This window comes from Streptomyces sp. NBC_01381 (assembly GCF_026340305.1).
Classification (GTDB): Bacteria; Actinomycetota; Actinomycetes; order Streptomycetales; family Streptomycetaceae; genus Streptomyces.
The window spans coordinates 1,711,507-1,769,019 of the sequence record NZ_JAPEPI010000002.1 but is presented as its reverse complement, the minus strand read 5'-3'; the positions used below and the strand labels follow the sequence as shown (position 1 = coordinate 1,769,019).

Genomic DNA, 57,513 nt, shown 5'->3' with positions numbered 1-57,513 from the left:
CTGTTGGAACTGCGGCGCTACGACGACGCCGTGCAGGCCTCCCACGCCGCCTGGATGGGGGCGGCCACCAGACCCGCCGGAGCCGATGTGCTCGACGCGATGATCGACGTGCACTGCGCGGCCGCGATGGCCGACACGTCACCGGGTCATTTCGCGGACGCCGAGCGGTGGTTGAGGTGTGCGTACAGCCACGATCCGACCAATGAACGGGTGCGCGGGCTGCTCGCCGAGCGGACCTACCGGCACGCGGTCGAGCTGCAGCGGCGCGGGGGCCGGGACGAGGCCATTGAGGCCCTTGGAAAGTGCCTGACATGGAATCCTGAACACGCCGATGCCGAGGCCCTGTTGCGGCGGTTGAACCGCGACGGGCGCAGCCGGCGGGGCCCGAGAACAGGGGGAAGCGTTTGACGCCCGCAGAACTGCTGGACCGGCAGAAGCTCGTCGACGAGTTGCAGCGTCTGGCAGACCATCCGTCGCTCACTCCCAGATCCGCCGAACTGGGCGTCCTGGCCATGGACTTGAAACCCCCTCACCAACTGGACAGATGGGCGGAGGTGGACCTCGTGGACGCCTACGTACGCCCCGAGAGCGTGGTCACGAAGCCCGCGGGGTCCGGTCGGCGCGACGGGCTCCTCGAAGCCGCGCTCGGCGTGCTCGTCTTCATCCCGCTCCTGGTGACGTGGTTCGGGCTGCGGGAGGCGGTGCGGGCGTACGGGGAGCTGAGCGAGGTGGACCGGGAGGAGTCGACGCGGCCCTTCCTCCAGCTGTGGCAGTCCGGATTCGGCGGGCATCTGTCGGGGTTCGGCCGGTTCGAGAACGTGGCCCTGATGGCCGTGCTCCTGATCGCGCTGCTCGTGGGCCTGTCGGTCTGGCACGCGCGGGTGCGGTCGCGCGCTGATCGGGAGGAGGCGGAACAGCAGCGCGAGCGCGATCGGCTGCTCGCGGAGCTGGCCTCCGTCCTGACACGTACGCAGATGCTGATCGCCCCCTACCGGAGCGCGTCGCCGAAGCAGTTCACCTCCGAACTGACCAAGGCGGCCACGCAGATGGAGCAGCTTGCGGCGAAGGCGGCGACCAGCCACAAGGCGCTCACCGGGACGACGAGCGCGGTGAGCAGGTCCATCGACGCGTTGAAGGCCGCGGCGGACTCGCTCACCCTCGAAGTGCCGAAGCTGGGTGTCGCGGCGGACCGCATAGAGCAGACGTTGCGGGACGGCCGCACCGCGGCGGACAAGGCGGGTGCGGCCAACGCGGATGCGGCCCGCGGGATCGCCGACCGCGTCAAGACGGCGGGCGACACGGTCGAGGCGTCCCTGAAGTCCCTGATCACCGCCCAGCAGTCACTGGTCACCAAGTCCGAGTCGGTGGCGGCGGCCACGGAGCGCGCCTCCCAGGCCCTGGTGGCAAGCACGGGCCGCACCGGCGACGCGGTGGACGGGATGCGCGAGGCGACGGAGCGGTGGGACGCGGCGGCGGCACACTGGCAGGACGCGGCGGCACGCATCGACGCACGGATCGGCACGCTGGCGGGCGCGCCTTCATCGCCCCTGGGCGGCGGGGAGGCCAGCGGGCACGGGTGGAGCGGGGCGCCGGGTGGGGGCGGTTCGGCCGACGGTGGCGCTGGGGACGGCAGGCCGTCGAGCGGGGGCGGTTCGGCCGACGACGGTGCTCGGGGCGGCGGTCCATCGAGCGGCGATCCGGGCATCGGGGGTCACGTGTCCGGCCCTGGGCAGCACGCCGATCCCAGCGGTGCGGGCGCCCCGGACAACGGCGGCGTGCGGTGGAGCGGCGATCCGGCCTCCGGGCACGCGGGCGCCGTCGGACACTCGGCCTCTGGGAGCTACGGCGGTGACAGTGGCCCGGGTTCCAGGTCCGGGCAGCACGCCGATCCCGGCGGCGCGGGCGCCCCGGACAACGGCGGCGTGCGGTGGAGCGGCGATCCGGCCTCCGGGCACACGGGCACCGTCGGACACTCGGCCTCTGGGAGCTACGGCGGTGACAGTGGCCCGGGTTCCAGGCCCGGCCAATACGCCGATCCCGGCGGCGCGGGCGCCCCGGACAACGGCGGCGTGCAGTGGAGCGGCGATCCGGGCCCCGGGCACACGGGCACCGTCGGACACTCGGCCTCTGGGAGCTACGGCGGTGACAGTGGCCCGGGTTCCAGGCCCGGCCAATACGCCGATCCCGGCGGCGCGGGCGCCCCGGACAACGGCGGCGTGCAGTGGAGCGGCGATCCGATCTCCGGGCACGCGAGCGCCGTCGGACACTCGGCCTCCGGGGGCTCCGGGGGCTCCGACCGTGACACAGGCTCCGTCGGGCACTCCGCCTCCGGGGACTACGGCGGTCACCGAGGCTCCGGGGCCGGCCCCGGCTCCAGCTCCGACGGGGAAGTGAGAGACGCCGCCCCATGGAGCGGCACGAACGGCGGACCCGGACCCCAACTCCCTTCCCCCACCCGCCCCTTGGACCCCCCGACCCGGCCCCAGCGGCCCCCCACCTCCGGCGGAGGTGACGCGTGAGGCGAGCTCCGCGGCGCGGACGGGCGGGGGTCGTCGTGCTCGCGGGGTGGCTCTTCGCCGATCTGCTCCTCGTGCTCGCCCTGGTGTCGATGGCCGACCGTCCCGACCCGCTGGCCAACCGCCCCAAGCCGTCCCCCAGCCACACCAAGCCGAAGCCGAAGCCCTCCGCCACGGGCCCGCGCTCGGTGGAGCTTGAGCCGGAGGAGTTCGGGGTCAAGGGCACGGACAAGGGCGATCTGACCGCGCAGATCCGCAAGAACACCGGCAAGTGGGCGGGCCGCGAGGCCGCACTCGTCCTGACCTTCGGCGGCAACCACAGCGGCGAGGCGTACGCACACCGCGTCAACTCACTGCTCGGCAAGGGCCGTCCGGACATGTTCACCAAGAAGACGGCGACGGACGACTTCCACAAGCTGAGCGACCCCGCGCAGACCGCGAAGGTCAGGGTGTACTTCTACACGACGCCGAGCGGCTGACCCCATGGCGCGACTACACCCCGGCGAACGACCGCCGGACGACGAGAGCGGGCTTCCGTTGCCCGCATTACCCGCATTGCCCGCCTTCCCCGGGATCGCCGGATACGGTGAACTGCACGCCACCATCAGGAAGTTGGGCTTCCGGCACGCCGCCGACGCGCTGCGCGCCCCCGCACCGCAGCACGCGTCGCAGGCCACCCAGGCGCTGTTCGGCACCCTCCCGAAGGCCGAGACGGACGACGGGTTCCGCGTACTGGACGGACTGTGGTTCCCCCAGCGCGGCGGGCTCTGGCAGCGCGTCGATCTGGCGTACGTCCAGGAGGCGTTCGCCCGCTGGCACACCTCGGGCGACGCGCGGGGCATGGAGGCGGCCGCCGTCGTGGCGGTCCTGACAACCGTCCTCCAGGAAGACCCGATGGGCCTGCGCCGGCTCGTCCTGTGGGAGCTGTGCTGCCGCCTCACGGACGACGCCGCGGGGCACCCGGTCCCCCTCACCGACGCCGACAGCGATACCGATCCCCCCATCACCCCGCCCACCGCCGACGAGGCGGCCGCGCTCGGCGTCCACCGCAGCGAGGCGGGCCTCCTTGCCGCCGCCGTCGCCGCACACTTCCCCGGCCTCGTCGACGGACACTTGCCCGGCGCCGGTGCCGCACGGCACGCCGCCGAGACCCTGAGCGACATCTGGCCGAGCACCCGGCTGCGCGAGGCCGAGCGACTCGCCGCGCGGCTGCCCGCCCACCACTCGGATCACGTCCTCGACGCCCTGCTCGACACCCTCCACGCACGGTCCGCCGCCGTGGACCACCTCATGGACCAGGCGGTTCGGTCGGAGTCCTGCGGCGATTTCGCGGCCGCCGCGTCTGCCTGGCTCGGCGCGCTGCGGCAGGCCAGGGACGACCGGGACGCCCGGACAGGGCTGCTGCGCACCGCCTCGCGCCTCACCGATGCCCCCTTCGCCCCGGAGGATTCGGAGGTGACGGCCGCCGTCGACGAGCGGACGGTCCGGCTGACCTGGCGCGCGCCCCGCCGCGACGGCACGTCCGTGGCGTACCGCGTGCTCCGCTTCCCGGACGGCCGGCCCGAGATCGCCGTCGAGGTCTCGGCGCACGGCACCGCACGCACGGTCGTCGACCCGGACGCCCCGGTGGGACAGCCGCTGCGGTACGCCGTGTTCCCGCTGCTCGGGGAGCGACTTGCCGGAGTGCCGCGCGTCACCGCCCTTGTGCTGCTCACCCCGGACGTGACGGAACTGTCCGCCACGGCCGTGCCGGACGGCGTGCGCGTGACGTGGCGACGCGATCCCGCCGCGGTCGAGGTCAACGTCGTACGCATGAGTCTGGACGACGGCAACACCCCGGACCATGCGGTGAGTTGCAGGCGTGACCGGCTCGTCGACACGCCCCTCCCCGCAGGTCTGTACGTGTATGAGGTCCGCTGCGGCTACCCCGGCCCCGACGGCGGCCTCGTCCTGTCGCCGGGGGTCCGCGTCACCGCCCGGGCCGAGCGCTGGCCCGCCCCGGTGGAGGAGCTCACCGTCCAGCGCCTCGACGGGGGCGGCCGGGTACGCGTCGCGTGGCGGCCGCCGGTGTGCGGGGACGGCCACCTGGTGCCCTGGACCGAACGCCCCGTGCCGCCGGGCGCGGACGTCTCGGGGATCGTCCCCCGGCTGCCCGCACCCGGCTGCGCACCGGCCTCCGTCGACATGCGGCCGCCGCCCGGCAGGCGGGTCAGGCTGACCGCGGTGAGCGTGCTCGGGGAGCGGGCCGTCTCCGGGGCAAGCATGGTCATCGAACACCCGGGAGAGGTAAGGGACTTGGCGGTGCGCAGGCTCGCCGACGACCGCGCCGAGCTGCGCTTCACCTGGCCGGAGCCCGCCGTTCTGACGCTGGTCGCCTGGGAGGACGGGGAGCGCCGCGAGGAGCTACGGGTGGCGCGCAGCCGGCACGTCGCCGGGCGGGCCGTGACGGTGCCGGTCTCCGCGGGGGAGTGCCGGTTCACGGTCGGCGCGCTGCCCCGCCCGGACGCCGTGACCATCGAAGCGCCGCCGGCGCGGGCGATCCTGCCGCCCGCACCTCCGCCCGCCCCGCCCGCACCCGCTGGGGGGTGGCGAACCTGGTGGCACCGCTGGCGCCGCAGGCGCCGCCGACGCCCCTGAGCCGGCTCACTTCAGGTGCCGGTCGTAGAACCGGATCCCGTCCTCCCCCTCGAACCACGGGGTGCCGGTGTGCCCGCCCAGATTGGCGTGCAGCGTCTTCTGCTTGCTGCCGAAGGCGTCGAACAGGTCCAGGGCCCGTTGCCGGGGGTTCCCTTCGTCGTCCCACTGCAGCAGGAACAGCAGCGGGATGGTGACCTGCCGGGCCTCCTCGCGCTGGGCGTGGGGCACGTAACCCCCGGCGAAGAGACCCGCGGCCGCGATGCGCGGTTCGGCCACCGCGAGGCGGATGCCGACGGCGGTCCACCCCGAGTACCCGACGGGGCCGCCGATCTCGGGCAGCGCAAGGAGGGCGTCGAGGGTGGTCCGCCAGTCCGGGACCGCCTCTTCGACCAGCGGGCCGATGAAAGATTCGAAGATCTCGTCGACCGGCTCACCGGCCTGCACCGCCCGGCGGAGGTCGGCGCGAGCCTGCTCGTCGGCGGCGGAACGGGGCCGGTCACCGCACCCGGCGGCGTCGATGGAGGCCACCGCGTAGCCGTGCGCCGCGGCATGCCGGGCCCGGGCCACCAGCCGGTCCGCCCCCTTGGGCAGGCCGTTGTTGTGGGCCATCAGGATCAGCGGGGCCGGTGCGGCCCCGGGAGATCCGGCAGAGCCGGGTGTCCACAGGGTGCCGGGGATCTGGCCGAGGGTGAATTCGCGTTCGACGACGCCGTCGTCGAGGCACTGTTCGGAAGTGAAGTGCATGGTCGTGCCTTTCGGGAGTGCTCAGAGTGGCGCTCCCGGACGACGACCTATCGCCCGACCGTGACCCCGGAGGAGAGCACCCATGTCGTTGCTGCGTTCACGGGTACCACCTCCTCGTTCTCTCGCACGGCCTCCGGAAAATTAGCAGCGGTCCCCGTGGTCCGCCAACAGGTTTTCGCGGAGGCCGGGAAGGGACATCCGACCTGACGCCATGCCCGGTCCGGTCCTCCGGCCGCGCGTCACCGTGAGATGCGGGCTGCGATGCCGTCGAGCAGGAAGTCGAGGCCGGTCCGGAAGGTGTCGTCGGCGTCCAGGTGGGCGGCATCGCGCACCACCGTGGCCAGCGCGGGGAATCGGCCGGTGGCGAAGGTCCGCTCCAGATAGGGACCGAGCGAGGCCTGCCAACGCTTCTCGTCCATCCCGGTGGCCCGCTCGGCACGCCGCTCGGCGATCTCCCGGCGCACGGCGCCGATCGCGTACGCGTTGACCGCGGCGACCACCGGCATGATGGCGTCCACCTCCACGTCGGCGTCGCCCAGTGCGGCCATCACGGTCTCCCCCGTGGCCAGCGCGTGCGGCCCGAGCTGGGGTCGGCCGCCCAGGAGATCGGCGAGCCATTCGTGCTCGTGAGCGGCGTGCCGCGTGGCTTCGGCAAGCGACCGGAGCACCTCACGCCAGCCGTCTCCGACCGGCCGGATCTCGGCGTGGGCGGCGTCGACCATGAGGTCGAGCAGCTCCTCCTTGCCGGCGATGTAGCCGTAAAGACGCATCGGACGGACGTCCAGCTCGGTGGCGACCTTGCGCAGCGACACCGCGTCCAGGCCGTCCACGTCGGCCAGTTGGATCGCCGCTCGCACGATCCGCTCCCGGCTCAGCGGGACCGGTACGGGTCGATTCGGAGGCTCCGGCCTCTCCCACACCAACATGCCGCCGACAATACATCGCCTCGGGGCGATACAGTGTATCGCTCAGTACGGCGTATCGAGGGGTAGGGGACCCATCATGACCATTGCCATCGTCGGAGCCGGCCTCGGCGGCCTGGCTCTCGCCCGTGTGCTGCACGTGAACGGCATGGATTCCGTCGTGTACGAACGTGAATCGTCACGCGGCGCCCGCGGCCAGGGCGGCATGCTCGACATCCACTCCGGCCAGCGGGCGCTGCGCGAGGCCGGCCTGATCGACCGGTTCTACGCGATTGCCCGCGGCGAAGGCCAGGACATGCGTCTCCTGGAGCCGGACGGCACCCTGCTGCTCCAGGAGGACACCCCCGACGACGCCCCGCTGGAGCGACCCGAGGTCGACCGCGCCGATCTGCGCGACCTGCTCCTCGATTCCCTCCCCGAGGGCACGGTGCGCTGGGGCCACGCGTTCACATCCGCCGACAACGGCCTGCTGCACTTCGCCGACGGCAGCAGTGCGGCATACGACCTGCTGGTCGGCGCGGACGGCGCGCAGTCCCGGGTCCGCGCGCTGCTCACCGACGCCCGCCCGGCGCATCTCGGCCAGAACGTCGTCGAGGTCGGCATCCCCGACATCGACCGCACGCACCCCGACCTCGCGGCGATGGTCGGGCGCGGCAACTACTGGGTGCTGGGCAACGGACTGTCCCTGGCGGCGCAGCGCAACGGCGACGGCCGCGTCCGCATCGGCATCAGCTTCTACAACACCGCCGAGGACTGGTTCGCCACCAGCGGGATCCCGTTCGACGACCCGCCGGCCGCGCGGGCGCGGCTGATCGATCTGCTCCCCGGCTGGGACGCACGGTTCACCGCGCTGATCGCGGCCTGCGACGACCTGGTCGTGCCGCGGTCGATCAGCACGCTCCCGGTCGGCCTGACCTGGCCGTCGACGCCGGACGTCACGCTGCTCGGCGATGCCGCGCACCTGATGCCGCCGGTGGGAGAGGGCGCCAACATGGCGCTGCTCGACGGCGCTCTGCTCGGCCTCGCGCTGGCCGCGCACCCGGACGACGTTCCCGCCGCCGTCAAGGAGTACGAACGCGAGATGTTCGAACGCACCGGCGCCGCCGCCCGGATGTCGGCGGACATGCAGGAGTTGCTGATGTCGCCGGACGCGAGCAAGAAGATGCTCGCCTTCTTCCAACCGGGCTGAACGCGACCGATGACCTATCCCTTGCTGATGAAGGCGGCCGCGACGAGAGGAACGGCGCAGACCGCCTGGAGCCCGGCGAACCATGCCGGGCAGACGCCGGGGATCAGGTCGACGGCGACGATCGCGACCGGCATGACGACCGTGAGGACGCGCACGCGCCGACAGGCCCACCGCGCTCCCCCTGCGGCGCGGACCGTCAGCCAGTACAGCACCCCGGCGCTCGCGAGCAGTGCGGCCGACCGGCCCCACATGAACGAGGTCACCGTGTGTCCGGTCGGCACGAGGACGGCGACCGTCAGGAGGGCGGCTGCGGTGAGCGCGCCGTAGGCGACGACGAGGGTCTTCACCGTACGAAGGGCCCGTCGGGTGTGCGGATGGTCGAGGTGCGGCTGCTCGGTCTGCCGGTCCTGATCCTCTCCCAGTACGTCGAACAGCTCTATGCCCGGGAGCTGTTGGCCGACGGCGCCGGGGGGATCGGCTACTTCCTCAAGGAGAGCGTGTTCGACGCCGACCAGTTCATCGACGCCCTGGAACGCGTCGCCGCCGGCGGCACCGCCATGGACCCGGCCGTCATCGCCAAACTCCTGACCGGCGGGACATCGAACCGGCGGCTCGACCGGCTCACCGAACGGGAGCACTCCGTGCTCGGCCTCATGGCCGAAGGCCTCTCCAACCAGGCGATCGGCCGGCGGCTCTTCCTCAGCGAGAGCGCCATCAGCAAATACACCACGTCCCTGTTCGGCAAGCTCGGCATCACCGACGACGACAACGGCAACCGCCGCGTCCTCGCCGTCCTCACCTATCTGAACAAGCCCTCCGACTCGGCCTAGTCACACGCCCTAGTCACACGCCCTAGTCACACGCCCTAGTCCCGCACTTCCGCCTCCGCCCCGCCCCCGAACTCGAGGAGCAGCCCCGTCCGCAGGGCGATGGTGCGGCCGGGCTCCACATCGCGCACGGTCCCGTCGTCCTTGCGTGCCGTCCACACGTCCTTGGTGTGGTTGGTGAGGCCGAACCTGCCCGGGTTCTTGGGGTGTTCGGTCACCTCGCCGACCACCGCCCGGAAGTCGTGCCGGTCCGGGTACTCGGCCAGATGATGGGCGTAGACGCGGGCGCTGGGGGCGAGCCTGATGCCGCGCCGGGTGCGCAACGTGCCCGTACCGGTGATGAGTTCGAGGCGCGGCGGCAGCCGCAGCGTACGGCCGCACTTCCAGCAGTCGGGGGCCGCGCCGTCCGGCTGCGTGAGGTTCTGCTTGCCGCAGGAGCCGCACTGGGTGATGGCGTCCAGGACCTGGCTCAGGGCGTCGCACCACTGCGACTCGCGCACCCGCCGGACCGGTGACCGCAGCCCTTCCGTGAAGGTCTGTACGAAGAGGTCCCGCAGGATCTTCGGGAGCGCGCCCCAGGTGGCGACCACGGTCGGCTGCTCGTCCGGCACCGGGCGGTTGCGGGCGTCGGACGGGTCGTAGACGAAGACGGGATCGGTGCCGTAGAGGCGCCGCTTGGCGGCCTCGTCCATGCAGCGGATGCTCAGGGCCTGCGCGCCGTTGAACGGGTGGTCGTTCATCAGGAGCAGGAAGAGCAGCACCGCGAGCGAGTGCAGGTCGGTCTGCGTGCCCGGCTGCGCCCCCTTGTCGCGGCGGACCAGCTCGGGCGCCATGAAGTCCATCGTCCCCGCGACGGCGGCGGACTCGCCCTCGACGACCGCGTTGTCGTTGTCGCAGACGAGGACGTCCCCGGTGCGCGGGTCGAAGAAGATGTTGCCCCAGTTGATGTCGCGGTAGGCGATGCCCTGGGAGTGCAGCGACAGATACGCCTCGACGGTGTGCAGCGCCACGGTGACCAGGGTGCGCATCGTCGCGGCGGACACCGAGGGGTCGCGGCGGAACAGCGCGGGCAGGTCCTGGAAGCGTGACGGCCGTACGTCCATCAGATAGCCGAAGCCCGGCTCCCCGTTCTCTGGGCCCTCCGGGTCCAGGACGATGGCTGTCGGCCAGAGGAAGCGGTCGTCGCTCCAGCCGCGCGCGATGAGGCCTTCGAGGATCTGCCGCTGGCGGGCGTCGGCCAGCTGCGGGTAGTACCACTTCAGCGCGCGGTCGCCGTGCGGCGTCGTCACGCGGTAGACCTCGCCCTGGCCGCCGGAGCCGAAGAGTTCGGCGACCTTGACCTTCTCCCCCGACTCGGCCACCAGGGTCTTTCCGGCGGCGAGCATGCCGTTCACCATGCGGTTCCTCTCTCGGCTTCCTGTTCGACTGTGGGTGGTGCTGTCTGCCCGGTGGGCGCCGTGGCCGCGAACGCGCCCACGAAGGTGGTGTCGTCACCGGAGTACTTGGCGGCCCGCTCCAGCCAGTCCGCCAACTGCCCCTGTACCGCGGGCACGCCCTGCCCCGCGGCGCGGTCGGTCACACCGGTGGCGAAGTCCAGGAACCCCTGGTGGTCGGCGAAGCTCTTGGAGAGGCCGTCGGTGGAGATCAGGACGGCGGGCGGCGCCCCTGTGGTGAAGGGCTGCCAGTGCGACCGCATCTTGCGCCATGGCTCCGGCTCGCACAGCGAGTCCGTCTCGTCCCCCATGTCGGGGCCCGTCGAGAGCGGTGTGTGCGGGGTGCCTTCCGCGTCGACTAGGACGATGTCCCCGTCCCCCAACTGCCAGCAGAACAGCATGCTTTCGGTGAGTACGGCACCGATGAGCGTGCTGCCGTACACGGCGAGGTCGGGCGCTTCGTCGGCGGCGCCCGGCAGATGACGGCCGCCGCGCGCCGGGGAGTTGCTGTCGTGCCACAGCGCCCGCTCGCGCCAGCGGTGCGCCACCTGCTGCGGCAGCCTGCGCGCCTCGGTGCGCAGCCCGGTCCAGCCCGTCACGTCGGCGCCGACCCGCACCGCCTCCTGCGCGAAGCCCCGCGCGCACGCGGTGAACTCCTCGACGGCCCACAGGGATCCGAGGTCGCTGCGGAAGTGCGCGGCTGAGCCGTGGCCGTCGGCCACGGTGAGGACGGCGGCCCGGCCGTCCGCCACGGACAGCGCGCCGAGGCTGTCCTGGCTGTACTTCTTGCCGACTCCCTTGACGGTCGCGCTGAGCAGCGCCCATCCGTCGACCCGCGTCGAAGGCGCGCTCACCAGATGTCGTCTTCGTCGCCCTTGGTCAGCGGCGCCGGACCGAGCGGGGTCGTGGGCTTGGCGTCCTCGACCTTCGGCGTCGACGCGTCCTTCACGACGGCCGTCGACATCCAGCGGATGCACGCGGCGAGCTGGCGCGGGTTCTTGGCCTGCAGCGGTTCGAGCTCGGGGTTGCCGAGGAACTCCTTGAGCATGCTCTTGTCCGCGTCGTCCCCGATGGCCACCGCTACCCGCACGGCGCGCTTGCCCCAGGGCGTCGCGTCGATCTCGCGCAGCCCCGCACGCCAGTCGTCGGTGGGCTGCCCGTCCGAGGCGAGGGCGAGCACCGGGGGCAGCGCGCGCTGCGGCATCGGCGGGGTCTGCAGCGCACCGGCCGCGAGCTTGAACGCGGCGCCCATGTCCGTGCCGCCGTAGGTGTGCATCTCCTCCCACGCGAAACGGTCGACCGGGGTCGGCTCGTCCACGTGCCAACTCGCCCCATTGGCAAAGGAGATGGCGCGTACGAGGAGGGATGCGGCCGGGTTGGACTCGGCGACCTGCTGCATCTGGGGGATAGCCTCGCGGATGGCGAAGTTCAGCTCGCTGATCTTTCCGTTGACGCCCATGGAGCTTGAGCAGTCGAGCATCCAGATGAAGTGCACGGGGCGGTTCGCCATGCTGCCGCCGGGGAAATTGTCGGCGGCGTCACTCTCGACGGCCACGCCGGCCTCGCTGGTTTCCCGCACGCTGGTCCTTTCGTGGATCGGTGGTTCGGTGGTTCGGTGGATCTACGGGTCGGTGGCTCGGCGGATCGACGGTTCAGTGGCTCGGCGGTTCGGCGGTTCGGTGGATCGGCGGTTCGGTGGATCGGCGGTTCGGTGGATCGGTGGATCGGTGGTTCAGTGGGTCGGCGGCTCGACGGTTCAGCGGTTCGGTGGATCGATGGATCAGTGGTTCGGCGGATCGGTGGTTCAGCCATTCAGTGGTTCAGCCGTTCAGCCGATCGATGCTGTTGCGCCACGCGTTCCACTCCTGGACGCGCTGGTGTCCCCGCTCGGGCGTGAGCCGGACCAGCTCCGTGGCGACCTGGCTCAGCGACCAGGCGTTGAGCCAGGGCAGCACGGGCGCGAGCACCTGGGTGAGCAGCTGGTCGGCGACGCGCCGCCAGTCCTCCGTGACGCCGCGCCGCTGACGGGGGCGCCACGCGTGGTAGAGCGCGGCGATCTGGTCGGGCCGGTGCGGCAGTTCCTGGATCATGCGCTCGCGCGCGTCGGCGGCGAGGAGGTGCGAGCGGTAGGGGTGCAGTACGTCGTTGTGCGCGCCCATCAGGAAGCTCAGGCCCGGCGAGCGGCACAGGTTGACCGGATCCACCCGGGCGAGCCCGAGTGCGACCAGCGCGCCGGTCCCTTCCTGCAGGACGACGTTGAGGGGTTTCGCCTGCCCGAACCTGTCGCTGAGCTGGCCGACGGCCTGCTCAACAGGAAGCCGCCCGTCGGCGAAGTCCTTGGCCAGCACGACGAGTTCGGCGGTGGCGCGCTCGGTCCCGCGCAGCTTCGCCTTGACGCCCAGCAGGCTCCTGGCCAGCTCGATCAGCTCGGCGTCGAGCCGCTCCGGGGCCCTGAGCCAGCCCACGAGCCTGACCGCGAACCCCGCCTCGACGATCAGGCGCGCCGTGCAGACACGGGCGACCCGCTGCACATCGGCGCGGTCGGGCTGCTGGCCGCCCCACACCAGCCACCACAGCAGCCACAGCAGGTCCGCGTCGTTCACCCGCTGCCCGGGCAGCAGCTCGGTGAGCGCCGCGAAGAGCTCGGCGCCACGCGGACCGCCGGGCTCCCTGCTCCAGCGCGCGGCCGCCTCAGCGAGGCGGACCGCGAGCGGTGCGTCGTCGATGTTGCGCAGCAGCCATTCGCCCTGGGGCGCGTTGGCCAGGCCACGCAGCTGGTCCAGCTTGTGTTCCGTGAGGTTGTCGCCGAGCAGTTTCAGGACCTGCCAGGTCAGGCGCGGGTTGCCGAGGGCCTGCAGGACCTCGACGGCCTCCGCGCACTCGCGCCGCCCCGGGTTGAGCAGGGCGCGGGCGAGCCGCCCGGTCGCCTCCTGCAGCCCCCGCCCCGATTCCGCGCCCAGGGCGAGCGCGAGCCGCAGCGGCTGGGTCCATGCGCCCATGGGGTGGCGCCGCACCTTGTCCCGCAGCACGTCGTCCGCGCGCTCTCCGAACTCCGCGCGCAGCCGCTGCCAGGCATCGGCGCTCAGCGGGAGCCGTTCGCAGGCCGCGATGTCGGGCAGGGTCTCCTGGGCCTCGGCGACCGCCACGTAATGACGGACGAGGGCGATCGCGAGCGGTTCGGCCGCGGCGTGGTCGGCGCCGCCGAGCTCCTCGCAGAGCAGATACAGCTCGTCGACGACGGGGCTGACCGCGGGCTCCTGCCGCACGGTCTCCGCGTGGGCGCGGACCGCCTCGCGCCGGGCGGCGTCGGACATGGCCAGCAACTTGCCCACGTCGAGCGGCGGCCGCGTAACACCGAACGGGTCGCCCCCGTCGGACGGCGGCTCCGGCGGCGTCCCCTCGATCCACTCCTTGGCGGTCACCTCGGCCCAGGTGTCGGCGACGGGTGAACTGCCCTGGCCGCCCAGGCCGTCGTGCACGCGGTAGAGGTGGTCGAGCGTGGGGCCGTGGAAGCGGTCGAAGTCCGCGTCCGGGCCGATGCCGATGATCTGCTGCGGTGCGCGCCGCGGCGCGTCGGCCCTGGTGCTGAACGTCAGCGACATGGCGTACGCGGGAGGCAGCGAGGCACAGGCGAGGGCGACCCAGTGGGCCACGGTCTCCGGGTCGTGCTCGGCGACGACGATCTGACGCCCGGCGCGCTCCTCGAAGAGGCGGTGCACATCGGCGAGGAAGGGCTCGACACGGGAGGCGTGCTCGCGGGCGAAGGCGATGAGCTGCTCGGCACTCAAGTCGAGGTCGGACAAAGGGAGTTCGTCCGGCGAGTCGGCGTACACGGCGTCGATCCGCTGCCCGGTGCCGGTCACGCAGAGAAGGCTGCCGCCTCCGGGGAGCCTGCTGCGGCTGAGTCCATGACGGTGGCCCACAGCGAGGACGTACTCGGCCAACGCAGGTAATTCCAGGGCCTGTTCTGTTTCCTGCTCCTCCTGCTCCTCCTGCTCCTCCTGCTCCTCCTGCTCCTCCTGCTCCTGCTGCTTCTCCTGCTCCTCCGGTCCCGGCGGTGCGGGAATCAGGCGGACGGCTCCGGTGTCCGGCTCCTCGTCGAGCCGGTAACTGAGGCGGCGGATGGCCATGCCACATTCTGACCATCCGTACGTCCCGATCGCAGGCCGTCCGCCAACTTTCCCCCTTCCTCGGGAATCACTCGGCGCGCCCACGCACCGAGCCGGGCGACGCGGTGCGCCCTTGCGGTCCCGGCGGGTTGCGGCCACGGTGGTCACGGGCCGTCACGAACGGCCCGGTGAACGGCCCTTCCCGCACGGTTGATTCGGAGTCGACGTGGCCTCCTTGCCCTCCTTCCCGCTCCCCCATGTCCTGCTCGGCGACGGACCGCACAAGGTGATCGCCGTGCACGGCTGGCTCGCCGACCGCTCGGCGTACGCGCCGGTGCTGGCGGACCTCGACCTCGCCGCGTTCCAGTACGCGGTGGTCGATCTGCGCGGGTACGGGGAGGCGAAGGAAGCCGTCGGCGCGTACACGACCTCCGAGGGGGCCGCCGATGTCGTCGCGCTCGCGGACCGCCTCGGCTGGGACCGCTTCTCTCTGATCGGCCACTCCATGGGTGGCAGCGTCGCCCAACGGGTCCTGGCGCTCGCACCGCACCGGGTGCGCAGGCTGGTCGGCGTATCTCCCGTGCCCGCGTCCGGACTTGACCTGCCGCCGGACCAGTGGGAGCTGTTCGCCGAGGCCGACCGGCTGCCGGGGAACCGCCGCGCGATCATCGACGTCACCACCGGCGGGATCCGGCCCGCGGCCTGGCTCGACCGCATGATGGAGCGCTCGCTCGTGGTCAGCGACGCGAAGGCCTTCCGCGCCTGGCTCGACTCCTGGGCGCGCGAGGACTTCCACGACCGGGTCGAGGGCTCGACCGTGCCTGCGCTCGCGGTGGTCGGGGCGCTGGATCCCGCCCTGGGGGCGGAGCTGATGCGCCGGACCTGGCTGCGCTGGTACGCGCGCGCCGAGCTCGTGGAGCTCGGCGAGGCGGGCCACTACGCGATGGACGAGACCCCGCTCGCCCTCATCCGCGCCGTGGAGGATTTCCTGCGGGAAGACGGCGAGGGCGGCGAGAGCGGCGCGCGCGGCGAGGACGGGTAATGACGCACCCGCCGCATGCCGGGAGCCGGCGGATCTCCGTGTCGGACGACGACGCCGAACTCGCCGCCGTGCCCGATGTGTTCGCCCCCTGGCAGTACGCGTCCGGGGTCCCGCACGACCGCTACCGCGTACTCCGCGACCGGCACCCCGTCGCCTGGCAGGACGAGCCGGAGGTGCTCGACTGGCCCGCGGGGCCCGGCTTCTGGGCGGTGACCCGGCACGCGGACGTCGTCCGCGTGCTGCGGGACTCCGGCAGCTACTCCTCGCACCTGGGGGCCACCCAGATCCGTGATCCCGCCCCGGACGACCTGCCGTTCATTCGGCGCATGATGCTCAATCAGGATCCCCCAGAGCACGGCCGGTTGCGTCGCCTGGTCAGCCGCGCCTTCACGCCCAGACGCCTGGAGCGCTTCGAGTCCCTGGCCCGCGACCGGGCCCGCTCCCTGCTCGCCGCCGCGGCGGACCGGGCCCGCGCGGGCGACGGCACCTGCGATCTCGTCGCCGACGTAACCGACGACTACGCCCTGCTGAATCTCTCCGACCTCCTCGGCGTCCCCGAGGCCGACCGCGGCCTGCTGCTGCACTGGACGCAACGCGTGATCGGCTACCAGGATCCCGACGAGGCGGGCGAGCTGACGCTCGACGCGGACGGAAAGCCGGTCAATCCACGCTCGCCCGCGATGCTGCGCGACATGTTCGGCTATGCGCAGGACCTGGCGGCCCACAAACGCCGCGCGCCCGCCGACGACATCATGACGACCCTCGCCACCGACCCCGAACTGACCGCCCCCGAGCTGGAGATGTTCTTCTTCCTGCTCACGGTCGCGGGCAACGACACCGTACGCAGCGCGGCGCCCGGCGGTCTCCTCGCGCTCATGGAGCACCCCGACGAGTACCGCCGCCTGCGCGAGGGCGACGCCTCGATCACCTCGGCAGTGGACGAACTGCTGCGCCACCACCCGCCCGTGCTCAGCTTCCGCCGCACGGCCACCCGTGACACACAGCTCGCGGGCAGGACCGTCCGCGCCGGGGACAAGGTGGTCGTCTTCCACGCCTCGGCCAACCACGACGAGCGCGTCTTCACCGACCCGCACCGCCTGGACCTGTCCCGCACCCCCAATCCCCACGTCTCCTTCGGCGAGGGCCCGCACGTCTGCCTGGGCGCCCATTTCGCCCGCCTCCAACTCCGGGTCCTGTACGAGGAGTTCCGCACCGCCTGGGGCGCGCCTGCCGAACTGGCGGGACCGCCGCGGCGCCTGGTCTCCAACTTCATCAACGGGTTGAAGTCGGTGCCGGCCCAGGTGCCGAAGGCGCGGTAGTCCGAGGCGCGGTAGTTCGAGGCGCGGTAGTTCGATACCGTTCAAGATCCACCGCGAACCCGCGCGCGAGCCCCGCGCGCCGCCCACCACGGAGACTCCCGCATGCACGGCGCAGCCGTCCCCGCAGCCGAGGACGAGTACCACGACGACATCTTCCCCAACCTCGACGCGCCGGAGGACGGAACTCCCTGGCAGGCGCCCGCCGACCTGGAAGAGCACCTCTACGAACTCGCCGAGGCCGACGACGCCTACACCTACCTCCGGGCCATTTCCGTCACGGGCCTCTACCGCCCGGTGGCGATGGCGGACGTGGCGCCGGGCGCGACGGAACGCCCCGTCCTCACCGTCGACGTGCCGGACGGCCGCAAGGTGGCGCAGATGTACACCGCGGGCGTGCTGCCGCGGCCGCATCCGGAGGTGGTGTACGAGTTCGTCACGCTCGGCACCCTGGCGGCCGAACTGCCTGACGACATCGACATCCTGGTGGTCAACGCGGCCACGCCGTGCCAGCAGTTCTTCCTGACGACCGACGACGAGCGGGAGGTCTGGGCGGATCTGCACGCGGCCCACTACGACTCCGAGCGCCTCATGGACCGCGTCGACACCCGCCGCACCGGGGCGCCCGATTCGGTCACCCTGCTGCGCGGCCTGGCCTGCGGCGCGCACCTCTGCTTCGCCAACGGCGACGCCTGGAACACCCTCGACTGGCACGGCGCGGGCTACAACTCCGAGGTTGAGCGCCTTGAGGAATGGTGGGGCGTACACGACCGCGACGACTGGCTCGGCATCCAGGAGCGGCTCCTGAACCGTGAAGTCAGCCCCTGGTACTGGGACTTCGTGCTCGGCGCCCGCACCTCGCTGATCGAGCAGTACGGCCCCCGCGTCGACCCGGAGCTGTGGCGCCAGTGCGTGGAAGTGACCATCCGCAACCGCGTGTTCGAGACGGAGGGCCCCGACGCCCCGCACAAGCCGGGCGACGACCCCGACCTGGACGACTTCGTCGCCGCGCTGCGCGGCCTGGTGGGCAAGGTGCTGCGCTACGAGTCCCGCTTCCGCGCCGACGGCCTGCTTCCGACCGAAGGACATGTCACATCCGTCGCGGCGTGGGACATCGGCCGCGCGTCGAAAATGGCCCGCTGGGGCAGAGGAGCCCGCTATGCGACGCACGCCGAGCTGCACGAGGCCATCGAGCGCGCGGGCCACGCCGCGCAGTCGGCGTACGGCTCGTGGGAGGAGTTCTCCGCCGGGTACATCCTCGGCCGGTGCCTGCACTTCGACGAAGAGCACTTCGGTGACTGGTACACGACCGTCCTCCACGCTCACCGGGAGTTGATTTCGGACCCGGACAGCCCGTGGCTGACGGTTCCGTTCCGCTGAGCTGAGAAGCGCCACGGGGGACGTGCCGTACTCGTCCGCGGGTGCGTCGTGGCTGGTCGCGCAGTTCCCCGCGCCCCTTCGGGGCGCCCCCCTCCGCTCACCTGAACACCCCGCATCACAATCAGGTCTCGCTCCCCCTCCACCCCCTTGCCACCCACCCATGTAATCGATTCCAATCCTCCGTGTAATCGATTCCACAAGGAGGTGGACGGCGATGGCGAGCATCAAGGACGTCGCGGCCGAGGCGGGCGTTTCCGTCGCTACGGTCTCCCGCGTCCTGAACAGTCACCCCTCGGTCAGCCCGGCCGCGCGGGCCCGCGTTCTTGCCGCGGTGGAGAGCCTCGGCTACCGGCCGAACGCCGTCGCCCGGTCCCTTCGCACCGACCAGACCCGCACCCTCGGCCTGGTCATCAGCGACGTACTGAATCCGTACTTCACGGCCCTGGCCCGCTCCGTCGAGGAGGCGGCCCGCGCGCTCGGCTACAGCGTGATCATCGGCAACGCCGACGAGCGGCCCGAGCTGCAGGACCACCATGTGCGCACGCTCCTGGACCGCCGGATCGACGGGCTCCTGGTCTCCCCCACCGACGGCGGCTCCCCGCTGATCCTGGACGCCGCGCGCGCCGGCACCCCGATGGTGTTCGTGGACCGCTGGATCCCGGGCGTGGACGTCCCCGTCGTCCGCGCCGACGGCCGGCAGGCCGTGCGTGACCTGGTCGCCCATCTGTACGGGCTCGGCCACCGCAGGCTCGCCATCATCGCGGGCCCGGCGGCCACCACCACCGGCAGCGAGCGCGTCGACGCCTTCCGGGAGGCGCTCGGGGCGTACGGGCTTCAGCTGCCCGAGGAGTACATCGGGCAGGGCGACTTCCAGGCCGACAGCGGCCGCCGGGTCACCGAGGCCTTCCTCGCGCTGCCCGAGCCGCCGCAGGTGATCTTCGCCGCCGACAACCTCATGGCGCTCGGTTCGCTCGACGCCATCCGCGCGCACGGGCTTCGCGTCCCGCACGACATCGCGCTCGCGGCGTTCGACGACATCCCGTGGTTCGTGCACACCGACCCGCCGATCACGGCGATCGCCCAGCCGACCGGTGATCTGGGGCGGGCCGCCGTCCAGGCGTTGGCCGACCGGATCGAGGGCAGGAGCCCGCGGTCCGTCACGCTGCCCGCCCGTCTCGTCGTGCGCCGCTCCTGCGGCGAGTCCCCCACCGACCTGAGGAGCACCACGTGAGCGAGAAGCACCACGTGAGCAACGAGGACGAGTTGCTGCGTATCGAAGGCATACGCAAGACCTTCCCCGGTGTCGTCGCGCTCGACTCCGTCGACTTCGACCTGCGCCGCGGCGAGGTCCATGTCCTGCTCGGCGAGAACGGCGCCGGCAAGAGCACCCTCATCAAGATGCTCTCCGGCGCCTACCGCCCCGACAGCGGCCGCGTCCTGGTGGACGGCGAAGAGGTCCGCATCCACGGGGCGCAGGACGCCGAGCGGCTCGGCATCGCCACGATCTACCAGGAGTTCAATCTCGTGCCCGACCTCACGGTCGCCGAGAACATCTTCCTGGGCCGGCAGCCGCGCCGCTTCGGAATGATCGACCGGAAGGCGATGGAGACGGCCGCCGATGAGCTCCTCAAGCGGGTCGGCGTGCAGGTCTCGCCCCGAGCCAAGGTGCGTGAACTCGGCATCGCCCGGCTCCAGATGGTGGAGATCGCCAAGGCGCTCAGCCTGCGGGCCCGCGTACTGATCATGGACGAGCCGACCGCCGTCCTGACGAGCGACGAGGTCGACAGACTCTTCGCGATCGTGCGGCAGTTGCGCGAGGACGGCGTCGGCGTCGTCTTCATCACCCACCACCTGGAGGAGATCGCCGCGCTCGGTGACCGCGTGACCGTCCTGCGCGACGGCCGCAGCATCGACCAGGTGCCCGCGTCGACGCCCGAGGACGAGCTCGTACGCCTGATGGTGGGCCGCAGCATCGAGCAGCAGTATCCGCGGGAACGGCCGGACGCCGGGGGCGCGTTGCTCACCGTCGAGGGCCTCACCCGTGACGGTGTCTTCCACGACATCAGCTTCGAGGTGCGGGCCGGTGAGGTCGTCGGTCTCGCCGGGCTCGTCGGCGCCGGACGCACCGAGGTGGCCCGCGCCGTCTTCGGTGCCGATCCCTACGACGCGGGCTCGGTCGGCGTACGCGGCAGGCGGCTGCCCCGGCATGACGTGATCGCCGCGATGGGCGCGGGCATCGGCCTCGTACCGGAGGACCGCAAGGGCCAGGGGCTCGTGCTCGACGCCTCCGTGCAGGAGAACCTCGGTCTGGTGACGCTGCGTTCGGCGACCCGCTCCGGGCTCGTCGACCTGAAGGGCCAGCGGGTCGCGGCCGCGCGGATCGCCGAGCAGCTCGGCGTGCGGATGGCCGGACTCGGCCAGCATGTGCGCACCCTCTCCGGCGGCAACCAGCAGAAGGTCGTCATCGGCAAGTGGCTGCTCGCCGACACCAAGGTGCTGATCCTCGACGAGCCGACGCGCGGCATCGACGTCGGCGCGAAGGTCGAGATCTACCAGCTCATCAATGAGCTGACGGCCTCCGGGCACGCGGTCCTGATGATCTCCAGCGATCTGCCCGAGGTCCTCGGCATGAGCGACCGCGTGCTCGTCATGGCGCAGGGCCGCATCGCGGGCGAACTCGCGGCGGACGACGCGACGCAGGACGCGGTGATGGCACTCGCCGTCAGCAGCGTCAGCAGTACGGCAGTTCAGAACGGATCAACCGAAGGGAAGGCCTCCCGTGGCCACTGAAACGCTGAAGAGCAACGCGGGTGGCGCCACCGGTATCCGCCGCCTGCTGCTCGACAACGGCGCGCTGAGCGCCCTGGTCGTCCTGGTGGTGGCGATGTCGCTGCTGTCCGGCGACTTCCTCACCACCCAGAACCTGCTCAACGTCGGTGTGCAGGCCGCCGTCACCGCGATCCTCGCGTTCGGCGTCACCTTCGTCATCGTCTCGGCGGGCATCGACCTGTCGGTCGGCTCGGTGGCCGCCCTTTCCGCCACCGTCCTTGCCTGGACGGCGACTTCGCAGGGCCTGCCGGTCTGGCTCGCGATCGTCTTCGCGGTCGGCACGGGCATCGCGTGCGGCTTCGTCAACGGACTGCTCGTCTCATACGGCAAACTCCCGCCGTTCATCGCGACGTTGGCGATGCTCTCGGTGGCCCGCGGCCTCTCCCTGGTCATCTCGCAGGGCAGCCCGATCCCGTTCCCGGACTCGGTCTCCAGCCTCGGTGACACCATCGGCGGCTGGCTGCCGGTCCCGGTCATCGTGATGATCGCGATGGGTCTGGTCACGGCCGTCATCCTGGCCCGTACGTACATCGGCCGTTCCATGTACGCGATCGGCGGCAACGAGGAGGCGGCGCGCCTCTCCGGCCTGCGCGTCAAGCGGCAGAAGCTCGTCATCTACGGGCTCTCCGGTCTCTTCGCCGCCGTCGCGGGCATCGTCCTCGCGTCCCGTCTGGTCTCCGCGCAGCCGCAGGCCGCACAGGGTTACGAGCTGGACGCGATCGCCGCGGTCGTCATCGGCGGCGCGAGCCTGGCGGGCGGCGTCGGCAAGGCGTCGGGCACCCTGATCGGCGCGCTGATCCTCGCGGTCCTGCGCAACGGCCTCAACCTCCTCTCCGTGTCCGCCTTCTGGCAGCAGGTCGTGATCGGCGTCGTCATCGCGCTCGCCGTCCTACTGGACACGCTGCGCCGCAAGGCGGGAGCGACCCCCGGCGCCTCCTCCGGAGCATCCGGCGGGGTCGGGCGCAAGGGGCCGCAGGCCTTGAAGCTCGGGATCGCCGCCGCGCTCGTGGCGGCCGTGGTCGGCGCCGTCTCCTTCTTCAACAACGGTTCCTCCGGTACGACGACGAAGATCGGCATGTCGCTCTCGACCCTGAACAACCCCTTCTTCGTACAGATGAAGGAGGGCGCGCAGGCGGAGGCCGAGAAGGCCGGCATCGATCTCACCGTCACGGACGCCCAGAACGACACCTCGCAGCAGACCAACCAGCTGCAGAACTTCACCGGCGAGGGCATGAAGTCGATCATCGTCAACCCTGTCGACTCGGACGCGGTGGGCCCGGCGGTGCGCGGCGCCAACAAGTCGGACATCCCGGTGATCGCCGCCGACCGCGGCGTGAACAAGGCGGAGACGGCGACGCTCGTGGCCTCCGACAATGTCGCGGGCGGCAAGCTCGCCGCGAAGACCCTCGCCGAGAAGCTGGGCGGCAAGGGCAAGATCGTCACGCTCCAGGGCGTCGCGGGCACGTCGGCCAGCCGTGAGCGCGGCAAGGGCTTCGCGGATGGGCTCAAGGAGTACCCGGGCATCGAGGTCGTCGCCTCGCAGCCCGCGGACTTCGACCGCACCAAGGGCCTGGACGTCATGACGAACCTGATCCAGTCGAACCCCGGCATCGACGGTGTCTTCGCCGAGAACGACGAGATGGCCCTTGGCGCGGCCAAGGCGCTCGGCGACAAGGCGGGCAAGTCGGTCGCGGTGGTCGGCTTCGACGGAACTCCGGACGGACTGAAGGCAGTTGAGGCGGGCACGCTGTACGCGTCCGTGGCACAGCAGCCGAAGGAACTGGGGCGCATCGCCGTGCGGAACGCGGTGAACGCGGCACGGGGCAAGGACGTCGACTCGATGGTGAAGGTCCCGGTGAAGGTGGTCACGGAGAAGAACGTGGCCGACTTCTCCTGACCGCCACCCCATCTCCGTACGCACGCACGAGCAGGAGCCGGATCTCACCGATGCACGCTGCCCCCCATGATGCCCATGACGACGCCTTTGATGCCCATGCCGCCCATGACGACGCCTCGTACGACCTCCTGGTCGTGGGATCAGCCAACGCCGACCTGGTGATCGGCGTCGAGCGCCGCCCCGCCCCCGGCGAGACGGTGCTCGGCTCCGATCTCGCGACGCACCCCGGCGGCAAGGGCGCCAACCAGTCGGTCGCGGCGGCCCGCCTTGGTGCCCGCACCGCGCTGCTCGCCCGGGTCGGCGACGACGCGCACGGCAGGCTGCTGCTCGACTCGCAGCGCGCGGCGGGCGCGGACACGGTCGGCGTCCTGGTCGGCGGGGCGCCCACCGGCGTCGCGCTGATCACGGTCGACCCGTCGGGCGACAACAGCATCGTGGTGTCGCCGGGCGCGAACGCCCGCCTGGCCCCCGAGGACATCCGCGCGGCGGGCAGCCTGCTCGCCGCGTCGCGGGTCGTCTCGACCCAGCTGGAGATCCCGGTCGAGACGGTCACGGAGGTGGTACGCACCCTGCCGCAGGGCACCCGCTTCGTCCTGAACCCCTCTCCCCCCGCCCCGCTGCCTGCCGAAGTCCTCCGCGCCTGCGATCCGTTGGTGGTGAACGAACACGAGGCGCGCTACATCCTGGGCGCCGACGCGTCCTCCGGCGCTCCGGAGGACTGGGCCCGGGCCCTGCTCTCCCTCGGCCCCCGCTCGGTGGTGATCACCCTGGGCGCGGAGGGCGCCCTGACGGCGACGCCCCTCAACTCCCCTGTCCGCATTCCGAGTCCACGAGTCGAGGCAGTGGACACGACGGGCGCGGGCGACGCGTTCACTGCAGCCCTGGCCTGGCGCCTGGGGCAGGGGGACGACCTCCCGACGGCGGCCGAGTTCGCCGCACGCGTGGGCGCGTCGTCGGTCACCCGGCAGGGCGCGCAGGCGTCGTATCCGACGGCGAAGGAAGTCGCCCCCCGGTGAAGAAGTCCGGCATCCTCAACCGCCAACTTGCAGGCGCTCTGGCCGAGTTGGGCCACGGCCACACAGTCCTGATCTGCGACGCGGGCATGCCGATCCCACCGGGTCCGCGCGTGGTCGACCTGTCCTTCCGGGCCGGCGTCCCGTCCTTCGCCGAGGTCCTGGACGGCGTACTCGCGGAACTGGTGACGGAGGGCGGCACCGCGGCCACGGAACTGCCCGAGGCGAACCCGCCCACGGCCCACCTCCTGACCAGCCGCGTCACCCCACTCCACCTGGTCCCCCACGAGGAACTGAAGCACCTCACGTCGACCGCCCACCTGATCATCCGCACGGGCGAGGCGACGCCGTACGCGAATGTGCTGCTGCGGTGCGGGGTGTTCTTCTAAGACTTGATCCGCAATTCACCAGAGGTCGAGCCACGGGTTGCGGCCGGGGCGGCGTCCGGGCTTTCCGGCGAGGTCACGCACGGGGCGTGGCTCATCCAGGGTCGCTCGGGACCGCCGTCCGGCGGTTCGGGGAGCCAGAGGTCGCACGGCGTTGCCGTGGGAATGCCGCATGGCCGGCACCGCGAACGGTGGTCTGACTCGGTGCGGTTGACTACCGCAGGGCTCTCTCCAGCCCTTGGACGAAGGCGATCTGTACGTGCCGGGACGCGGTGGTGTCCAGGTACGCGGCCTTGGGGTCGTCCTCGTCGGCGAAGCGGACGAACGCCGCAAGCGCGGCGGATACGAGGTCCCGCTTTCCGGCGAGGCCGCAGGCGGTGCACCTGTGTTCGCGGTCCCGCAGGGGCTTGGAGACCCGCTCGCCGCACAGGCAGTGCCGCGACAGAGCGGTGGGCCAGGTGGAGGCCCGCACGAGCCGACCGCCCACAGCCTGGCATGCACGGTCAAGGGCAGCGATGAGCAGGCCGGGGAGCCGCCACCCACAAGCACAACCTCGCCCCGACGACATGACCAGAGCGCCCCAAGAACCCTGGCCTGCCCGAACACAGCCTTCTGCAATGCGCTTCAGCCCGGGCGGTCCGCTCCTTCTAGCCCGCAGGGTTCGCGAAGCTCAACGTCCGATACACCGAAACCCCACCCCCCAGCTCCCCGCACGCCCGCGCGGCCTCACTGACCCGCTGCGTGTAGGACGGGTCCCTGGTGTCGAGCAGGATGCCCAGTGTCGTGCCGCTGTGACCGACGGCCACGCCCAGGCCGCCGACCTCCCGGCAGATCTCCCGCATCGGCTCCAACGACCACTTGTGGCGCAGGAGTTGGTTCATCTCGGCGCTGCGCGTGGCGACTCTGCCGACCTCCGCGAGATCGCGGCGGCGGACCGCGCCGGCCAGGCGGTCGAGGAGGCGGGCGTACTCGTGGCGGTCCGCCAGGGTGAACGGCTTGGGGATGCGGTTGAAGTCCACCGTGTCGACCGAGCCGCCCTCGTCGATGCCCACCACGGTCATGACCGGCAGCGATCCGAGGATCGCGCGCAGCCGCACGCTGCGGTGGTGGAAGGCCACGATCGCCGGGTAGAGCACCCCGTCGGTCGGCTCGATGCGCGCCAGGAGCCGTTCGATGCGGGACGGCGGCATGTCCACCTTCAGTGCCTGACCCACCGCCCGCGCCGTCGCGACCAGGTCCGCCGATGAACTGGCCAGGCCCTTGCCCTCCGGGATCACGCTGTTGACGGTGAGGGTGCCGCCGACGGGGGCGCCCGTCCGGGCCGCCGCCAACTCGCTGATGGTGCGGGCCAGTTGGAGCGCCTTCGTCTTGCGGGGCGGCCAGACCGTCAGCTCGGCCGACCTGCCGGGCTCCGGGCGGAACGTCGCCATCGTCCAGCGCGCCACCGGCAGCGTCACCAGAAAGTCCCCGTCCGCTTCCGGCAGCACACCCTGAAGCAGCTCACCGAAGGTGCCGAACGCGGTGCCGACTCCGATCCCGGCCGACCCGGCTGATCGCCCGGCGAGGCCCGGCAGACGCGGCCGCGCCCCGGTCTCCCGGGACACATCCACAGGCTCCCTCTCGGCTTCACGGGTCCCCTCACGGCGCATCGATGTCTCCACACCCACAGGCTGCCACAGCCCTAACCGTCTTGACAATCATTTTCATCTAGTGTGATGCTCTCGGCTCGACGACCGACAGGGGGCAGGCTTTGCACGACCACATAGCCGAGGCTGTGAAGAAACCCGATCTCATATCCCTGCGACCGGACTTGGTCTGTCTCCGGTTCGAGACGATGAAGATCTATTCGGCGCTCGGAGCGGTCCGGCACCTTCTTGATTCGGGCGCCGTGAAACCCGGCGACACCCTCATCGACAGCTCCAGCGGAATCTACGCACAGGCCCTGGCACTCGCCTGCCACCGCTATGGAATGAAGTGCCACATCGTCGGTTCCACGACCGTGGACCGCACGATGCGGGTACAGCTGGAAATACTCGGCGCCACCCTCGAACAGGTGCAGCCGTCCCAGAATCTCCGGCTCGACCAGGAACTGCGGGTGCGCCGCATCGCCGAAATCCTCGAGGCGAATCCGACGTACCACTGGATGCGGCAGTACCACGACAGCATCCATTACTACGGCTACCGCGAGGTCGCCGGGACCATCGACGCCGAGGTGCCCGACGGGCCGCTCGCCCTGGTGGGCGGCGTCGGCTCGGGGGCCTCGACCGGCGCCATCGCCGGCTATCTGCGCGAGGCGGGCCGCGACGTCTCACTCGTCGGCGTGCAGCCCTTCGGCAGTGTCACCTTCGGTTCGGAGCAGGTGTCCGACCCGGACATGATCATTGCCGGTATCGGCAGTGCCATCGAATTCAAGAACGTCCGGCACGACGCGTACGACCGCATTCACTGGGTGAACTTCAAGAGCGCCCTGTCCGGTGCCGTCTCGCTGCTCAGGAACAGCGGAATCTTCGCCGGCCTTTCCACCGGTGCCGCCTATCTGTCCACCCTCTGGGAACAGCGCCGCGACGACTCCCGTACGTACGTCTTCATCGCCGCGGACACCGGACACCGCTATGTCGAGAGCGCGTACGCGAAACATGCGGACGCCCAGGACATCGACACCCTGAAACCCCATGAGATCACCTCACTCGACGAGTTGAGGCACCCCTGGTCGACCACTTCCTGGCGCGATCTTTCCTGACCGTTTCCACCATCATCCAGCTTCATCTCCACCTTCACCTCAGCCTTCATCCACCATCGGAAATTGAGAGAACCCCCTATGTCACGCCCCGAGCCGCGCACCCCCCGCAGCGTCGCGGAACTCACCGAAGCCGTCCTGTCCGGCGCCTACGGACCCGACCCCGAGGACCTCTCCGTCACCAGCGCGTTCTGGCTGTACAACACCACCCGCCTCGCGGGCGGCGACGTCACGTACCACAACCACTATCTGCTGCTCCGGGTCGGCACGGCCTTCGGCGCCTGTTCCTTCGAGGCCGGTGAACTCGCCCCGGACTTCTGCGAGAACGCCTCGGGGCACACGCTCGGCAAGCTGCTGCGTGCCGAGTCCACGCCCGTCCGCGTCGCCGCGCTCGACGCCTATCTCGCACAGGTGAACCCGTACCGGGACGACGCCCGCGCCGAGCGCGTCATGCTGCCCACCGGCACCCCGGAGGTCCGGGCGAAGGCGCGGGACGCGTCCATCGCCGGGCTCCTCGACATCACGCCGGGCGCCAAGGTCGCCCTGATCGGCGTCGTCAATCCGCTGGTGGCGGCGATACGGGAACGGGGCGGCGTGTGCCTCCCCTGCGATCTGAATCTCCGTACGACCCAGTGGGGCGACGAGGTCACGGACGACATGACGGAGGTGCTCAAGGAGGCCGACGCCGTGGTCGCCACGGGCATGACGCTGAGCAACGGCACCTTCGACCTGATCCTCGCGCACTGCCGCGAGCACGAGGTGCCGCTGGTGGTGTACGCGCAGAGCGGCAGCGCCGTGGCCCGCGCGTTCCTGCCCGGCGGGGTCACCGGGCTCAACGCCGAGCCGTTCACGTTCTCCCAGTTCAGCGCCGACGAGACGCCGATGTACCGCTACCGGGAGTCGGCGTGAGTGTCGACTCCAAGGGCTCCGCGGTGGGCTCTCAGGACACCGGCCCGGACGAGGCGCTGCCCGGCGATCTGCGGATGGCCCGCACGCTGTGGCCCGTCCTGGTCGCGTCCGCGGTCGGACTGCTGCCGTTCACCGTCTTCAGTACGTATCTGGTGCCGATGGCGGAGGACGCCGACAGCAGCGTCGCCACCCTCGGCGGTCTGCGTGGACTCGGCGGTCTCGCCGCCCTGTTGGTGGGCACCGCGCTCGCGCCGCTGATCGACCGGGTGCGCAAGGAGTGGGCGGCCGCGGGCGGGCTCGCCGCGCTCGGCCTGTCGGCGGCGCTCGGCGCGAGCGGGGACTTCATCCTGCTCGCCGTGTTCTGCCTGCTCGTCGGCGCGAGTACGTCGGTGCTCAACCCGGCGCTTACGGCGGCCGCGGCCGACCGCTTCGGTTCCGGGAAGGCGGCGGGGCGCGCGGCGACGCTCGTCACGGCCACGCAGTCGATGACGGCCATGCTCGCGGCTCCCGTCATCGCGCTGCCGGCGGTGTTCTGGGGCTGGCAGGGCGACCTGTTCGCCGTGACGGGCGTGTCGCTGCTGCTTGCCGCGGTCTTCTTCGTACGCGGCAGGAACAAGCCGGTCGAGGAGCGGGGCGACGCCCAACGTCTGGGCTATATCGCCTCGTTCAAGGCGCTCGGGGTGATCCCCGGTGTGGTGCCGCTGCTGCTCATCGCCCTGCTCCGCACGGCCGTGTTCATGGGGTACCTCTCCTATCTGGCGGCCTACTACGACGACCGTTTCGAACTCGACCCCGGGCTCTTCGCGTTCGTCTGGACGCTCAGCGGCGCGTCGTTCTTCGTGAGCAACCTCCTCACGGGGCGGATCACGAACTCCGCCGAGCCGCGGATCGGCACCGAGCGGCTGCTCGCCGTCGGCCTGGTCGCCGCGCTCGTCTCGGTCGTGGGCTTCTACTTCACGCACTGGCTGCCGCTCGCGCTCGCCATGACGTCCGTGCATGCGGCCAGCCACGCGGTCGTGGCCGCGTGCGTGGTCAGCCTGCTCGTCCGGCGCTGCGGTACGCAGCGGGGCGCGGCGCTGAGCGTCAACTCCGCGGGCATGAGCCTGGGTGTGTTCGTGGGGGCTGCGCTGGGCGGGCTCGGCCTTGGGCTCGCGGGGTATCCGGGGATCGCCGTTGCCTTCGGCGTGCTGGTGGTTGTCGCGCTCGTCGCGGCGGTGCTCGTGCTGAGGGCTGGGGCGGTGGAGGAGGGGACCGCCGACTGAGGGCTCGCCGCCGTCTTCTGCGGCGCCGTCGTGGCTGGTCGCGCCCACGCGGCGGAGCCGCACATGTCACAGCCTCGCGCCCCTTCGGGGCGCTTCATCCACCCTGAATTGAAAGGCCTCACTGCCCATGTCACCGCCCACCACCTCCCCGACGGCGGGAGTCGCCCCGTCAGCCAAGGGCGGCCTGAAGGACCGCCTCGCCACCCGTGCGGGTCTCGCGGTGGCCTGTGTCGTGCTCTTTGGTCTCCTCCTGGTCTCCGTCGTCGTGGCCATCGGCATGGGGTCTGCCGCCGTCTCGCCGGGTGATACCGCCCGGCTGCTGTGGGCCGCGCTGAGCGGTGGCGAGATCGATGCCGACGAGGTGACGACGTATCAGATCATCTGGCAGATCCGCACACCGCGCATACTCCTGGCGGCACTTGTCGGCGCCGGGCTGAGCGCGGTCGGTGTTGCCATCCAGGCGCTGGTGCGCAACGCGCTCGCCGATCCGTTCGTGCTCGGCGTCTCGTCCGGGGCCTCGGTGGGCGCCGTCGCCGTGACCGTCACGGGCGGGCTCGCCGCGCTCGGCATCTACGCGGTGTCCGTGGGGGCGTTCATCGGCGCGTTGGTCGCCTCGCTTCTGGTGTACGCCGCGTCGGCCACCCGCGGGGGCGGGCTCGCCCCGCTGCGGCTCGTCCTGACCGGCGTCGCCATGGCGCTCGGTTTCCAGGCAGTGATGAGCGTGATCATCTACTTCGCGCCGGACAGCGAGGCGACCAGCATGGTCCTGTACTGGACGATGGGCAGCTTCGGCGCCGCCACCTGGGGCGCGCTCCCCGTCGTGGCCGTCGCCGTGCTGCTCGGCACGGCCGTGCTCCACCGGTACAGCCGGGCGCTCGACGTCCTGGCGCTCGGCGACGAGACCGCGACGAGCCTCGGCGTCAGCCCCGACCGGCACCGCAAGGGCCTGCTCGTCCTCGCCTCGCTGATCACCGGCGTGATGGTCGCGGTGAGCGGTGCGATCAGCTTCGTCGGCCTGGTCATGCCGCATCTCGTACGCATGGTGGTCGGCGCCACGCATGCGCGGGTCCTCGCCGTCGCCCCGCTGGTCGGGGCGGTGTTCATGGTCTGGGTCGATCTGGTGTCGCGGACGTTGGTGGCGCCGCGCGAGCTGCCGCTGGGCGTCATCACGGCACTGGTCGGCGTACCGGTGTTCATCGCGCTGATGCGGCGCAAGGGCTATGTCTTCGGGGGGCGTTGAGATGGAACCCGCAATGGAGCCAGCAACGGAACCAGCGATGGGACTCGCGCTCGACGGGCTTTCAGTGACGATCGACGGGAAGCGACTCGTCAGGGACCTCTCCCTGGACGTGGCCGCCGGCCGCATCGTGGGCCTGGTCGGCCCGAACGGCAGCGGCAAGTCCACGGCGCTCAAATGCGTCTACCGCGCCCTGCGCCCGAGCTCCGGCGTGGTCCGGGTCGGCGACGACGACCTCTCCCGCCTGCCCCTGCGGCACAGCGCACGGATCGTCGCCGCGATGGCCCAGGACAGCGCGGTGGACCTCGACTTCACGGTGGAGGAGGTCGTCGCCCTCGGCCGCGCACCCCATCTGCGCGGCAACCAGGCACTCAGCGGCCGCGAACTGGAGCTGTGCGCACGGACGATGGACCGCCTCGACCTCACCCGCCTGGCACGGCGCGGCGTACTCACCCTGTCGGGCGGCGAACGCCAACGCGTGCTCCTTGCAAGGGCGTTGGTCCAAGAGCCACAGATCCTGGTCCTCGACGAGCCGACCAACCACCTCGACGTACGCCACCAGATCGAGCTGCTCTCGCTCCTGCGCGGATCGGGCCTGACGGTCCTGGTCGTGCTGCACGACCTCAACCTCGCGGCGGCCGCGTGCGACCGCATCGGCGTGTTGTCCCAGGGCGAGTTGGTGGCCACGGGCACGCCGGAGGAAGTGCTCACCACGGAGCTGATCGACGAGGTCTTCGGCGTGAAGGCGACGGTCGTCAGCCACCCCCTGACGGGCGATCCGCAACTCCTGTACGCGCTCACGCCCACGTTCTGAACTCCCCCTGCCCCACTCCCCATCACCCCCTCTCCATCCCTGAAAGGCACCACACCCATGCGCAGAACCACCCGGCAGCGCGCCGCACTCGGATCCGCGCTGGCAGCCACCCTGCTGCTCAGCGCCTGCGGAGCCGAGGTCGATGCGGACTCGGACTCCAAGGCTTCGGGAGTGTCCAAGAAGGTCACCGTCAAGCGCTGCGGCGAGCCGGTGGAGTACACGACCCCGAAGCGCGCCGTGGCCTACGAGGGCGGCAGCGCGGACAAGTTGTTCAGCCTCGGCCTGACGAAGCACGTCCACGGTTACGTGATGCCTCCGGCCAACCCGCCGGTGAGCGAGTCCCCTTGGGCGTCGGAGTACGCCAAGGTGAAGATGCTCAGCGACGACCTCCTCAACAAGGAACTCGTCGTGGAGGCCAAGTCCGACTTCGTCGTGGCGGGCTGGAACTCGGGCTTCAGCGACCAGCGGGGCATCACGCCCGCGATCCTGGACAAGCTCGGCATCCAGAGCTTCATGCACACGGAGAGCTGCTTCAACTACCCCAAGTACCCGGAGAAAGTAACGCCGTTCAAGGCCCTGTACTCGGACCTGGAGCGCCTCGGCGAGATCTTCAAGGTCGAGAAGAAGGCGGACGAGGTCGTGGCCGGCCTCAAGAAGCGCGTGAGCGCGGTGGAGTCCAAGGCCCCGAAGGGTGACCGGGTCCCGGTCTTCCTCTACGACTCCGGCACCGACCAGCCCTTCACGGCCGGCAGCCAGGTCCCGCCGAACGACATCATCAAGAGCGCGGGCGGCAGGAACATCTTCGACGGCCTGGACGAGCGGTGGACCCAGGTGAACTGGGAGGCCGTCACCAAGGCCGAGCCCGAGGTCGTCATCATCTTCGACTACGGCGACATGCCCGCCAAGAAGAAGATCGAGTTCCTGAAGAAGTCCCCGCACACCAAGGAACTCCCGGCCGTGAAGAAGAACAACTTCTTCGTCCTCGACTACAACGAGGGCATCAGCGGGCCGCGCAACATCGACGGCCTGGAGAAGTTCGGAAAGTACCTGCGGGAACTGAAGGGCTGAGCCCTCGCGAGTGAACCCTCGGCCGCCTCAGTGAGCCTCGTCCAGAGCGCCGGTGAGGCGGCCGAGCAGCCCCTGCAGAGCGAGGATCTCCTCCAGGGCCAGACCGGTGGAGGCGAGGATCCGCCGCGGCACGGGCAGCGCGCGCTCGCGCAGCTCCGCGCCGGACTCGGTCAGCCGCACCGTCACGGACCGCTCGTCCTCGGCACTGCGCTCACGCCGGACGAGCCCCGCGGACTCCAGCCGCTTGAGCAGCGGCGAGAGCGTCCCCGAGTCGAGCCGCAGCCGCTCGCCGATCGCCTTGACGGGCTGCGGGCCGTGCTCCCAGAGGACCAGCATCACCAGGTACTGGGGGTAGGTGAGGCCCAGGTCCTTGAGGGCGTCGCGGTAGACACCGCCGAAGGCGCGCGACGCGGCGTGCAGCGAGAAGCAGACCTGGTGGTCGAGGCGGAGCAGCTCGGCGTCGGGGACGCCGGGCAGGGACGCGTCGGTGGCGGGGCGGGGCGGATCGCCGGCGGGCGGGGTCATGGATCCAGGGTACCTGCCACCCGCCATTAAGTTGCGCACAACTAAATAGCGTGCAATTCTTATGTCTGTCGAAGCGACCGCACCCCCATCGGTCGCTTCGACAGCCGGACCAAGCCGCAACGGAAACCAAGCCGCAACGGAAGAGGACACCCATGAACGCGCTGTACACCGCCGTCGCCACCGCGAACGGCCGCGAGGGCCGCGCCGTCAGCACCGACGGCCAGATCGACCTCGCGCTCGCGATGCCTCCGGCCCTCGGCGGCAACGGCCAGGGCACCAACCCCGAGCAGCTCTTCGCCGCCGGGTACGCGGCCTGCTTCGCCAGTGCGATGGGCGCGGTCGGCCGTGAGATGAAGGTCGACACCAAGGACGTCTCGGTGACCGCCGAGGTCTCCATCGGCAAGGACGACGCGGGCTTCGGCCTCGCGGTCGTGATGCGCGTGGAGCTGCCGGAGGCGCTGGCGGGCGAGACGGGTCAGCAGCTGGTCGAGGCGACGCACGCGTACTGCCCGTACTCCAAGGCGACCCGCGGCAACATCGAGGTCGAGCTCGTCATCGAGTAGGGACCCTGCGGAGGCAGGTACCGTAGAAGGCCCGACGCCCCTATCTCATGAGCCTCCTGGTGGGCTGCGTGAACCCCAGGAGGACCGAGAAGATGACGACGAACCGCGGACGCAAGGACGTGATCCGGGACCGGATGACGGCGACCGGCGAGTCGTACAACGTGGCCGCCCGCAACCTGAAGGCGATGAAGGACATGGGCGCCACGGCCGAGGCCGTCCGCATCCAGCGCTGGCGCCCCGCCGCCACGCTGGACGTCCCGTGCCCCTGCGGCGGTACGTGCGAGCCCGGCGAGAAGTGCGACCGCTGCCACGCCCGCCACCGCCACGTGGCCCGCTTCCCGGGCAGCCGCACGGAGGTCGAGACCTGGGCGGACCGCTATGACTGCACGGGCTGCGCGTCCTCGTACACCATCCCCGTCGTCCTGACCGGACGCCCCTGGGGCATCGCCGAGACGGTGGTCCAGGGCGCGTCCGCGGAGCCGGTGGTCCGGGCCCGGGTGTTTCCCGGGGTGAAGCATCCGCTGCTGCGGCCGGAGACGCCGGAGACCCCCGAAGCGGACTAAGCCCCCGCCTCCTGCGGATCCGCGACCACTCGCGACGCCAGATCCAGGAACGCCTCTGCCGTACGTGCCCTCAGGCGCCCGAGTTCCTTCGCACGGTGTTCGGAGAGGTGCAGGTCGAACGGGACGAGTACGGTGCCGGCGCAGTCGGCGGCGAAGCGCTCCTCGATCTCCGAGTCCTGGACGGGCTTGTCGATGCCACCGAGGCGGGACGCGACGATCACGGCCCTGCCCGCAAGATCCTCCCGGCCGTGCTCGCGCAGGCGGGCGAGGAGCTCGGTGGCGGCGGCCACGGAGTAGGCCGATGTCGTGCAGCAGATGATCAGGCGGTCGGCCGTGTCCAGGGCCACGTCGAGGGCCGGATCCCGGGTGGGGGCCGCCCAGTCCGTCAGCGTCACGGGATAGTGCCGGGCCGTCATCGTGAGGATGCGGCGGTACTCCTCCGCGTAGGCCGGGCTGCGGGTGGCGTAGCCGGCACGGTGCGCGAGGATCTCCAGGCCCGTGGGAGCGAGGCTGGTCAGCCGGCGGATGTCCGCGTATCCGGCGTCCAGCGGCAGCCTCGTGAGGTCGCGCGGGGTCGCGGCGCCCTGCCGGACCAGATAGTCGTTCAGGTCACCGCTGGCCGGTGCGCCGTCCATGGCGAGGACCGGCTCCCCGCGCACCGCCACGAAGAGCGAGCCCAGCATGAAGGTGGTGGTCGACCGGCCGCAGTTCGGGTGGGCGCCGACCACGGTGATGCGTCTGTTGTACGTGAGCGGGCGCCGGACCAGCTCGAGACGGCGCTCGTGCGCGGCGCGGGCGCCGCCGATGCCCAGGTCGATGCGGAGACTGCGGCGGCCGATGCGGGACGCGGTCGGGGTGCCGCTCTCGCCCGGCCGGGCCACCAGGAGCGGGCGCTCGGCCGGTCGGCCGGGAGAAGCCGGAGCCTGCCCCGAGAACTTCCGGTCGCCGCCTCGCATGGCCTGGGCGATCGCCACGTACCGGGCCAGCTGGTCGGCGACCGAAACCGCGGTCGGCCGGCGCCGCGGATCCGGGTCCAGGCACTGCTTGACCATGTCGCGCAGGGGCTCCCAGGTGGTGCCCTGCCACAGGTGCATGCCGTCCGGCAGGCCGGGCACGGAGGCCTGCCGTTTGCTGCTGATCAACCGCAGCAGTTCGCCGAGCGACCTGATGTTGTCCTCGCGTGTCGGCGCCGCCCCCGCACCGGAGTACTCGCCGTCCACGACGCAGTCCGACAGGCCGACGAGCACCACGGACCGCTCCAGGACGATCACCGAGTCGGGAGAGAGACCGGCCGGCACAAGACCGTTGAGATGGCAGATGCTCAGCGCGCTTGCCAGATGCCAGGCGAGCAGCAGGCTGGTGAGGATGTCGAACGCGGCGGTGCCCTCCGGGGTTTCGTACGCGAGGAGTTCATCGAGCCGGGGCGGCTGCCGGTCCGTGCTTCCGGGCGCCGCGATCAGCCGCATGGCGAGCCACGGCGGGCGGCCGTCGAGACCGGTGGCGAGGAGTTCAGGGGCGTACCGTCCGTGCATCCGGCGCAGCGCCTCGGCCTCGGTGATCAGCAACTGCTCGGTGGCGACGGGCAGTTCGGGGCGGGCCACCCGCAGCGCGGCCTCACCGCCGTCGGCGTCCCGGCCGAGGTAGACGAGGGTTCGGGTGCCCGAGCGGCGGCCCAACAACTGGTAGCGGCCCAGGCGTTGCGGATCCTGCGGCGTCAAGGGCGACCACGGCTGCGCGCGCGGCCTGTCCGATGCCTCGAAGGCGGGGGTGCGGGGCTGCATCGCCACGCCGAACCGGGCCAGGAGCCTGCGCTCGACGGCGGTGAACGCATGGAAGGCGGCGGGCACGGTGTCCGCCCCCTCCGGGTGGGTGAGCCAGACGGGGAAGTCGGGTGAACGGCCCGCGAGTTGCTCCAGGCGGCGGCCGATCGCGCGCCCTGTGCGCAGGAGTTCGGAGCTGGGCACCGCGTCGAGCAGCGCCGTCTTGCTCTCCTCGGTGAAGTCGAAGATGCGGTGCTTGGCGGGCAGCGGTCCGGGCACGGGGGCCGGGAACGGATGCATGAGGCCGCCGAGGAAGACCTCCGCCAACTGCGCGACCGGGGCCCGCCAGGGGACGGCGGACTGCACGAGCCGCATGACCGGCACGGAGAGCGGGGAGACGGCGGCCAGATGCGCGGCAAGGCGGTACGCCTCCGGGGAAGCCGCGTCACGGAAGTGCTGGATGCCGCGCACCTCGCGCCCCGGAGTGATCGGTGCGTGCCGCTGCGGCCGGGCGAGGAGCGGCAGTTCGACGGTGGTGCCCGGCGAGGTGAGCAGCAGCGACCAGTCGCGCAGCGAATCCGCCGCCGGTTCGAGTACGGGAATGGGTACGCCGGAGAAGTCGGCGACGCCCGCGGGCAGTACGCGGTCGGTGATCTCCCACGACGTGTTGGCGCCGCCCGGTCTGCGGGTGGTGGCCTGCCAGCGGTCGGCCTGGATCCCGGAACCGTCCCAGAGCGTGGGCGGCAGGGTGTGCAGGACCGCCACGGGACCGCTGGTGGCCCAGTCGAGGAGGACGTCGTGCATGGTGCCGCGCCGCCAGGCGCCGCCGAGGCCGTCGCTGACGACCAGGACCAGCGTCTGCCCGGTCGGGTCGAGCAGTACGGTCGGCGACATGGTGGAGGCACCGGTCTCGAAGGGCCGCCCGTGCAGCACCGGGGCGTCGGAGCCACGGGTGTCGAGACCCAGGACACGGATGGAGCGGAACGCGGCCAGGCGTTGCAGCGCCGTGCGCAGGTCGGCGGCGAGCCGGTGCCACAGCAGCATCGACAGGCCGCCGTCGACGACGAGCGCCAGATGCAGCCAGCGTTCGCGCGCCGGGCGCATGACCACATCGGGCAGCCTCGTCTCGGCGAGCGCCGCAGCGGTCGCCGCCTCGTCCAGTTCCTGACGCCATCTGCTGGGCCGTTTCCGCTTCAGCGGGCGCAGCGCGCGGCCGATGAGCAGTTCCTGACGGAGCGCCTTGTCCTCAGGGACGCGCAGCGGAAGTGCGGGCTGCTCGTCGTCCGCCGGAAGCGGCACCGGGCGGTCGGGGACGAGCGGCGGCAGGGACGCGGCGTGCAGCTCCGGAGTGGTGAGATCGGGCAAGTCGTCGTCGGGCGTGCCGGGTTCGGGGACCTCGCCGTCGTCCTCGGCGGGCGCGGCGGGCTCGGCGGGGGACACGGCCGGATTCACCGGCCTTTGGCGGACGGCCCGCGCAAGGGGCAGCCCTTCGGGACCGTCGGCCAGGCGCTTGGCCAGCCACAGCACATCGAGGACCTCGTGCGCGTCGAGGTCCTGCCCCGCCGCCTTGAGGATCCGCAGGGCGGTGCCCAGGCTGTCGTCCCGGCGGCTGTCGTCCCGGCGGTCCACGGTCAGAGGCTTCCGGTCAGCTGGTGGAGCACGGCGTCAAGCAGTCCTTCGGCGTCCAGGTCCACTCCCCCGGCCCGCAGGAACACCGCGTTGAGCAACTGGTCCGTGGCGAGTTCACCGGGCGCCCGGCGGCGCAGGAACGCCTGCAGAAGGTCGTCGACCTCCAGGAGCGCGCCGTCCCCGAGGTGTGCCGAGACGATGGCCCGCAGCCGGTCCTCGTCCGGCACCGGCAGATCGAGCCGGATGCAGCGGCGCAGGAAGGCGGGCGGGAAGTCCCGCTCCCCGTTGCTGGTGATGACGACGACCGGGAACTCGACGCACTGCACCCGGCCCTGAGCCACGGCGACCGTGCCGTGATGGTCGGCCGTCAGCACGTCGACCGTCGCCATCTCCTCGGGCAGCCGGGCCAGTTCAGGTATCTCGAAGACGCCCTCCTCGAAGACGGTAAGCAGATCGTTGGGCAGATCGACGTCGCCCTTGTCCATCTCGTCGACGAGCAGCGCCCGGGGCGTGCCGGCCGGCGCCAGGGCCGTACCGAGGGGGCCGAGCCGTATGAAGGTGCCGATGGAGGGCTCGGTGTCACCGCGGTCGCGGCTGAGCGTGGTCTCCCGGAGGCGGCCGATCGCGTCGTACTGATAGAGCGCGTCCTGCACGCTTGAGCGGCTGTTGACCGGCCAGCGCAGCAGCTCGCCGAGGCTCAGTTCATGGGCGACGGCCCGCGCGAGCGAGGACTTGCCGGTGCCCGCGGGCCCGGTGACAAGCAGCGGCCTGCGCAGATGCAGTGCCGCGTTGACCACGTCGGCGTGCTCCTGGGCGATCAGATAGGGCAGCGGCGCGGTGGTGCCGTCCTGCGGGGTGAACCGGCGCCAGGGCGGGGCGGGCGGCATGGTGACGGGACGTGCGAGACCGTCACCGCGGAAGATCCGCCAGCTGCCGTTCGATGCCGTGCTCATGTCCCCTCCTGGGCCCGTGCTCATAAGCCCTCCCGGCTGCCGATCGTGGCCGTGCTCATAAGCCCTCCCGGCTGCCGTTCATGGCCGTGCTCATATGCCCTCCTGCGGCTCGGACAGATGCAGTTGCGGAACCGTGCGGTCGGGGTCGGCCCAGGCGAGGACCGGGCGTCCGGGGAAGGCGCGCGGCTGGTGCACGGTCTTGGCGCGGTAGGACCGAACACCTTCGGGCAGTTCACGGGTGGTCACGCCGCTCATCCGCGCCACGGCATGCGACTCGCGCCCGAGGCCCCGGTCCCACACGACGATCGGGACGCCGACCGCCAGACACACCTGTACGACCTCGTCGCGCAGCCGCGGCGGCACGTCCACGGCCACCCGCACGGCGTCCACGCGGTCCATCAGCGTGCCGTAGATCTCGCGCAATCCCAGCGCCTCGTCGGCGAACAGGAGTGAGATGCCCGTGTCGAGCTGACGCCACCGGCGGCGCCAGTCAGGAAGGAAACGCTCGTTGCGGCGCAGGAGTTCCGGGCAGTTGACGACCAGGGGGTACTCCGCGCCGAGCACGCCCGGCACCAGGTCGTCGGGCCCGAAGCTCTCCCACTCGTCTATGGGGAGGTTCAGTCCCGCCCGGTCGACCAGCGCCTCGACCAGCGGTCTTCGGTCGCTCGGGGATGCCTGGTGCAGCGATTCGAGGACCCGAAGCAGCTCCCGCGCGGCCTTCGCGGCGCTGAAGGTGACCTCGCCGTCCGTCGACACCTGGCGGGGGCCCGCACCCTCGTCGCACCAGACGCGCAGCCGGTAGCGGTCCTCGCCGCTGCGGCTCACCTGCACCAACACCCGTAGTGGCACGTCCTGTTCGGCCTGTGTCCTGGCCCAGTCCACCGCGTCGGAGCGGCGCTCGGCGAGGGCCGAGCGCGGGATGCCGAGCCGCTTGGCGACCCCGTCCGACCAGAGCCGCAGCCGTGCGCACTGCGCGGGCAGGCAGAGGGCCGCCAGGTACTCCATCACCCGCACCAGTGCCGGCACCCGCGGCCCTTCCCCCTCCGTACGGCTGTCGCCGCCGAGCCGCTCGAGATGATCGAGGTAGCCGTCGGGCGAGTCGTCACCGGGGAACGCGGCGGCCAGCGGCAGCGCGGCCCGCACCGCTTCCGGCAGCCGGGCCAGGGTCGCCGCGGGGATCGACTTCAGGGTCTGGTGCAGCTTGCGGTGCTCGTCGGGCGAGAGCAGCCGCGGCACCGGAGAGAACTGCCCGGCGTTGAGGAGTGGGCGGACAGCCGCGGGCTCCGGGCGCCGCAGCACCTCGGTGAGCGCGGCGAGCGCCCGCGGATCGGTGACCAGGAGCCGGGCGAACTCCTCGGGCGTGGGGGCCGATTCGCCACCCGGGTGTCCGTGTCCGCACCGGCGGGCGACGGCCCTCGCGTGGTCCCCGCGCAGCACGGGAGAGGGCATGATGCCCTCGATGAGTTCGGTGAGCACCGGCAGCGCGGGATCGTCCGGATCGGCCTCTGCGCTCTCCAGCAGCTCCCCCGCGCCGGCACCGCGCAGCTCGGCCTCGATGCGCTGCCAGGGGATGCCCCAGCTGCGGCGCGAGACGTGCTGGGAACTGAACGGCCTGGCCGCACCGGTGACGGGATCGGCGGGCGGCATGATGTGGGCGACCACCAGGCCGACGGCGGCGTTGTCGGTGACCGACCAGAGCGGACCGCCGCTGAACGCGGGGCCGATGGGCATGCCGGTGGGTTCCCCGTCCACGTACCCGATCGACTCGTCGCACGTCTTGACCCGTACGTCGGCGAAGGAACTGCTCAGTCCGCTGCCGTGCCAGGCCCGCAGCGACTGCCCCGGCGCCATCGGCTGCCACATCGGCGCTGCGACGGACTCGTGGGGCACCGAGTCGAGGCGCAGCACCGCGAGGTCGCCGAGCCACTCGTGATCGTCCTTCTCCCGCACCTCGTCCGCGCCGTCACGACGCCGCGGCGGGATCCAATAGGCCACCCTGGTCGCGTAGTTGACCGAGGCGGAAGGGCCGCGCAGGGTCACATGAACCGTCTCGCGGCCGGGGTGCCGGGTGTCGAACAGGTGCCGCCCCAGCGCGTCATTGACGACATGGGCGCAGGTCAGCAGCCGGCCCGAGGTCATCAACACCCCGGCTCCCGCGGTCTTGACGTCGCGCGTGCGCAGCACCGAGACGACGCAGTGCCGGGGGTCGGCCGAGGGGGAGCGCGCCTCGGTCAGGAACCAGCCCATCCGTCAGCCCGCTTGCGAGGGCCGCTGCCACGTCGCCGATACGGTGAGGTGGGCCTGCCCGCTGCCGCCGACGATGCCGAGCTTGAGGTCCTGCCCGACCTGCACGCCGAACGTCACATTCGCTTCCTGCGGGGGCCGTTCGGATTCCATCACCGCGTCGTGCACCTCGCGGATCAGCGGCCCCAGCGGGCGCAGGGTCGTCCGCAGCGCCTCGACGGCGAACGCGGCCACCGCGTCCCCGCCGCGCGCCACCGGAACGCTGTGCCCCATCCCGTCGGGCAGATCACCGTCCGCCCCGGATCCGGGCACCGGCGGCGACGCCTGCGCGGGGAACACCTCGAAGCGGATGGCGGTACCGTCGGCTAACTCGAGCTCAGTGAAGTTCGGCACCTTCACATTGTGCCGATCAATGCGGACGGCGTACCGGGTTCGAACGAAGCAGGCCGCTACGTCTTCGAACGAAGCAAGCCACTACGTCACGCGTCGCCGCTGCCCGGTGCCGTCGCCCAGGACGGCCGCCAGGCCGGCTCGGGGAGCGGCGCCAGGCTTCCGAAGTGATGGATGATCGCCCGGAGTCCCGGGTGCGGATTCGCTCGCGGGAAGATGAGCGAGAGCGGGTACGCGAGCGTCGGGTTCACGACCGGGATGCGGCGCAGGTCGTGGTTGGTCGGCCAGATGTAGCGGTCGCGCGAGCCCACGAGCGTTGCCACGTCCGCGGAGTCCGCGAGGATGTCGAGGAGCACCTCGTTGCCGAAGTTCGGGCCCGCGGCGTCGATGCGGAGGTCGAAGTCCGTGGCGAGCTGATCGTAGAACTCCGCCCATTCGCTGCGCGGCGCGATGCCCGGCACCCAGATCCGGTGCTTGCGCAGCTGGGCCGGTGTCAGTGTGCGTGCGGAGGCGAGCGGGTGCCTCGGGCCGACGAGGAGTTCCAGCGGGGAGTCGAACGCGTGGATGATCTGCACGTCGCGCGGCAGGGTGGCCGGGTCGGTGACCGAGCGGAACGAGGCGTCGATGTCGCCTGCCTGGACGGCGGCGACCGCCATGCGCGGGTCATTGACCCTGAGGGTCACCACGTCGAGGTCGGTTTCGGGATGTGACCGCCAGTAGTCGTGCAGGATGACGGCCTGCGCGGACCGCAGGCCGAGGACGTCGATCCGAAGGGCCCGCGAGCCCGGCCTGATCGCGGTGACGGCGCGATCGACTCCCGTGACGATGTTCCGGGCGTGCGGCAGGAAGGCCTGGCCGTCGAGCGTCAGCTCGACCCCTCGGGCGGTGCGGGTGAAGAGCCGGACGTCGAGCTCGCGCTCAAGGGCCGCGATCCGCTTCGACACGGCCTGCTGCGTCACGCCGAGCTCGTCGGCCGCGTGCTGCAGCTGCCCAAGATCGGCCGCGCGGACGAACGATCGCACCGCCTCGGTATCCATGCAGCCAGCTTACGCATGCCCAACTGATGGTTGTGGCTGGTGCGGGGTCCGGTTGTTTGACCCCGGGGTGTTGTGGCCGATGTGATGCGGAGACCCAAACATCGGTTGTCACGAGGGAGTCGCATGCGCGTGCGGTTGGGGCACAGTTTCGGTTGGCTGTGGTCGGCGTACGCCGTCAGTACGTACGGCACGTGGATCGCCTTCGGCGCGTTCCCGCTGATCGCGGTGAGCGTGCTGCACGCGCCGGCGTTCGCCGTGTCGCTCCTGGAGGCGGCCGGGCTCGCTGTCGCGGCGGTGGTCGCGTTCTCGCTGGGGCCGTGGGTCGAGCACCGGGCCAAGCGTCCGGTGATGATCGCGATGGACCTGATCCGGTTCGCCGCGATGGCGAGTGTCCCGATCGCGTACGTCCTCGACCTGCTCTCCTACGGCCAGCTGCTCGCCGTGTCGGTCATCTCCGGGACGGCGGGCATCGCCTTCAGCGCGGCATCAGGCGCGTATCTGAAGCATCTCGTCCGCGGCGATCAACTCCTGGTGGCGAACGGCAGATTCGAGGGCACGAGCTGGGTGGCGACGGCGGCGGGCCCGCCCCTCGGCGGCGCACTCATAGGGCTGCTCGGCCCGGTCATCACCGTCATGGCCGACGCACTCAGCTACCTGCTGTCGGCGCTCGGGGTCCTCCGCATCCGCGGTGACGACATCGTCGGCGGCCGGCACGTCGTCCGCGGCACTGACGCCGCGACTGCGCCCCGCGACCGGCCCACCAGGTCACGCGGAGCCGACCTTCTCCTCGGCTGGCGTTTCATCCTCCGCGACCACGTGCTGAGGCGCCTGTTCGCCAATCAGATCCTGGTCGGCGGCCTGATCATGGCCACCGCCCCGCTCCTGTCCGTACTCCTCCTCGGCCAGTACCACTTCCCGGCCTGGCAGTACGGTCTCGCCTTCGGCATCCCGGCACTCGGCGGCTTCGTGGGCGCCCGCCTCTCCGCGCGCCTCGTGACCCGCTACGGCCGGCACCGGGTCATGACGGTCGCCGGCTGGCTGCGATCGCTCTTCCCCCTCGGTCTCGCATGCGTCCGCCCCGGCATCCCCGGACTCCTCACCGTGATCATCGTCGAGGGCTTCCTGATCACCTGCATGGGCATCTTCAACCCGATCTACGCGACAGAACGCCTGCAACGGACTCCCGCGGATCTCACCGCCCAGATCCTCAGTACGTGGAGTGCCGCCGGCAAACTCCTCCAAGCCGCCCTGATGGTGCTCTGGGGCATCCTCGCCACACTCACCAGCCCACTCGCCGCGATCACTCTCTCCGGCGTCCTGCTGCTGGCCACACCGCTCCTGCTGCCCAGACGGATACATCTGTCCGCCCCTGGGCTCATGGAGCGGCAACCCACAGCCCATACTCACGGTCATGCGTAAGAGCATCGAGGACAGCAGGGACGGCTCAGCGGCGGCGGTGCGGCTCGCGGAGGGGGCGTCGCTGCGGAGTGTGGTGGCGGCCGTCGCCGACCCCGGCGGCTGGCTCTCACTGGACGCGGGGGTGCGGGAGGTGTGCTGGTACCAGGGGGTGCCCCTGCCGGACTGGGAGCGCACGGCCCCGCTGCCCGCCGATCTGACACGGCTCGGCGAGTCCGGCCTCGCGCTCGCCCTCTGCCACCGCGACGGCAGGATCCGCCAGGCCGCGATACGTCAGTCGCGGCCGCACCCCGACCTCCTGCCGCTGATCGCGATCCGCTGCGCCGACTGGGCGGCCCCCGTGCGTGAGCGCGCCCGGGGGCTCCTGCGCGAGGCGCTGACCCCACAAACGGCCGCGGACCTCGCCCCACTGATCCTGCGACTCGGCCACCGCGACCGGGGCGACTTCGGCATCGAGCTGCTCGCTGACGCACTGCGCCAGGCACACCTCGAACAACTAGCCGCTCTCTTCGGCCACCCCGACCGCGGCACCCGACGCTTCGCCTACCGGCTGGCGGTCGAGGACCGCCGCCTGAGCCCCGCCGAACTGGCCCGCACGGCGGCACGTGACGAGGACGCAATCGTCCAGGACCTGTGCGCGACGGCGGCGCTCACGACCATGCAGGAGACGGACGTTGATGTCGAAGACCTGCTCGAACCGCTGCTGACCGCGCGTGCCCCGCGCGTCCGGTCGGCCGGTGTCACCGCGCTGCGCCGGGCGGGTCGGCCGGAGCGTGCCGAGCCGTTCCTCGGCGACCGTTCCGCGGTGGTGCGTGCCTGCGCCCGGTACGTCGTACGACAGTACGGAGGCAGCCCGGCGGCCTGGTACCGGGAGCGGTGCGCGACGCCGGACGATCCGGCCCTCGCGCCCGGCGCGGTCATCGGCCTCGCCGAGTGCGGAGACCGCGGGGACGGCGCACTGCTGTGGCGGCTCCTCGTCCATCCGGCGGGTGGAGTGCGGGCTCAGGCTGTCGCGGGACTCCGGACCTTGGACCTCGCGGACACACGACGGCTGACCCCGCTGCTCGACGACCCCGCCCCCGGTGTCGTACGCGAGACAGCCGTCGCCCTCCTCCCCTCTGCGAAGCAACTCCCCGCCGACTGGCTCCTGGAACGCACCGAGCGCGAGCGGCCCCGGCACATCCGCGTGGCCGCGTTCCGGCTGCTCGGCGCGCACGGCGGGACCGCGGCGCGGCGGGCGGCAGCCGCACTCCTGGAGGATCCTGACCTGAAGCTGCGGACCTGGGCCCGGCGTGCCGCGCAACAGGCACCCAAGGGCTCAGCAGCCCAGCGGGGCGTCCGATAACCGAACCCCCCTGCCCGACATCTGACCGGTTTCCTCTCTTGACGGCGGGTCACCCCACCCTCACCATCAGGCAACGCACTTCGCACCCCCTGCACTCCAGTACAGCTCCAACGCCCTGCGGCATCCGCGTCGCAGGGCGTCAGTACGTTCCGTCCCCCTGCTGTTCGGAATTCGGAGCCCCACATGAGACTCTCCAGACCCTTCAGACCCGCCCTGCCCCGCGCCCTGAGACGCACCACCGCGGGCATCGCCACGCTGGCCGCGGCCGGCCTGCTGGCCGTCACCGCACCCTCGGCCCTGGCAGCCCCTTCCCCGACCCTCGCGGCCCCCGACATCCCCCTCGCCAACGTCAAGGCGCACCTCAGCCAGTTCCAGTCCATCGCCACGGCCAACGGCGGCAACCGCGCGCACGGCCGGCCCGGCTACAAGGCCTCCATCGACTACGCGAAGGCCAAGCTGGACGCGGCCGGATTCACCACCACCGTCCAGCAGTTCACGTCCAGCGGTGCCACCGGCTACAACCTCATCGCCGACTGGCCGGGCGGCGACCCGAACAAGGTCCTGATGGCGGGCGCCCACCTCGACAGCGTCACATCGGGCCCCGGCATCAACGACAACGGCTCGGGCTCGGCAGGCGTCCTGGAGACCGCACTCGCCGTCTCCCGCGCGCAGTTGGAGCCGACGCGGCACCTGCGGTTCGCCTGGTGGGGCGCGGAGGAGCTCGGCCTGATCGGGTCGAAGTACTACGTCAACAACCTTCCCGCCACGGAGCGTTCGAAGGTCTCGGGCTATCTGAACTTCGACATGATCGGCTCCCCGAACCCGGGCTACTTCGTCTATGACGACGACCCCACGATCGAGAAGACCTTCAAGGACTACTACGCGGGTCTGAACGTCCCCACGGAGATCGAGACCGAGGGCGACGGCCGCTCCGACCACGCCAGCTTCAAGAACGTCGGCATCCCGGTCGGCGGCCTCTTCACCGGCGCCAGCCGTACGAAGACCAGCGCCCAGGCCCAGAAGTGGGGCGGCACGGCGGGCCAGGCCTTCGACCGCTGCTACCACTCGTCCTGCGACACCACGGCGAACATCAACGACACGGCCCTCGACCGCAACAGCGACGCCATCGCCCACGCGGTCTGGACCCTCGGCACGGACACCACCGTCCCGCCGGGCGACACGTACGAGAACACCACGGACGTCACCATCCCCGACAACGGCGCCGCCGTGACCTCGACGGTGAACGTGACCGGCCGCACCGGCAACGCCCCCGCCACCCTCAAGGCGGACGTCGACATCCGCCACACCTGGCGCGGCGACCTGGTCGTGGACCTGCTGGCCCCCGACGGCACGGCGTACCGCCTGAAGAGCTCCAGCAGCAACGACTCGGCGGACAACATCATCGCGACGTACACGGTCGACGCGTCGAGCGAGGCGGCGAACGGCGCGTGGAAGCTGCGCGTGCAGGATGTGGCGGCGCAGGACACGGGATACATCAACAGCTGGAAGCTGACGTTCTAGGCCGCTGGGCAGGGCTGGGCGGGGCCGGGCAAGCCTGCCTGGCCCCGCCTTCTTCAAGCGCTGCCGGCGCCCCGCCGGCGGAACACGAAGGCCGCGGCCACCCCGCCAAGGAGACCGAAGAGATGGCCCTGCCAGCTGACGCCTGTGGTCGTCGGCAGTACGCCCCACAGGATCGAGCCGTAGACCGCGGCGACGATGAGACCCACGATCACGTCGCCTGTGCGCCGGTCCACGAAACCGCGGGTCAGCAGATAGCCGAAGAGGCCGAAGACCACCCCGGACGCGCCCGCGGTGACGGAGTGTCCCGGTGCGGTGAGCCAGACGCCCACACCGCTGACGAGGACGATCATCGTGACGACGCCGAGGAACCGGCGGATGCCAGACACCGCGGCGAGGAAGCCGAGCAGCAGCAACGGCACGCTGTTCGCCGCGAGATGACCGAAGCCGAAGTGCACGAACGCGGCGGGCACGATGTCCCGCAGCTCGCCCGCCTCGCGTGGGGTGATCCCGAAGGTGTCCAGTGCGTGGCCGCTCGCGGCATCGACGGCCTCGAGCAGCCACAGCAGGAGCAGCCAGCACCCCATCAGGACGGCGGCACCTTTGACCCGCTCGCCGCGCGATGCCGGTACGGGGAGATTCGCGCCGTACGCCATGGGAACCTCCTGGCTTCCCTTGTGTACGGCTCAACGCCCAGCGGCTCCGCCCCGTTCCCGCCCTGCGGACGGGCACGAAGTCACCCCGGATCAGCCCTCGTCCGGCGCCAGCGTCAACGAGATCGAGTTGATGCAGTACCGCTGGTCCGTCGGGGTCGCATAGCCCTCGCCCTCGAATACGTGCCCGAGGTGCGACCCGCACCGCGCGCACCGCACCTCCGTGCGGACCATGCCGTGCGAGGAGTCCTGGAGGAGCTCCACCGCGTCCGTGTCCTTGGGGTCGAAGAAGCTCGGCCAGCCGCAGTGCGACTCGAACTTCTCCGCCGACGTGAACAGCTCCGCGCCGCACGCGCGGCAGGAGTAGACGCCGTTCGTCTTGGTGTCGGTGTACTCACCGACGAAGGCCGGTTCCGTGCCGGCCTGGCGCAGTACCGCGTACTCCGAAGGGGTCAGCTCCGCGCGCCACTGCTCGTCCGGCTTCTCGATGTCGTACGACATGACACTGAACCCCTTGTCTCGGCTACTTCGACAGCTCGGCCAGGATCTGCGGGCCGAGGTCGGTGACGTCGCCCGCTCCCATGGTGAGAACGAGGTCGCCGTGCCTCGTCATTCCCGCGACGACCTTCACGGCCTCCGTCTTGTCGTGGACGGGACGGACGTCGGCGCCCGCCGCGACGGCGGCATCGATGATCAGGTCGCTGGTGACGCCGGGGATCGGGTCCTCGCGGGCCGGGTAGATGTCGAGGACCACGGAGGCGTCGGCGAGGGCCAGGGCCTGGCCCATCTCCGTGCCCAGCTCCTGGGTGCGGGAGAAGAGGTGGGGCTGGAAGAGGACCAGGAGGCGCGAGTCGCCCGCGGAGGCGTGCATCGCCTCCAGGTCCGCGGTCATCTCCGTGGGGTGGTGCGCGTACGAGTCGATGACCTGGACGCCCGCCGCCTCGCCCTTGAGCTGGAGGCGGCGCTTGACGCCGGTGTAGGAGGCGATGGCCGATGCCAGGTTGTGCGCCGGGATGCCGAGGGCGATGCCGGCGGCGAGCGCGGCCACCGCGTTGTGCGCGTAGTGACGGCCGGGGACCGAGACCGTGAAGGTCAGGAACTTGCCGCCGAGGACGACCGTGACCTCGCTGGTCAGGCCGCGTGCGGTGACCTTGTGGACGCGCAGGTCGGCCGTCTCGGACTCGCCGTACGTGACGATCTTGAGGTCCGAGTGGTCGCGTCGCAGGCGTGCGGTCAGCTCCACCGCGCCGGGCTGGTCCGCGGCGATCACCAGGGTGCCGCCGGGGACGATCTTGCCCGCGAAGGTCTCGAAGGATTCGTAGATCTCGTCCATCGACGCGTAGTTCGCGTGGTGGTCGAGCTCCACGTTCAGGACGATGGCGACCTCGGGCGCGTACTTGTGGAAGCTGCGGTCGCTCTCGTCCGCCTCGGCGACGAAGATCTCGCCCTCGCCGTGCAGCGCGTTCGACCCGGGGGTGTCCAGGTCTCCGCCGATCGCGTAGGAGGGGTTCAGGCCCAGGGTGGAGAGGGTGACCGCCAGCATCGAGGTCGTGGTCGTCTTGCCGTGCGTGCCCGCCACCGCGATCGGGCGCAGGCCCTCCATCAGGGACGCGAGGGCGTCCGAGCGGTGGACGACCGGAATGCCGAGCTCTGTGGCGCGGGCCAGCTCCGGGTTGTCGGCGCGGATCGCGGAGGAGACGACCACGCAGGTGGCGTCGGAGGCGAGGTGCGCCGCGTCGTGGCCGATGTGGACCGTGGCGCCCAGGGTCCGCAGGGCCTCGGCCGTGGCGGACTCCCGCGCGTCACTGCCCGCCACCTTGGCGCCGCGCTGGGCGAGGATCTTGGCGATACCCGACATTCCGGCGCCGCCGATGCCGATGAAGTGCGGTCGGTCCATGGCGGTGGGCAGGCCGGGTGCCATACGTGTGTCTCCCCAAGAGTCCGAGTTACGGCAGATGAGCAGGGCCCAGACTATTGCCTCGCACTGACAGCGGGCACACCCGCCGGAGGTCGCCGCCGCCGGAGCGGCCTAGTCCGCCGCGTGCGAGAACAGCTTCAGGACCGGCACGCCGACCTTGTGCCGGGCCCGCGATGCCCAGTCCCGGTGGAAGAACTCCTCCACGTAGTGCGGGTCCGTCAGGACGATGACCTCGTCGGCGTCCACGTCGTCGACCAGCTCCCTGAGCGCGTCGAGGGGGTGGTCCTCGATGAGCCGCCCGGTCGCCTCGCAGCCCGCGGCGCGCAGCGCCACGAGCGAGACCTGCAGTGCCTGCTCCGCCGGGCCCGTCGCATCCTGCCCCTCGGGGACGTCCCCCTCCTTCGCCGCTTCGTCGATCTCCCCGAGCGCCACGTCGTCGATGGCCCGCAGCAACCGGTCCGCCTGATCGCCGCGGGGCTGGAGCAGCACGTGGAAGGTGACCGGCTCGTCGCCGTGCAAGGTGGTGACGAACTCCACGTCGGCGGAGGTCAGGGCCTTCTCGATCATCAGTACGCTTGTGAACACGACAGGCGCCCTTCTCATCCGTGGGCTGCCGAGAGTCTGTCTCGACAGGCCCCTGCGGAAACCATCCTGCCCCGTGACCGCACGGGGTCTGCGACTTTTAGTGTGCCCAACGGAAGCGAAACGGAACGGCATATTCCGCCGATTGTCAGGTTCGACGGTATCGGGTGAAGAGGAACCCGGCCTCCTCCAGGAGCGACGCCAGCTCGAAACGTTCCGGCACCGCCATCGAAGGGCCTCCCGCGATGCGCTGGGCGTCCCCCGCGGCGACCATCGGGGACACCGTCAGGCAGAGCTCGTCCAGCGCCCCCGCCGCCACGAACTGGCCGAGCAGCCGGGGCCCACCCTCGGTCAGCAGCCGGGTGAGGCCGCGCTCGGCCAGGGCGCGTACGACCCGCCGGGGCTCGGCCCCCGCTCCCTCCCCCGCGGTCACCACCACGGCGCCCGCCTTCCGGGCCGCCGCGATCCGCTCGGCGGGTGCCGCGGCGCCGGTCACCACGAGCGTGGGCACCAGCGGCTCGGCGAAAAGCGGAAGGGTGAAGTCCAGGTCGAGGCTCGCGGTGACGATCGCGATCGCGGGCGCCACCGCCTGTCCGGCAGCGGCCCGGCGCTCGGCGAAGGCCTCACGCGCGCGTGCCGGGCGGTAACCCTCCTGGCGGACCGTTTCGGCACCGACGACCACGGCGTCCGCGATCCCCCGCAGGGTGCCGAAGATCCGCATGTCCGTGGCGCTGGAGATGGGCTGCGAGCGGCCCTCGTGCTGGGCGGCCCCGTCGAGCGTGGACACCATGTTGGCGCGCAGCCAAGGGGCATTGCCGGCGGGGTACGCGTAGGCGTCGGCCAGCTCCCCCAGCCCCCACTCTCGTACCGCTGTCTCGTCTGTCTGGTCGGTCACAGGGAACAGGCGTCGCATGTCCAGCAGTCTTACACGGCCCTTAGAGTTAGGAACCGTGTCGTCCTCCACCGCAGCCCCCGGGCAGAGCCCCATAGCCGAAGCGGCTCCCCTGTCCCTGTGCGCCCGCGAGCCTCGTGTCCCCGCCGACCGTCTGGTCGCCGAGATGGTGCCGCCGCCGCGCTTCGACTCCGTCCGCTTCGATACGTACATCCCGGACCCGAACCAGCCGAGCCAGACCGAGGCCGTGCAGGTCCTCGGCGGCTTCGCGGCCGGGCTCGGCGGGGCGCACGCCTCCGGAGCGGGCAAGAAGCGCTGGTTCCAGAAGAAGGCCGCGGCGCCCACCGGCCCCCGCGGCGTCTACCTGGACGGTGGCTATGGCGTGGGCAAGACCCACCTCCTCGCCTCCCTCTGGCACGCGACGCCCGCGGCTCCCGAGCAGAAGGCGTTCGGCACCTTCGTCGAGCTGACGAACCTGGTGGGCGCGCTCGGCTTCCAGCAGACGGTGCGCACGCTCAGCGGGCACCGGCTGCTCTGCATCGACGAGTTCGAGCTCGACGACCCGGGCGACACGGTTCTGGTGTCCTCGCTGCTCGCCAAGCTCGTCGAGCAGGGCGTCGCACTCGCCGCGACCTCGAACACGCTGCCGGGCAAGCTCGGCGAGGGCCGGTTCGCGGCCGCCGACTTCCTGCGCGAGATCCAAGGCCTGTCCGCCCACTTCAAGGCGCTGCGCATCGACGGCGACGACTACCGCCACCGGGGTCTGCCCGAGGCCCCGGCCCCGTACTCCGAGGAGCAGGTCACCAAGGCCGCGTACGCGACCGAAGGCGCGAGCCTGGACGACTTCCCGCACCTCCTGGACCATCTGGCCCGCGTGCACCCGAGCCGCTACGGCGCGCTCACCGACGACCTGAAGGCCGTCTGCCTGACCGATGTGACGCCCGTCCCCGACCAGTCGACCGCGCTGCGCCTTGTGGTGCTCGCCGACCGGCTGTACGACAGGGAAGTGCCCGTACTGGCGTCCGGTGTCCCCTTCGACAAGCTGTTCGGCGAGGACATGCTGAACGGCGGCTACCGGAAGAAGTACTTCCGGGCCATCTCGCGGCTCACGGCGCTCGCCCGTGACGCGAAGGGACTCGTGGAGTCGTAGCGACGCGCTGAGACTCGTGGCTACGCGCGTGGTTCCCGCACACCAGGGCGCGTGGTACACACATCCGGTCATGTTCCTGTCCGCCAGCAGGAGGTCGACCCAATGTCCACGACACGACGTGAAGTGCTTGCCCGTACCGGTGCGGTGGGTGCGGGAATCGCCTTCACCGGCGCGCTCTCGGAACTTTTCGCGGGGAGCGCGGCCGCCCAGGGCAAGGGCGGGTACGGGCCACTTGTGCCCGACCCCGCCGGTCTGCTCGATCTGCCCAAGGGGTTCCGCTACAAGGTCCTCTCCCGCGAGGGCGGCGAACTGCCGTCCGGCGAGGGCAAGGTGCCGAGCAACTTCGACGGCATGGACGCGTTCCGCGGCAAACGCGGCGGCGTCCACCTCGTCCGCAATCACGAGAACCGCCACAACGGCAAGACTCCCGTGCCCACAGTTGAGGGGCTCACCTACGACCCGATGGGCAAGGGCGGCTGTACCGTGCTCTCGCTCGACGCCCAGAACAACGTGATCGGCGAGCGCGTCGGGATCGCCGGCACCGCCGTCAACTGCGCGGGCGGGCCCACGCCTTGGGGCACCTGGCTGACCTGCGAGGAGACCGAGGACAAGGCCGGCACGAACGGCTACACCAAGGACCACGGCTTCATCTTCGAGGTCGACCCCGTCGACCCGCGCCGCAGCGGGGCCGTGCCGCTCACCGCGATGGGCCGCTTCCAGCACGAGGCGATCGCGGTCGACCCGAAGCGCGGCATCGTCTACGAGACCGAGGACGCCTTCCTCAAGCCCTTCGGCCTCTTCTACCGCTTCCTGCCCAACAAGCCGGAGGGCGGCCGGGGTTCACTGCGCGCGGGCGGCAAGCTGCAGGCGATGCGGGTGCCGGGCCTCCCGGATCTCTCCGCCGTCCAGGAGACCGGCGCGAGCTTCGACGGCATCGAGTGGGTCGACGTCCCCGACCCGCTGGCCGCCCAAACCCCCATCCGGCTCCAGGACTTCGGCCCCAAGGGCATCACGCACGCGCAGAAGCTGGAGGGCTGCTACTGGGGCGGTTCGTGCGTCTACTTCGTCTCCTCCTTCGCGCACAGCGCGGAGGGTTCGGCGGCCGACCACTTCGGTCAGGTCTGGCGCTACGACCCGTCCAAGCGCCGCCTCACCCTGGTGATCGTCTTCGGCCCGGACACCGACATCCAGCTGCCCGGCGAGTCCCCCGACAACATCTGCCTCGCGCCCAGCGGCGGCCTGATGGTGTGCGAGGACGGCGGTGGCGTCCAGCATGTGTACGGCCTGACGCGGCACGGCGAGGTCTACGCGATGGCCCGCAACCGCCAGGACATCGGCACGCCCGAGGAACCGGAGTGGGGCGAGTTCGCGGGCGTCTCGTTCTCGCCCGACCACGACACGATGTACGTGAACTGCTACAACCCCGGCACCACGTTCGCCGTGACAGGGCCCTGGCACCACTAGTCCAGGCACAGGTCCGGCCCGTCCCCTTGGCGCAATGCTTGGCAAGGGGACGGGCCGGACCCTCGGGCCGCTAGGAGCCGATCACCGGGTAGTGGTCGGACAGGTTGGTGTACGTGTACTCCTTGCCCCAGCTGGAGACCGTCCAGGGGGCGCTCTGCTCCTTGATCACCTCGTTGTGCCAGGTGGCGGGGCGGGCGTTGCCCTTGCGGTGCAGGATGTAGTCGAGGTCCTCGCGGGGGTCGTCCGGGTAGCGCTCGGAGGCGATCGAGTTGTCCTGGGTGTCGAAGGAGTACGGGTGGCCGGTGCGGCCGTCGGCCGGCGCGAAGCCGCCGTCGGCGAGCATCGTTGCGTACTCGTCGCTGTGCGAGTCGACGTTGAAGTCGCCCGCCACGATGACCTGTTCGCCCGCCGGGATGTTCTTGGCGTCCAGGAAGGCGTCCATCTCCTTGAACTGCTTCGAGCGCGTCGCCGCGGCCTCGCCGGAGCCGCAGCCCGGGTCGGTGGACTGCGCGTGCGTGCCCACGACATGCACCTTCGCGCCGTTGACGTCCAACTGGGCATAGACAAAGCCCTTGTTGGAGTACCAGTCGGCGCCGCAGGCGTCCTTGTAGACGTACTGCTCCTTGCGCACGATCGGCCACTTGCTCAGGACCGTGACCCCGCCGTCCTCCGGGGTCGTCGCGGAGTAGGCACCGCCGGTGGCGTCCCAGCCGTCCTTGCTGCGGCCCATCACCGGGGTCTGGTGCGGGTATTGGGCCGCGGCGTTCGACTTCAGCGCGTCGGAGGCGGAGTTGTCGAAGGCCTCCTGGAGCACGACGACGTCCTGGCCCTTGAAGAAGTCCGCGGCAGGGATCGCCTTGGCCCGGTGGTCCTGGCCCCAGTTGGGGTAGAGCGTCTTGCTGAAGAGGAAGGCGTTGTACGAAAGCACCTTCAGCTCGGGAGTGGCGGCCGGAGCAGCGGGGGCGGCGGTCACCGACGGGGCGACGGCGGCGAGTGTCGCGGCGGCGAGCACGGTCGTGATCGCGGCGGCCTGAGTCCTGCGCAGCGCTGGGTGCGGCACTGAATCTCCTGTGGGTGGGGGGTCGTCGAGACCGCCGTGCACCAGAACGGGAGCACGGCGGTCGTGGCGCGGATCATCCAATCAGCCGCGATTACTTCTGGGGATACGCCGCATGAACAAAGATCCGCGTCATGCGGACACCACGTTCTGGCATGAACGGCTATGGCGCATGGGGGCGTTCTCGACGGCGGTCCAGGCTCTCGGTCAGAGATCCGCGAGCGTGTTCTCCACGATGTCGAGCAGCACCCGCCGGTCGTCCTGCACCCGGGCGAGCACGCGCAGGCCGTAGTACGTGCTCTGCACTCGGCGTGCGACGGTCCGCGGATCACCGGTCGAACGCAGCTCGCCGGTGCGCACGCCCGCCGCCACGACCGCGCACAGCTCCTCCTCCACGCGGTCGAAGGTGCGCCGCACCGCGTCCTTGACCTCCGGGTCGAGCCCGCCGATCTCGACGGCGGTGTTGATCGCGAAGCAGCCGCGGCCGTCCGCCTCGTCGAGATCGGCGTCGACGGCGTGGATCATCATGTCCCGCAGCCGCTCCTTGGCAGGACCGTCGCCCCGCAGGATCTCGATCTGCTCGGCGGTGCTCGTCTCGTAGTAGCGCCTCAGGGCGCGCAGATAGAGCTGCCGCTTGCCGCCGAAGGTGTTGTAGAGGCTGGATGGCCCGAGGCCCGTGCTGTCGCACAGCGCGCGCGTCGATGTGCCCTCGTAACCGTGGCGCCAGAAGGTCTCCATGGCGGCGGTGACGACGCGGTCCTCGTCGAACTCTCGTGGCCTGGCCATGCCTCCACACTAAGGGTTTTGGAACGTGCGTACAGAACCGGGCGGGGACAGGCTCACTCGACCGCGCCCACCGCCTCGATCTCGATCAGCCAGGCCGGATCGGCGAGCGCGGCGACCTGGACGAACGACTCCGCGGGGAACGGCGGGACGTAGAACCGCGCCCGGAGCGCGGCGAAGACGTCCTGGTGGGCGATGTCGGTGACGAAGACCGTGAGCTTCACCGCCTTGTCCAGGCCGGACCCGGCGTTGCTGAGGACGGTCGCCACATTGGCGAGCGCCTGCCGGGCCTGGGCCTCGAAGTCCCCGGCACCGACCGTCGCCCCGCCGGCGTCGACGGGCGCCTGCCCCGAGGTGAAGACGAGGTCGCCGACGCGGATGCCGAGGGAGATTCCGGCCGACTCGTACCAGTCGGGGTCGGCGGTGATCCGGGTGCGGGTCGCGGAGGTGTCGTGGTGCATGTCGCTTCTCTCTTCTCTTTCTCTTTCTCTTCTCGGGTCTCTCATACGGCTGCCTGTCGTGGCTGTCATACGGCTGCTTCTTCTCTCGTCCGTCTCACCGGGGTCTCGCACACGCTCCGTTGAAGCCGCGCCGCCCACAGCACCGCCCCGGCGCCCGCTGCGGCGAGCGCGGCGCCGACCCAGGCCACGGAGGCGTAGCCGAGCCCGGCGTCGATGGTCAGGCCGCCGAGGAGCGGGGCCAGGGTGTTGCCGACGTTGAACGCGGCCGTGTTGGTGGCGCCGACCAGCGTCGGGGCGGCGGGCGCGAGGGTGAACACCCGTGACTGCAGGGCGGGATTGGTCACGTATCCGGCCACACCCAGGAGGAACACCAGGGCGATGACCACGACGGCGGACGCGGCCGTCAGCGCGAGCAGCGCGGAGAACAGTGCGAGCGCGCCGAGCCCGAGGCCCAGGGTGGCGAGCGGGCGGGCTTCGGCGGTGCGGCCGCCGATGAAGAGGCCCGCCATGCCGCCGACGCCGAACAGGGCGAGGACCGCGGGCACCCAGCCTTCGGGCACCCCGCTCACCTCGGTCAGCAGGGACGCCAGATAGCTGAAGGTGACGATGACCGCGCCGAAGGCGAAGGCCGTGATGGCGTACGAGAGCCAGAGCTGGGGACGTGCCATACCCCGCAGCTCCTCCTTCACCGACGTACGCGGCTGCTCGCCCCGCCCGCCGGGGACGACGAGCAGCGTGCAGACCAGGCTCACCAGCGTCGCCGCGGCCACCGCCCAGAACGCGGCGCGCCAGCTGGAGTGTTGGCTCAGCAGGGTGCCGGCGGGCACGCCGACGACGGTGGCCAGCGTGAGACCGCCCGCCACGACGGCGACCGCACGCCCCTTGGCCGCGGCCGGGACGAGCGCCACCGCGGTGGCCACGGCCACGCCCCAGTACCCGGCGTACGCGAGGGCGCTGACCACACGCGTGACGAACAGGACGCCGTAATCGGGCGCGAGGGCGCCGATCACATGGGCGACGACGAAGGCCGCCTGCAGGGAGACGAGCGCCGTCCTGCGCGGCCAGCTCAGGGTGGCCACCGCGAGCAGCGGAGCGCCGACGACCATGCCGATGGCGAAGGCGGAGATCAGCAGTCCGGCTTCGGGGATCGACACCCCCAGGTCGGCGGCCATGCCCGGAAGCAGCCCGGACAGCATGAACTCCGATGTCCCCTGGGTGAAGATCCCCAGGGCGACCATGTACACCGCAGGCGGCATCGCGGCCCCTCCCGATCGCGCCACTATTTTTGGAGCACTCGCTCCATAACTGGCGATCGAGACGCTAGCACATTCTGAAACGATCGCTTCAGAACGGCTGGAGCAACGGCTGGAGCAACGGCTGGAGCATGCAGGTGCGGATCAGACCGGCAGCTCCGGAAGACCCGCCGCGGCCGCCACCAGTGAGGCGGTGACCGGGTGGGACGGGGAGGCGAAGAGATCGCGGGTCGTGCCCGATTCGACGGCCTCGCCCTCCGACAGGACCAGGAGGGAGTCGGTGCGGCCGGCGATGAGGCGGAGGTCGTGGCTGATGAGGACCAGGGCGAGCCCTCGGCCGTCCCGCAGCTCCTCCAGCAGGTCCATGATCGACGCGGCGGTCCCGTCGTCCAGGGCGGACGTCACCTCGTCGCAGACGAGTACGTCCGGGTCGGCCGCCAACGCCCGTGCGATGGAGGCGCGTTGGCGCTGGCCGCCGGAGAGTTCATGGGGGTAGCGGTCCGCGAAGTTCGCGGGGAGCCCGACCTGTTCGAGGAGTTCGAGGACGCGGGCCGGGGCATCGGCGCGTTCCGTCCTGCGGTGCAGGCGCAGCGGGCGGCCGAGCGTCTGGCCCACCGTACGGCTCGGGTTGAGGGTGCCCAGGGGGTCCTGCGGGACCAGTTGGAGGCGGCGGCACTGTTCGCGGGTGCGGCGCTGGGCGGCGGGGGCAAGGCGTACGCCGTCGAGGGTGACCGTGCCGCCGGTGGGCCGGTGGAGGCCGACGACCGCGCGGACCAGGGTCGTCTTGCCGGAGCCCGATGCGCCGACGATGCCCGTGCTCGATCCGGGGGTGACGGCGAGCTCGACGCCGTGCAGGACGGGGACGCGGCGGCCGCGGCGCACGAAGGCCGCCCGCAGCCCGGAGACGGAGAGGATCGGAGGGCCCTCGGGCAACGCTCGCGGCGTCGCCCGCGGGACGGGCAGAGGAACTGCCTTGCCCCGGGAGAGATCCACGACGTCGTCGGCGAGCCGCGCCACCAGGTCTGTGTCGTGACAGGACAGCGCGACGGCGAGCTGATGATGCCCCGCCAGGTGCCGCAGGAGTTCGGC

Annotated in this window: 51 protein-coding genes and 1 pseudogene (2 of these 52 cut by a window edge); 27 read left to right on the top strand and 25 right to left on the bottom strand. The window is 71.3% G+C overall.

All coding sequences use genetic code 11. From position 1 onward, the window contains the following. The 4 genes in view from OG453_RS29575 to OG453_RS29560 are tightly spaced (at most 4 nt apart) and all read left to right on the top strand, a layout consistent with a single transcriptional unit that may run on beyond the window. Positions 1 to 408: the 3' portion of an Hsp70 family protein gene (locus tag OG453_RS29575; RefSeq protein ID WP_266871594.1), read on the top strand. 1,443 nt of this gene lie to the left of the window's left edge; only the last 408 of its 1,851 coding nucleotides appear in the window; the start codon falls outside the window, past its left edge; its stop codon occupies positions 406 to 408. Continuing rightward, complete coding sequence (locus OG453_RS29570) at positions 405 to 2,519, top strand: hypothetical protein (protein ID WP_266871593.1); 2,115 nt, start codon at positions 405 to 407, stop codon at positions 2,517 to 2,519. The genes OG453_RS29575 and OG453_RS29570 overlap by 4 nt, the downstream gene beginning before the upstream one ends. After that, positions 2,516 to 2,995 carry a hypothetical protein gene (locus tag OG453_RS29565; protein ID WP_266871592.1) on the top strand — a complete coding sequence of 160 codons (480 nt, stop codon included), beginning with the start codon at positions 2,516 to 2,518 and terminating at the stop codon, positions 2,993 to 2,995. The genes OG453_RS29570 and OG453_RS29565 overlap by 4 nt, the downstream gene beginning before the upstream one ends. Positions 2,996 to 2,999: 4 nt before the next feature. Then, positions 3,000 to 5,153: a hypothetical protein gene (locus OG453_RS29560; protein ID WP_266871591.1), complete on the top strand. Its 2,154-nt coding sequence runs from the start codon at positions 3,000 to 3,002 to the stop codon at positions 5,151 to 5,153. A 6-nt stretch (positions 5,154 to 5,159) separates the two neighbouring features. Here the strand turns inward: OG453_RS29560 and OG453_RS29555 are convergent, their stop codons facing one another. Continuing rightward, on the bottom strand, positions 5,160 to 5,897 hold the full coding sequence (locus tag OG453_RS29555; protein WP_266871590.1) for a dienelactone hydrolase family protein: 738 nt from the start codon (positions 5,895 to 5,897) through the stop codon (positions 5,160 to 5,162). 239 nt (positions 5,898 to 6,136) lie between these two features. Beyond that, a complete protein-coding gene (locus OG453_RS29550; RefSeq protein ID WP_266871589.1) occupies positions 6,137 to 6,823 on the bottom strand; it encodes a TetR/AcrR family transcriptional regulator C-terminal domain-containing protein in 687 nt (228 codons plus the stop codon). Between the two features lie 76 nt (positions 6,824 to 6,899). Between OG453_RS29550 and OG453_RS29545 the strand changes: the two genes are divergently transcribed. Then, positions 6,900 to 8,009, top strand: a complete 1,110-nt coding sequence (locus OG453_RS29545) for an NAD(P)/FAD-dependent oxidoreductase (RefSeq protein ID WP_266871587.1) — start codon at positions 6,900 to 6,902, stop codon at positions 8,007 to 8,009. Between the two features lie 14 nt (positions 8,010 to 8,023). Here OG453_RS29545 and OG453_RS29540 read toward each other — a convergent pair whose 3' ends face one another. Next, positions 8,024 to 8,356 (bottom strand): hypothetical protein, encoded by a 333-nt coding sequence (locus OG453_RS29540; RefSeq protein WP_266871586.1) that lies wholly within the window; start codon positions 8,354 to 8,356, stop codon positions 8,024 to 8,026. Between the two features lie 48 nt (positions 8,357 to 8,404). On the opposite strand from OG453_RS29540, the pseudogene OG453_RS29535 reads away from it, so the two are divergent. Further along, a pseudogene (locus OG453_RS29535) lies at positions 8,405 to 8,839 on the top strand (LuxR C-terminal-related transcriptional regulator); the annotation flags it as partial. 35 nt (positions 8,840 to 8,874) lie between these two features. Here OG453_RS29535 and OG453_RS29530 read toward each other — a convergent pair. From OG453_RS29530 to OG453_RS29515, 4 genes are all read right to left on the bottom strand, one after another. Then, positions 8,875 to 10,233 (bottom strand): serine/threonine-protein kinase, encoded by a 1,359-nt coding sequence (locus OG453_RS29530; protein ID WP_266871585.1) that lies wholly within the window; start codon positions 10,231 to 10,233, stop codon positions 8,875 to 8,877. Next, a complete protein-coding gene (locus OG453_RS29525) occupies positions 10,227 to 11,123 on the bottom strand; it encodes a protein phosphatase 2C domain-containing protein (protein ID WP_266871584.1) in 897 nt (298 codons plus the stop codon). The genes OG453_RS29530 and OG453_RS29525 overlap by 7 nt, the downstream gene beginning before the upstream one ends. Then, entirely contained in the window at positions 11,120 to 11,779 is a 660-nt protein-coding gene (locus OG453_RS29520) for a tellurium resistance protein (protein ID WP_266873172.1), read from the bottom strand. The genes OG453_RS29525 and OG453_RS29520 overlap by 4 nt, the downstream gene beginning before the upstream one ends. Before the next feature lie 310 nt (positions 11,780 to 12,089). Then, positions 12,090 to 14,399 carry a GTPase-associated protein 1-related protein gene (locus OG453_RS29515; RefSeq protein WP_266871583.1) on the bottom strand — a complete coding sequence of 770 codons (2,310 nt, stop codon included), beginning with the start codon at positions 14,397 to 14,399 and terminating at the stop codon, positions 12,090 to 12,092. 214 nt (positions 14,400 to 14,613) lie between these two features. Here OG453_RS29515 and OG453_RS29510 point away from each other — a divergent pair, with 214 nt between their 5' ends. The 8 genes from OG453_RS29510 to rbsD all read left to right on the top strand — a co-directional run bounded on the left by OG453_RS29510 (position 14,614) and on the right by rbsD (position 24,244). Further along, positions 14,614 to 15,420, top strand: coding sequence for an alpha/beta fold hydrolase (locus tag OG453_RS29510; RefSeq protein ID WP_266873171.1), 807 nt, complete (start codon positions 14,614 to 14,616; stop codon positions 15,418 to 15,420). After that, entirely contained in the window at positions 15,420 to 16,739 is a 1,320-nt protein-coding gene (locus tag OG453_RS29505) for a cytochrome P450 (RefSeq protein ID WP_266871582.1), read from the top strand. The genes OG453_RS29510 and OG453_RS29505 overlap by 1 nt, the downstream gene beginning before the upstream one ends. A 102-nt stretch (positions 16,740 to 16,841) precedes the next feature. Then, the gene (locus tag OG453_RS29500; RefSeq protein WP_266871581.1) at positions 16,842 to 18,116 is read left to right on the top strand and encodes a DUF1266 domain-containing protein; all 1,275 of its coding nucleotides are present in this window, start codon (positions 16,842 to 16,844) and stop codon (positions 18,114 to 18,116) included. A gap of 214 nt (positions 18,117 to 18,330) precedes the next feature. Beyond that, complete coding sequence (locus OG453_RS29495) at positions 18,331 to 19,347, top strand: LacI family DNA-binding transcriptional regulator (protein WP_266871579.1); 1,017 nt, start codon at positions 18,331 to 18,333, stop codon at positions 19,345 to 19,347. Positions 19,348 to 19,361: 14 nt separating this feature from the next. Next, on the top strand, positions 19,362 to 20,906 hold the full coding sequence (locus OG453_RS29490; RefSeq protein WP_266873170.1) for a sugar ABC transporter ATP-binding protein: 1,545 nt from the start codon (positions 19,362 to 19,364) through the stop codon (positions 20,904 to 20,906). Further along, the gene (locus OG453_RS29485; RefSeq protein ID WP_266871578.1) at positions 20,896 to 22,842 is read left to right on the top strand and encodes a substrate-binding domain-containing protein; all 1,947 of its coding nucleotides are present in this window, start codon (positions 20,896 to 20,898) and stop codon (positions 22,840 to 22,842) included. The genes OG453_RS29490 and OG453_RS29485 overlap by 11 nt, the downstream gene beginning before the upstream one ends. Positions 22,843 to 22,892: 50 nt before the next feature. After that, entirely contained in the window at positions 22,893 to 23,858 is a 966-nt protein-coding gene (locus tag OG453_RS29480) for a ribokinase (RefSeq protein ID WP_266871577.1), read from the top strand. After that, complete coding sequence (gene rbsD, locus OG453_RS29475) at positions 23,855 to 24,244, top strand: D-ribose pyranase (protein WP_266871576.1); 390 nt, start codon at positions 23,855 to 23,857, stop codon at positions 24,242 to 24,244. Before OG453_RS29480 ends, rbsD begins: the two co-directional genes overlap by 4 nt. Positions 24,245 to 24,455: 211 nt before the next feature. On the opposite strand, the gene OG453_RS29470 is transcribed toward rbsD, so the two are convergent. Then, a complete protein-coding gene (locus OG453_RS29470; protein WP_266871575.1) occupies positions 24,456 to 24,713 on the bottom strand; it encodes a hypothetical protein in 258 nt (85 codons plus the stop codon). 175 nt (positions 24,714 to 24,888) lie between these two features. Beyond that, positions 24,889 to 25,815 carry a kinase gene (locus OG453_RS29465; RefSeq protein WP_266873169.1) on the bottom strand — a complete coding sequence of 309 codons (927 nt, stop codon included), beginning with the start codon at positions 25,813 to 25,815 and terminating at the stop codon, positions 24,889 to 24,891. A gap of 176 nt (positions 25,816 to 25,991) precedes the next feature. On the opposite strand from OG453_RS29465, the gene OG453_RS29460 reads away from it, so the two are divergent. The 6 genes from OG453_RS29460 to OG453_RS29435 all read left to right on the top strand — a co-directional run bounded on the left by OG453_RS29460 (position 25,992) and on the right by OG453_RS29435 (position 32,268). After that, the gene (locus OG453_RS29460; protein WP_266871574.1) at positions 25,992 to 26,981 is read left to right on the top strand and encodes a pyridoxal-phosphate dependent enzyme; all 990 of its coding nucleotides are present in this window, start codon (positions 25,992 to 25,994) and stop codon (positions 26,979 to 26,981) included. A 78-nt stretch (positions 26,982 to 27,059) separates the two neighbouring features. Beyond that, the gene (locus OG453_RS29455; protein ID WP_266871573.1) at positions 27,060 to 27,887 is read left to right on the top strand and encodes a DUF364 domain-containing protein; all 828 of its coding nucleotides are present in this window, start codon (positions 27,060 to 27,062) and stop codon (positions 27,885 to 27,887) included. Further along, complete coding sequence (locus tag OG453_RS29450; RefSeq protein ID WP_266871572.1) at positions 27,884 to 29,149, top strand: MFS transporter; 1,266 nt, start codon at positions 27,884 to 27,886, stop codon at positions 29,147 to 29,149. Before OG453_RS29455 ends, OG453_RS29450 begins: the two co-directional genes overlap by 4 nt. Before the next feature lie 127 nt (positions 29,150 to 29,276). Next, positions 29,277 to 30,389 (top strand): iron ABC transporter permease, encoded by a 1,113-nt coding sequence (locus tag OG453_RS29445; RefSeq protein WP_266871571.1) that lies wholly within the window; start codon positions 29,277 to 29,279, stop codon positions 30,387 to 30,389. Positions 30,390 to 30,426: 37 nt separating this feature from the next. Further along, positions 30,427 to 31,200 (top strand): ABC transporter ATP-binding protein, encoded by a 774-nt coding sequence (locus tag OG453_RS29440; protein WP_266873168.1) that lies wholly within the window; start codon positions 30,427 to 30,429, stop codon positions 31,198 to 31,200. Positions 31,201 to 31,257: 57 nt separating this feature from the next. After that, positions 31,258 to 32,268: an ABC transporter substrate-binding protein gene (locus OG453_RS29435; RefSeq protein WP_266871570.1), complete on the top strand. Its 1,011-nt coding sequence runs from the start codon at positions 31,258 to 31,260 to the stop codon at positions 32,266 to 32,268. 27 nt (positions 32,269 to 32,295) lie between these two features. On the opposite strand, the gene OG453_RS29430 is transcribed toward OG453_RS29435, so the two are convergent. Further along, entirely contained in the window at positions 32,296 to 32,793 is a 498-nt protein-coding gene (locus tag OG453_RS29430; RefSeq protein ID WP_266871569.1) for a MarR family winged helix-turn-helix transcriptional regulator, read from the bottom strand. A gap of 152 nt (positions 32,794 to 32,945) precedes the next feature. Here OG453_RS29430 and OG453_RS29425 point away from each other — a divergent pair, with 152 nt between their 5' ends. Both OG453_RS29425 and OG453_RS29420 read left to right on the top strand, forming a co-directional pair. Beyond that, a complete protein-coding gene (locus OG453_RS29425) occupies positions 32,946 to 33,356 on the top strand; it encodes an organic hydroperoxide resistance protein (protein ID WP_266871568.1) in 411 nt (136 codons plus the stop codon). A 92-nt stretch (positions 33,357 to 33,448) separates the two neighbouring features. Continuing rightward, positions 33,449 to 33,919, top strand: a complete 471-nt coding sequence (locus OG453_RS29420; RefSeq protein WP_266871567.1) for a hypothetical protein — start codon at positions 33,449 to 33,451, stop codon at positions 33,917 to 33,919. On the opposite strand, the gene OG453_RS29415 is transcribed toward OG453_RS29420, so the two are convergent. The 5 genes from OG453_RS29415 to OG453_RS29395 form a co-directional block, all read right to left on the bottom strand. Beyond that, on the bottom strand, positions 33,916 to 37,308 hold the full coding sequence (locus OG453_RS29415; RefSeq protein ID WP_266871566.1) for an SAV_2336 N-terminal domain-related protein: 3,393 nt from the start codon (positions 37,306 to 37,308) through the stop codon (positions 33,916 to 33,918). The two genes, OG453_RS29420 and OG453_RS29415, sit on opposite strands and share 4 nt — an antisense overlap. Before the next feature lie 2 nt (positions 37,309 to 37,310). Beyond that, entirely contained in the window at positions 37,311 to 38,261 is a 951-nt protein-coding gene (locus tag OG453_RS29410) for a MoxR family ATPase (RefSeq protein ID WP_266871564.1), read from the bottom strand. A gap of 90 nt (positions 38,262 to 38,351) precedes the next feature. Next, positions 38,352 to 40,508, bottom strand: coding sequence for a trypsin-like peptidase domain-containing protein (locus tag OG453_RS29405; protein WP_266871563.1), 2,157 nt, complete (start codon positions 40,506 to 40,508; stop codon positions 38,352 to 38,354). A 3-nt stretch (positions 40,509 to 40,511) separates the two neighbouring features. Next, entirely contained in the window at positions 40,512 to 40,898 is a 387-nt protein-coding gene (locus tag OG453_RS29400; protein WP_266871562.1) for a CU044_2847 family protein, read from the bottom strand. Positions 40,899 to 40,984: 86 nt separating this feature from the next. After that, the gene (locus tag OG453_RS29395; protein ID WP_266871561.1) at positions 40,985 to 41,932 is read right to left on the bottom strand and encodes a LysR family transcriptional regulator; all 948 of its coding nucleotides are present in this window, start codon (positions 41,930 to 41,932) and stop codon (positions 40,985 to 40,987) included. Positions 41,933 to 42,055: 123 nt separating this feature from the next. Between OG453_RS29395 and OG453_RS29390 the strand changes: the two genes are divergently transcribed. The 3 genes from OG453_RS29390 (at position 42,056) to OG453_RS29380 (ending at position 46,214) form a co-directional block, all read left to right on the top strand. Then, positions 42,056 to 43,351: an MFS transporter gene (locus OG453_RS29390; protein ID WP_266871560.1), complete on the top strand. Its 1,296-nt coding sequence runs from the start codon at positions 42,056 to 42,058 to the stop codon at positions 43,349 to 43,351. Next, entirely contained in the window at positions 43,344 to 44,693 is a 1,350-nt protein-coding gene (locus OG453_RS29385) for a hypothetical protein (protein WP_266871559.1), read from the top strand. The genes OG453_RS29390 and OG453_RS29385 overlap by 8 nt, the downstream gene beginning before the upstream one ends. 183 nt (positions 44,694 to 44,876) lie before the next feature. Further along, on the top strand, positions 44,877 to 46,214 hold the full coding sequence (locus tag OG453_RS29380; protein ID WP_266871558.1) for a M28 family peptidase: 1,338 nt from the start codon (positions 44,877 to 44,879) through the stop codon (positions 46,212 to 46,214). 53 nt (positions 46,215 to 46,267) lie between these two features. Here OG453_RS29380 and OG453_RS29375 read toward each other — a convergent pair whose 3' ends face one another. The 5 genes from OG453_RS29375 to OG453_RS29355 form a co-directional block, all read right to left on the bottom strand. Next, positions 46,268 to 46,867, bottom strand: a complete 600-nt coding sequence (locus OG453_RS29375; protein WP_266871557.1) for a rhomboid family intramembrane serine protease — start codon at positions 46,865 to 46,867, stop codon at positions 46,268 to 46,270. Positions 46,868 to 46,957: 90 nt separating this feature from the next. Next, complete coding sequence (msrB, locus tag OG453_RS29370) at positions 46,958 to 47,365, bottom strand: peptide-methionine (R)-S-oxide reductase MsrB (protein WP_266871556.1); 408 nt, start codon at positions 47,363 to 47,365, stop codon at positions 46,958 to 46,960. 22 nt (positions 47,366 to 47,387) lie between these two features. Continuing rightward, positions 47,388 to 48,785 (bottom strand): UDP-N-acetylmuramate--L-alanine ligase, encoded by a 1,398-nt coding sequence (gene murC / locus OG453_RS29365; RefSeq protein WP_266871555.1) that lies wholly within the window; start codon positions 48,783 to 48,785, stop codon positions 47,388 to 47,390. 108 nt (positions 48,786 to 48,893) lie between these two features. Beyond that, positions 48,894 to 49,367, bottom strand: coding sequence for an indole-3-glycerol phosphate synthase (locus OG453_RS29360; protein WP_266871554.1), 474 nt, complete (start codon positions 49,365 to 49,367; stop codon positions 48,894 to 48,896). Between the two features lie 145 nt (positions 49,368 to 49,512). Next, complete coding sequence (locus tag OG453_RS29355; RefSeq protein WP_266871553.1) at positions 49,513 to 50,277, bottom strand: pyrimidine reductase family protein; 765 nt, start codon at positions 50,275 to 50,277, stop codon at positions 49,513 to 49,515. A 37-nt stretch (positions 50,278 to 50,314) separates the two neighbouring features. On the opposite strand from OG453_RS29355, the gene zapE reads away from it, so the two are divergent. Then, entirely contained in the window at positions 50,315 to 51,406 is a 1,092-nt protein-coding gene (gene zapE / locus OG453_RS29350) for a cell division protein ZapE (RefSeq protein ID WP_266871552.1), read from the top strand. A 102-nt stretch (positions 51,407 to 51,508) separates the two neighbouring features. Next, a complete protein-coding gene (locus OG453_RS29345; RefSeq protein WP_266871551.1) occupies positions 51,509 to 52,870 on the top strand; it encodes an alkaline phosphatase PhoX in 1,362 nt (453 codons plus the stop codon). Positions 52,871 to 52,940: 70 nt separating this feature from the next. On the opposite strand, the gene sph is transcribed toward OG453_RS29345, so the two are convergent. From sph to OG453_RS29320, 5 genes are all read right to left on the bottom strand, one after another. Continuing rightward, complete coding sequence (gene sph / locus OG453_RS29340; RefSeq protein WP_266871550.1) at positions 52,941 to 53,930, bottom strand: sphingomyelin phosphodiesterase; 990 nt, start codon at positions 53,928 to 53,930, stop codon at positions 52,941 to 52,943. A gap of 204 nt (positions 53,931 to 54,134) precedes the next feature. After that, a complete protein-coding gene (locus tag OG453_RS29335; protein WP_266871549.1) occupies positions 54,135 to 54,713 on the bottom strand; it encodes a TetR/AcrR family transcriptional regulator in 579 nt (192 codons plus the stop codon). A 53-nt stretch (positions 54,714 to 54,766) separates the two neighbouring features. Continuing rightward, positions 54,767 to 55,171: a RidA family protein gene (locus OG453_RS29330; RefSeq protein WP_266871548.1), complete on the bottom strand. Its 405-nt coding sequence runs from the start codon at positions 55,169 to 55,171 to the stop codon at positions 54,767 to 54,769. 65 nt (positions 55,172 to 55,236) lie between these two features. Beyond that, on the bottom strand, positions 55,237 to 56,427 hold the full coding sequence (locus OG453_RS29325) for a Cmx/CmrA family chloramphenicol efflux MFS transporter (protein ID WP_266871547.1): 1,191 nt from the start codon (positions 56,425 to 56,427) through the stop codon (positions 55,237 to 55,239). Between the two features lie 141 nt (positions 56,428 to 56,568). Beyond that, positions 56,569 to 57,513 carry the 3' portion of an ABC transporter ATP-binding protein gene (locus OG453_RS29320; protein ID WP_266871546.1) on the bottom strand. It continues 594 nt past the right edge of the window, so the window shows 945 of its 1,539 coding nt (coding positions 595-1,539); the start codon falls outside the window, past its right edge; the stop codon is at positions 56,569 to 56,571.

Bases quoted from the DNA above. Each gene is read 5' to 3' on its own strand.
- OG453_RS29335 (WP_266871549.1), bottom strand. From the start codon at position 54,713: ATGGCCAGGCCACGAGAGTTCGACGAGGACCGCGTCGTCACCGCCGCC.
- OG453_RS29435 (WP_266871570.1), top strand. From the start codon at position 31,258: ATGCGCAGAACCACCCGGCAGCGCGCCGCACTCGGATCCGCGCTGGCA.
- OG453_RS29375 (WP_266871557.1), bottom strand. From the start codon at position 46,867: ATGGCGTACGGCGCGAATCTCCCCGTACCGGCATCGCGCGGCGAGCGG.
- OG453_RS29390 (WP_266871560.1), top strand. From the start codon at position 42,056: ATGCGCGTGCGGTTGGGGCACAGTTTCGGTTGGCTGTGGTCGGCGTAC.
- OG453_RS29520 (WP_266873172.1), bottom strand. From the start codon at position 11,779: ATGGCGAACCGCCCCGTGCACTTCATCTGGATGCTCGACTGCTCAAGC.
- OG453_RS29405 (WP_266871563.1), bottom strand. From the start codon at position 40,508: ATGGGCTGGTTCCTGACCGAGGCGCGCTCCCCCTCGGCCGACCCCCGG.
- OG453_RS29445 (WP_266871571.1), top strand. From the start codon at position 29,277: ATGTCACCGCCCACCACCTCCCCGACGGCGGGAGTCGCCCCGTCAGCC.
- OG453_RS29425 (WP_266871568.1), top strand. From the start codon at position 32,946: ATGAACGCGCTGTACACCGCCGTCGCCACCGCGAACGGCCGCGAGGGC.
- OG453_RS29385 (WP_266871559.1), top strand. From the start codon at position 43,344: ATGCGTAAGAGCATCGAGGACAGCAGGGACGGCTCAGCGGCGGCGGTG.
- murC (WP_266871555.1), bottom strand. From the start codon at position 48,785: ATGGCACCCGGCCTGCCCACCGCCATGGACCGACCGCACTTCATCGGC.
- OG453_RS29380 (WP_266871558.1), top strand. From the start codon at position 44,877: ATGAGACTCTCCAGACCCTTCAGACCCGCCCTGCCCCGCGCCCTGAGA.
- OG453_RS29395 (WP_266871561.1), bottom strand. From the start codon at position 41,932: ATGGATACCGAGGCGGTGCGATCGTTCGTCCGCGCGGCCGATCTTGGG.
- OG453_RS29330 (WP_266871548.1), bottom strand. From the start codon at position 55,171: ATGCACCACGACACCTCCGCGACCCGCACCCGGATCACCGCCGACCCC.
- OG453_RS29545 (WP_266871587.1), top strand. From the start codon at position 6,900: ATGACCATTGCCATCGTCGGAGCCGGCCTCGGCGGCCTGGCTCTCGCC.
- OG453_RS29440 (WP_266873168.1), top strand. From the start codon at position 30,427: ATGGGACTCGCGCTCGACGGGCTTTCAGTGACGATCGACGGGAAGCGA.
- OG453_RS29515 (WP_266871583.1), bottom strand. From the start codon at position 14,399: ATGGCCATCCGCCGCCTCAGTTACCGGCTCGACGAGGAGCCGGACACC.
- OG453_RS29505 (WP_266871582.1), top strand. From the start codon at position 15,420: ATGACGCACCCGCCGCATGCCGGGAGCCGGCGGATCTCCGTGTCGGAC.
- OG453_RS29420 (WP_266871567.1), top strand. From the start codon at position 33,449: ATGACGACGAACCGCGGACGCAAGGACGTGATCCGGGACCGGATGACG.
- OG453_RS29500 (WP_266871581.1), top strand. From the start codon at position 16,842: ATGCACGGCGCAGCCGTCCCCGCAGCCGAGGACGAGTACCACGACGAC.
- OG453_RS29530 (WP_266871585.1), bottom strand. From the start codon at position 10,233: ATGGTGAACGGCATGCTCGCCGCCGGAAAGACCCTGGTGGCCGAGTCG.
- msrB (WP_266871556.1), bottom strand. From the start codon at position 47,365: ATGTCGTACGACATCGAGAAGCCGGACGAGCAGTGGCGCGCGGAGCTG.
- OG453_RS29345 (WP_266871551.1), top strand. From the start codon at position 51,509: ATGTCCACGACACGACGTGAAGTGCTTGCCCGTACCGGTGCGGTGGGT.
- OG453_RS29550 (WP_266871589.1), bottom strand. From the start codon at position 6,823: ATGTTGGTGTGGGAGAGGCCGGAGCCTCCGAATCGACCCGTACCGGTC.
- OG453_RS29495 (WP_266871579.1), top strand. From the start codon at position 18,331: ATGGCGAGCATCAAGGACGTCGCGGCCGAGGCGGGCGTTTCCGTCGCT.
- OG453_RS29430 (WP_266871569.1), bottom strand. From the start codon at position 32,793: ATGACCCCGCCCGCCGGCGATCCGCCCCGCCCCGCCACCGACGCGTCC.
- OG453_RS29560 (WP_266871591.1), top strand. From the start codon at position 3,000: ATGGCGCGACTACACCCCGGCGAACGACCGCCGGACGACGAGAGCGGG.
- OG453_RS29555 (WP_266871590.1), bottom strand. From the start codon at position 5,897: ATGCACTTCACTTCCGAACAGTGCCTCGACGACGGCGTCGTCGAACGC.
- OG453_RS29455 (WP_266871573.1), top strand. From the start codon at position 27,060: ATGTCACGCCCCGAGCCGCGCACCCCCCGCAGCGTCGCGGAACTCACC.
- OG453_RS29410 (WP_266871564.1), bottom strand. From the start codon at position 38,261: ATGAGCACGGCATCGAACGGCAGCTGGCGGATCTTCCGCGGTGACGGT.
- OG453_RS29325 (WP_266871547.1), bottom strand. From the start codon at position 56,427: ATGCCGCCTGCGGTGTACATGGTCGCCCTGGGGATCTTCACCCAGGGG.
- OG453_RS29480 (WP_266871577.1), top strand. From the start codon at position 22,893: ATGCACGCTGCCCCCCATGATGCCCATGACGACGCCTTTGATGCCCAT.
- OG453_RS29355 (WP_266871553.1), bottom strand. From the start codon at position 50,277: ATGCGACGCCTGTTCCCTGTGACCGACCAGACAGACGAGACAGCGGTA.